This is a genomic window from Xanthobacter sp. (assembly GCF_041911315.1).
GTDB classification, from domain to species: Bacteria; Pseudomonadota; Alphaproteobacteria; order Rhizobiales; family Xanthobacteraceae; genus Xanthobacter; species Xanthobacter aminoxidans.
Map to the genome: position 1 here is coordinate 1 of NZ_JAYRPE010000019.1, position 53651 is coordinate 53651.

Annotated in this window: 42 protein-coding genes and 1 pseudogene; 21 read left to right on the top strand and 22 right to left on the bottom strand. The window is 65.9% G+C overall.

Translation table 11 applies throughout. From position 1 onward, the window contains the following. Both ccmB and ccmA read right to left on the bottom strand, forming a co-directional pair. Positions 1-654, bottom strand: a 654-nt coding sequence (gene ccmB, locus ACE3QW_RS06865) for a heme exporter protein CcmB (protein WP_374250933.1), incomplete at its 3' end; no start/stop codon positions are given. Further along, complete coding sequence (gene ccmA / locus ACE3QW_RS06870) at positions 651-1259, bottom strand: heme ABC exporter ATP-binding protein CcmA (RefSeq protein ID WP_374250934.1); 609 nt, start codon at positions 1257-1259, stop codon at positions 651-653. The genes ccmA and ccmB, both read right to left, overlap by 4 nt. A gap of 176 nt (positions 1260-1435) precedes the next feature. On the opposite strand from ccmA, the gene acnA reads away from it, so the two are divergent. The 3 genes from acnA to ACE3QW_RS06885 all read left to right on the top strand — a co-directional run bounded on the left by acnA (position 1436) and on the right by ACE3QW_RS06885 (position 5910). Further along, complete coding sequence (acnA, locus tag ACE3QW_RS06875; protein WP_250165714.1) at positions 1436-4132, top strand: aconitate hydratase AcnA; 2697 nt, start codon at positions 1436-1438, stop codon at positions 4130-4132. 192 nt (positions 4133-4324) lie between these two features. After that, positions 4325-5056, top strand: coding sequence for a DUF1223 domain-containing protein (locus tag ACE3QW_RS06880; protein ID WP_374250935.1), 732 nt, complete (start codon positions 4325-4327; stop codon positions 5054-5056). A gap of 482 nt (positions 5057-5538) precedes the next feature. Then, positions 5539-5910: a DUF2794 domain-containing protein gene (locus ACE3QW_RS06885; protein WP_024278775.1), complete on the top strand. Its 372-nt coding sequence runs from the start codon at positions 5539-5541 to the stop codon at positions 5908-5910. 66 nt (positions 5911-5976) lie between these two features. Here ACE3QW_RS06885 and irrA read toward each other — a convergent pair whose 3' ends face one another. Continuing rightward, a complete protein-coding gene (gene irrA / locus ACE3QW_RS06890; RefSeq protein ID WP_374250967.1) occupies positions 5977-6462 on the bottom strand; it encodes an iron response transcriptional regulator IrrA in 486 nt (161 codons plus the stop codon). Positions 6463-6798: 336 nt separating this feature from the next. On the opposite strand from irrA, the gene ACE3QW_RS06895 reads away from it, so the two are divergent. Next, positions 6799-7287, top strand: a complete 489-nt coding sequence (locus tag ACE3QW_RS06895; protein ID WP_250165711.1) for a disulfide bond formation protein B — start codon at positions 6799-6801, stop codon at positions 7285-7287. An 84-nt stretch (positions 7288-7371) separates the two neighbouring features. Here ACE3QW_RS06895 and ACE3QW_RS06900 read toward each other — a convergent pair whose 3' ends face one another. The 9 genes from ACE3QW_RS06900 to gmd form a co-directional block, all read right to left on the bottom strand. After that, the gene (locus ACE3QW_RS06900) at positions 7372-8571 is read right to left on the bottom strand and encodes a glycosyltransferase (RefSeq protein WP_374250936.1); all 1200 of its coding nucleotides are present in this window, start codon (positions 8569-8571) and stop codon (positions 7372-7374) included. A gap of 115 nt (positions 8572-8686) precedes the next feature. Further along, entirely contained in the window at positions 8687-9973 is a 1287-nt protein-coding gene (locus ACE3QW_RS06905; RefSeq protein WP_374250937.1) for a lipopolysaccharide biosynthesis protein, read from the bottom strand. 73 nt (positions 9974-10046) lie between these two features. After that, positions 10047-11039, bottom strand: coding sequence for a glycosyltransferase family 9 protein (locus ACE3QW_RS06910; RefSeq protein WP_374250939.1), 993 nt, complete (start codon positions 11037-11039; stop codon positions 10047-10049). Between the two features lie 133 nt (positions 11040-11172). Beyond that, positions 11173-12636 carry a D-glycero-beta-D-manno-heptose-7-phosphate kinase gene (gene rfaE1 / locus ACE3QW_RS06915; RefSeq protein ID WP_374250940.1) on the bottom strand — a complete coding sequence of 488 codons (1464 nt, stop codon included), beginning with the start codon at positions 12634-12636 and terminating at the stop codon, positions 11173-11175. A 72-nt stretch (positions 12637-12708) separates the two neighbouring features. After that, a complete protein-coding gene (locus tag ACE3QW_RS06920; RefSeq protein ID WP_374250941.1) occupies positions 12709-14463 on the bottom strand; it encodes a hypothetical protein in 1755 nt (584 codons plus the stop codon). A gap of 55 nt (positions 14464-14518) precedes the next feature. Continuing rightward, on the bottom strand, positions 14519-16003 hold the full coding sequence (locus ACE3QW_RS06925) for a hypothetical protein (RefSeq protein ID WP_374250942.1): 1485 nt from the start codon (positions 16001-16003) through the stop codon (positions 14519-14521). 247 nt (positions 16004-16250) lie between these two features. Next, positions 16251-17519, bottom strand: a complete 1269-nt coding sequence (locus tag ACE3QW_RS06930; RefSeq protein WP_374250943.1) for a WcaI family glycosyltransferase — start codon at positions 17517-17519, stop codon at positions 16251-16253. 38 nt (positions 17520-17557) lie between these two features. Then, positions 17558-18514 carry a GDP-L-fucose synthase family protein gene (locus ACE3QW_RS06935; protein ID WP_374250945.1) on the bottom strand — a complete coding sequence of 319 codons (957 nt, stop codon included), beginning with the start codon at positions 18512-18514 and terminating at the stop codon, positions 17558-17560. Between the two features lies 1 nt (position 18515). Further along, positions 18516-19598 (bottom strand): GDP-mannose 4,6-dehydratase, encoded by a 1083-nt coding sequence (gene gmd, locus ACE3QW_RS06940; RefSeq protein WP_374250946.1) that lies wholly within the window; start codon positions 19596-19598, stop codon positions 18516-18518. Between the two features lie 926 nt (positions 19599-20524). On the opposite strand from gmd, the gene ACE3QW_RS06945 reads away from it, so the two are divergent. Together ACE3QW_RS06945 and ACE3QW_RS06950 are read left to right on the top strand one after the other, a co-directional pair. Further along, positions 20525-21844, top strand: a complete 1320-nt coding sequence (locus ACE3QW_RS06945; protein ID WP_250165702.1) for a UDP-glucose/GDP-mannose dehydrogenase family protein — start codon at positions 20525-20527, stop codon at positions 21842-21844. Between the two features lie 85 nt (positions 21845-21929). After that, on the top strand, positions 21930-23387 hold the full coding sequence (locus ACE3QW_RS06950) for a mannose-1-phosphate guanylyltransferase/mannose-6-phosphate isomerase (protein ID WP_374250948.1): 1458 nt from the start codon (positions 21930-21932) through the stop codon (positions 23385-23387). A gap of 31 nt (positions 23388-23418) precedes the next feature. On the opposite strand, the gene ACE3QW_RS06955 is transcribed toward ACE3QW_RS06950, so the two are convergent. Then, positions 23419-24564, bottom strand: coding sequence for an AGE family epimerase/isomerase (locus tag ACE3QW_RS06955; protein ID WP_374250949.1), 1146 nt, complete (start codon positions 24562-24564; stop codon positions 23419-23421). 234 nt (positions 24565-24798) lie between these two features. Between ACE3QW_RS06955 and rfbC the strand changes: the two genes are divergently transcribed. The 5 genes from rfbC (at position 24799) to ACE3QW_RS06980 (ending at position 29234) form a co-directional block, all read left to right on the top strand. Continuing rightward, on the top strand, positions 24799-25383 hold the full coding sequence (rfbC, locus tag ACE3QW_RS06960; protein ID WP_374250950.1) for a dTDP-4-dehydrorhamnose 3,5-epimerase: 585 nt from the start codon (positions 24799-24801) through the stop codon (positions 25381-25383). A 4-nt stretch (positions 25384-25387) separates the two neighbouring features. Further along, positions 25388-26473 carry a dTDP-glucose 4,6-dehydratase gene (rfbB, locus tag ACE3QW_RS06965; RefSeq protein WP_374250951.1) on the top strand — a complete coding sequence of 362 codons (1086 nt, stop codon included), beginning with the start codon at positions 25388-25390 and terminating at the stop codon, positions 26471-26473. Further along, the gene (rfbD, locus tag ACE3QW_RS06970; RefSeq protein ID WP_374250952.1) at positions 26470-27432 is read left to right on the top strand and encodes a dTDP-4-dehydrorhamnose reductase; all 963 of its coding nucleotides are present in this window, start codon (positions 26470-26472) and stop codon (positions 27430-27432) included. The genes rfbB and rfbD overlap by 4 nt, the downstream gene beginning before the upstream one ends. Beyond that, positions 27429-28301, top strand: coding sequence for a glucose-1-phosphate thymidylyltransferase RfbA (gene rfbA / locus ACE3QW_RS06975; protein WP_029558766.1), 873 nt, complete (start codon positions 27429-27431; stop codon positions 28299-28301). Before rfbD ends, rfbA begins: the two co-directional genes overlap by 4 nt. Positions 28302-28460: 159 nt before the next feature. Continuing rightward, positions 28461-29234 carry a ferredoxin--NADP reductase gene (locus ACE3QW_RS06980; protein ID WP_374250953.1) on the top strand — a complete coding sequence of 258 codons (774 nt, stop codon included), beginning with the start codon at positions 28461-28463 and terminating at the stop codon, positions 29232-29234. Between the two features lie 12 nt (positions 29235-29246). Here the strand turns inward: ACE3QW_RS06980 and ACE3QW_RS06985 are convergent, their stop codons facing one another. The 6 genes from ACE3QW_RS06985 to ACE3QW_RS07010 form a co-directional block, all read right to left on the bottom strand. Beyond that, positions 29247-30017, bottom strand: a complete 771-nt coding sequence (locus ACE3QW_RS06985) for an SGNH/GDSL hydrolase family protein (RefSeq protein ID WP_374250954.1) — start codon at positions 30015-30017, stop codon at positions 29247-29249. A 175-nt stretch (positions 30018-30192) separates the two neighbouring features. Continuing rightward, on the bottom strand, positions 30193-31689 hold the full coding sequence (locus tag ACE3QW_RS06990) for an O-antigen ligase family protein (protein ID WP_374250955.1): 1497 nt from the start codon (positions 31687-31689) through the stop codon (positions 30193-30195). After that, on the bottom strand, positions 31680-32549 hold the full coding sequence (locus tag ACE3QW_RS06995; RefSeq protein WP_374250956.1) for a hypothetical protein: 870 nt from the start codon (positions 32547-32549) through the stop codon (positions 31680-31682). Before ACE3QW_RS06995 ends, ACE3QW_RS06990 begins: the two co-directional genes overlap by 10 nt. Next, positions 32533-34785 carry a polysaccharide biosynthesis tyrosine autokinase gene (locus tag ACE3QW_RS07000; protein ID WP_250165694.1) on the bottom strand — a complete coding sequence of 751 codons (2253 nt, stop codon included), beginning with the start codon at positions 34783-34785 and terminating at the stop codon, positions 32533-32535. The genes ACE3QW_RS06995 and ACE3QW_RS07000 overlap by 17 nt, the downstream gene beginning before the upstream one ends. A 219-nt stretch (positions 34786-35004) precedes the next feature. Next, on the bottom strand, positions 35005-35295 hold the full coding sequence (locus ACE3QW_RS07005; RefSeq protein ID WP_029558776.1) for a hypothetical protein: 291 nt from the start codon (positions 35293-35295) through the stop codon (positions 35005-35007). Between the two features lie 125 nt (positions 35296-35420). Continuing rightward, positions 35421-36476 (bottom strand): DMT family transporter, encoded by a 1056-nt coding sequence (locus ACE3QW_RS07010; protein ID WP_374250957.1) that lies wholly within the window; start codon positions 36474-36476, stop codon positions 35421-35423. A gap of 811 nt (positions 36477-37287) precedes the next feature. On the opposite strand from ACE3QW_RS07010, the gene ACE3QW_RS07015 reads away from it, so the two are divergent. Both ACE3QW_RS07015 and ACE3QW_RS07020 read left to right on the top strand, forming a co-directional pair. After that, positions 37288-38856, top strand: coding sequence for an undecaprenyl-phosphate glucose phosphotransferase (locus ACE3QW_RS07015; RefSeq protein WP_374250958.1), 1569 nt, complete (start codon positions 37288-37290; stop codon positions 38854-38856). Between the two features lie 733 nt (positions 38857-39589). Next, the gene (locus ACE3QW_RS07020) at positions 39590-40630 is read left to right on the top strand and encodes an NAD-dependent epimerase (protein ID WP_374250959.1); all 1041 of its coding nucleotides are present in this window, start codon (positions 39590-39592) and stop codon (positions 40628-40630) included. A 6-nt stretch (positions 40631-40636) separates the two neighbouring features. Here ACE3QW_RS07020 and ACE3QW_RS07025 read toward each other — a convergent pair whose 3' ends face one another. Next, on the bottom strand, positions 40637-41389 hold the full coding sequence (locus tag ACE3QW_RS07025) for a competence/damage-inducible protein A (RefSeq protein ID WP_374250960.1): 753 nt from the start codon (positions 41387-41389) through the stop codon (positions 40637-40639). Between the two features lie 170 nt (positions 41390-41559). Between ACE3QW_RS07025 and ACE3QW_RS07030 the strand changes: the two genes are divergently transcribed. The 8 genes from ACE3QW_RS07030 (at position 41560) to ACE3QW_RS07065 (ending at position 49791) form a co-directional block, all read left to right on the top strand. After that, on the top strand, positions 41560-42975 hold the full coding sequence (locus ACE3QW_RS07030; protein WP_024278739.1) for a circularly permuted type 2 ATP-grasp protein: 1416 nt from the start codon (positions 41560-41562) through the stop codon (positions 42973-42975). A 293-nt stretch (positions 42976-43268) separates the two neighbouring features. Further along, a complete protein-coding gene (locus ACE3QW_RS07035; protein WP_024278738.1) occupies positions 43269-44219 on the top strand; it encodes an alpha-E domain-containing protein in 951 nt (316 codons plus the stop codon). A gap of 109 nt (positions 44220-44328) precedes the next feature. Then, positions 44329-45168 (top strand): transglutaminase domain-containing protein, encoded by an 840-nt coding sequence (locus ACE3QW_RS07040; RefSeq protein WP_374250961.1) that lies wholly within the window; start codon positions 44329-44331, stop codon positions 45166-45168. Positions 45169-45338: 170 nt separating this feature from the next. Beyond that, positions 45339-46190 carry a phosphate ABC transporter ATP-binding protein PstB gene (gene pstB, locus ACE3QW_RS07045; protein WP_081837742.1) on the top strand — a complete coding sequence of 284 codons (852 nt, stop codon included), beginning with the start codon at positions 45339-45341 and terminating at the stop codon, positions 46188-46190. 80 nt (positions 46191-46270) lie between these two features. Continuing rightward, complete coding sequence (locus ACE3QW_RS07050; protein ID WP_374250962.1) at positions 46271-46705, top strand: HIT family protein; 435 nt, start codon at positions 46271-46273, stop codon at positions 46703-46705. An 8-nt stretch (positions 46706-46713) separates the two neighbouring features. Further along, complete coding sequence (locus ACE3QW_RS07055; RefSeq protein WP_374250963.1) at positions 46714-47694, top strand: beta-ribofuranosylaminobenzene 5'-phosphate synthase family protein; 981 nt, start codon at positions 46714-46716, stop codon at positions 47692-47694. Positions 47695-47801: 107 nt separating this feature from the next. Next, on the top strand, positions 47802-48938 hold the full coding sequence (locus ACE3QW_RS07060) for an ATP-grasp domain-containing protein (protein ID WP_374250964.1): 1137 nt from the start codon (positions 47802-47804) through the stop codon (positions 48936-48938). Between the two features lie 19 nt (positions 48939-48957). Further along, complete coding sequence (locus ACE3QW_RS07065) at positions 48958-49791, top strand: triphosphoribosyl-dephospho-CoA synthase (RefSeq protein WP_374250965.1); 834 nt, start codon at positions 48958-48960, stop codon at positions 49789-49791. A gap of 88 nt (positions 49792-49879) precedes the next feature. Here the strand turns inward: ACE3QW_RS07065 and ACE3QW_RS07070 are convergent, their stop codons facing one another. Together ACE3QW_RS07070 and ACE3QW_RS07075 are read right to left on the bottom strand one after the other, a co-directional pair. Further along, a complete protein-coding gene (locus ACE3QW_RS07070) occupies positions 49880-53350 on the bottom strand; it encodes an autotransporter domain-containing protein (protein WP_374250966.1) in 3471 nt (1156 codons plus the stop codon). A 184-nt stretch (positions 53351-53534) separates the two neighbouring features. After that, positions 53535-53651, bottom strand: a pseudogene (locus tag ACE3QW_RS07075) (nickel transporter); the annotation flags it as partial.

Genomic DNA, 53651 nt, shown 5'->3' on the forward strand with positions numbered 1-53651 from the left:
CAGCGCCGCCGCAGCCGCCACCGGCCCCAGCACCAGCGCGAACAGGGCGAGCCCCGCCAGCACGCGGAACGGCGTGCCGAACGGCACCGGCCCCACCACCGCCGCCTGAGTCGCCGAGACGGCGAAGATCAGCACCGGGATGGTGAGGGGAATCACCAGCACCGCGATCAAAAGCCCGCCCCGCCGGAACGCCCCGGCGAAGGCCGCGCCGATGAGGCCGAGGAAGGTCACGGCCGGCGTGCCCACCAGCAGCGTCAGCACCACCGCGCCGATGGCGGCCGGCTCCAGATTCAGCATCAGCGCCAGCACGGGGGCGGCGAGCACCAGCGGCAGGCCGGTGGCGAGCCAATGGGCGAGGCCCTTGGCGGCGGCGGTCAATTCCAGTGGCAGCGCGGAAAGGGTGAGCGCATCGAGGGAGCCATCCTCCGCGTCGGAGGCGAACAGGCGCTCCAGCCCGATCAGGCTCGCCAGCAGCGCGCCGATCCACAGGATCGCCGGGCCGATGCGCGCCAGGAGCACGAGGTCCGGCCCCACCGCGAACGGCACCACCGTCACCACGCTCAGGAAGAACACCACGCCCAGCCCCGCGCCCCCGCCGGCGCCCAGCGACAGCGCCAGATCCCGGCGCACGATGGCAAGGAAGGCGGCGATCATGGGCGGCCTCCCAGCCGGAGTTCGTCCGTCTCGCCGAGGTCGAGCGGCGCGTGGGTGGCGGCGATGAGGAGGCCGCCGGCGGCAAGGTGGGCGCGGCCGAAGGCGGCGAAGCGGGCCTGCGCCTTCACGTCGAGCGCCGTGGTCGGTTCGTCCAGCACCCAGACCGGTCGCTTCGCTACCAGAAGGCGGGCGATGGCGAGGCGGCGCTTCTGGCCGGCGGAGAGCACCTGCGCGCGCAGCCGGCCGAGGCCGCCGAGGCCCACCTCCTCCAGCGCCTCTTCCACCTCCAGCCCGCCGCCGCCCAGCACCGTGCGCCAGAAGGCGAGGTTGGCGGCCACCGTGAGCGCGCCCTTCACCGCATCCTCATGCCCGAGATAATGCAGATGCTCGCCGACACTCTCCCCGCCCCCATCCAGGCGGACCGTCCCCGCGGTGGGGGCCAGCAGACCGGCGAGGATGCGCAGCAGCGAGGACTTGCCGGCCCCGTTCGGCCCGACCACCACGAGCGCCCGCCCGGCCGCCGCCGACACGGCGAGGCCCTCGAACAGAAGGTTGAATCCTCTTCGGCAGGAAAGGTTATTCCCTACCAGCGCCTTGACAGTCATGCGTTGCCGACCCCTGCCTTTTGGTGCATTGCACATTCAACGCTGTTATCGCATGACCGCGCTTTGAAATGGCTCTATAAAGCCCGCAGCCGCGCCGTCCAAGGTGGTGGAGAAAAGACCTCCACCGTCAAAGGAGGTGCTGTTTCGGTCGATCATCGAACCGGAGTTTTCCAGCCGTGACCTCCCTCGACAGCTTCAAGTGCCGCACAACCCTGACGGTAGACGACAAAGAGTACGTCTATTACGATCTCGAGCTGGCGGAGAAGAATGGCCTTCCGGGCATTTCCGCGCTCCCCTTCTCCATGAAGGTGCTGCTCGAGAACCTGCTGCGCTTCGAGGATGGTCGCTCCGTCACGAAGGAAGACGTGATCTCCGTCGCCGACTGGGTGAACAACCGCGGCAAGGCGGAAAAGGAAATCGCCTATCGCCCCGCCCGCGTGCTGATGCAGGACTTCACCGGCGTTCCCGCGGTGGTGGACCTCGCCGCCATGCGTGACGCCATGGTGGCCCTCGGCGGCGATCCCGAGCGCATCAACCCCCTGGTTCCCGTGGATCTGGTCATCGATCACTCAGTGATCGTGAACTTCTTCGGTGACAACAAGGCGTTCGGCAAGAACGTCGAGGAAGAATACAAGCAGAACCAGGAGCGTTACCGCTTCCTGAAGTGGGGCCAGAACGCGTTCGACAACTTCCGCGTCGTCCCGCCCGGCACCGGCATCTGCCATCAGGTGAACCTCGAATACCTCGCCCAGACGGTCTGGACCCGCAAGGAAGAGATCAACGGCAAGAAGGTCGAGGTGGCCTATCCCGATACGCTGGTCGGCACCGACTCGCACACCACCATGGTCAACGGCCTGGGCGTGCTCGGCTGGGGCGTGGGCGGCATCGAGGCCGAGGCGGCCATGCTCGGCCAGCCCATCTCCATGCTCATCCCCGAGGTGATCGGCTTCAAGCTCTCCGGCAAGCTGAAGGAAGGCATCACCGCCACCGACCTTGTGCTCACCGTCACCCAGATGCTCCGCAAGAAGGGCGTGGTGGGCAAGTTCGTCGAGTTCTACGGCCCCGGCCTTGAGCACCTCTCCCTCGCCGACCGCGCCACCATCGCCAACATGGCCCCGGAATACGGCGCCACCTGCGGCTTCTTCCCGGTGGACCGCGAGACCATCGACTATCTCGACGAGACCGGCCGCAAGGACAGCCGCGTTGAGCTGGTGGAGAAGTACTCCAAGGCCCAGGGCATGTGGCGCAAGAAGGACACCCCGGACCCGGTGTTCACCGATACGCTGGAGCTGGACCTCGACACCGTCCTGCCGTCCATGGCCGGCCCCAAGCGCCCGCAGGACCGCGTGCTGCTCTCCGAATCCAAGGCCGGCTTCCAGGCCGCGCTGGAAGGCGAGTTCAAGAAGCCCGGTGAGGCCGCCAAGCGCGTTCCCGTCTCCGGCGCCGACTACACGCTCGGCCATGGCGACGTGGTGATCGCCGCCATCACCTCCTGCACCAACACTTCCAACCCCTCGGTGCTCATCGCCGCCGGCCTCCTCGCCAAGGCGGCCGTGAAGAAGGGCCTGCGCTCCAAGCCGTGGGTGAAGACCTCGCTGGCACCCGGCTCGCAGGTGGTGGAAGGCTATCTCAAGGCCGCCGACCTGCAGGACGACCTCGACAAGCTCGGCTTCAACCTGGTCGGCTTCGGCTGCACCACCTGCATCGGCAATTCCGGCCCGCTTCCGGAAGCCATCTCCGAGGCCATCAACACCAACGACCTCGTGGCCGGCGCCGTGATCTCCGGCAACCGCAACTTCGAAGGCCGCGTGAACCCGGACGTGAAGGCGAACTACCTCGCCTCCCCGCCCCTGGTCGTCGCCTATGCGATCGCCGGCTCGCTGCAGATCGACCTGACCACCGAGCCCCTCGGCACGGACAAGGACGGCAACCCGGTCTATCTCAAGGACATCTGGCCCTCCAACAAGGAAGTGGCCCAGTACATCCGCGAGAACGTCACCAAGAAGATGTTCAAGGAAAAGTATTCCGACGTCTTCAAGGGCGACGAGCACTGGCAGAAGATCGCGGTGCCCACCGGCCAGACCTACGCCTGGCAGGATGCCTCCACCTACGTGCAGAACCCGCCCTATTTCGTCGGGATGCAGAAGGAGCCGGAGCCGGTCAAGGACATCATCGATGCCCGGATCATGGGCCTGTTCCTCGACAGCATCACCACCGACCACATCTCGCCGGCCGGCTCCATCAAGCAGGCGTCCCCGGCGGGCCAGTACCTGATCGACCATCAGGTGCGCCCGGTGGACTTCAACCAGTACGGCACCCGCCGCGGCAACCATGAAGTGATGATGCGCGGCACCTTCGCCAACATCCGCATCAAGAACCAGATGGTGCCGGGCGTGGAAGGCGGCGTGACCATCCACTATCCGGACGGCGCGCAGCTTCCCATCTACGACGCGGCCATGAAGTACCGGGCCGAAGGCGTGCCGCTGGTGGTGTTCGCCGGCAAGGAATACGGCACCGGCTCCTCCCGCGACTGGGCGGCGAAGGGCACCAAGCTGCTCGGCGTGCGCGCCGTGGTGGCCCAGTCCTTCGAGCGCATCCACCGCTCGAACCTGGTCGGCATGGGCATCGTGCCGCTGGTGTTCAAGGACGGCGAGAGCTGGCAGAGCCTCGGCATCAAGGGCGACGAGGTCGTCACCCTCAAGGGCATCGAGGGCGACCTCAAGCCCCGCCAGACGCTCACCGCCGAGATCAAGTTCGCCGATGGCACCGTGAAGAATGTCGAGCTGATCTGCCGTATCGACACGCTGGACGAGCTCGATTACTTCCGCAACGGCGGCATCCTGCCCTACGTGCTGCGCTCGCTGGCGGCCTGAACCTTCGGCCTGATCTTTCGGCGCCCGCCAGGGTGCTGACGGAACCGTGATGAACGCCGGCCCGATGCCTGTCGGGCCGGCGTTTGCGCGTCTGGAGCGGCTCAAAGATACCGCCCCGCACCCCTTTGTGACTGGAGTGCTGTGCCGCCGTCCGCTATTGCGGAGACACATTCCAACAACGCATTGCGCTCCATGATGTTGAACCGCTCCACCCTCACGCTTGTCCTCGCCCTCGCCGCTTCGCCGGCGCTGGCGCAGAGCCAGCCGAAGGTGGTGGTGGAGCTGTTCACGAGCCAGGGCTGCGCCTCCTGCCCGCCCGCCGACGCGCTGCTGAACGATCTCGCCAAGGATCCGCAGGTGCTCGCGCTCACCCTCTCGGTGGATTACTGGGACTATGTGGGCTGGAAGGACACTCTCGCCCTCCACGGCCATTCCCTGCGCCAGAAGGCCTATGCCGAGCAGCGGCCGGACAAGAAGATCTACACCCCCCAGATGGTCATCGATGGCCAGATCGCCGCCAAGGGCAGCGACCGCGCCGCGGTGCAGCGCGCCGTCATGACCGCCCGTGCCTCCGGCGGCCTCTCCCTCCCGGTGGAGGTGAAGCGGGACGGCGATGCGCTGGAGATCACCCTGCCCCAGCCCCTCTCTATCGAGGATGGTGCCGAGCTGTGGGCCTGCCCCGTCGCCCGCACCCAGTCGGTCTCCATCGGCCGGGGCGAGAACGGCGGACGCAACGTCACCTATGCCAATGTGGTGCGCGGCTGGACCCGGGTGGCCCGCTGGCAGGGCGACGCCCGCACCTTCCGGGTGCCGCTGAAGGACATCCATCGCGATGGCATGGATGCGGTGGCGGTGATGGTGCAGACCGGCACCCCGGCCACGCCCGGACAGATCGTCGGCGCGACCCTCTTCCCGCTCGACTGAACCGGCATTCGACCGAACTGCCGTCGAACCGGCCTGAACGGCCCCTTTTACCGCCCTGAACTGCTCCTGACTCGGGTGTCGATTCGACACACGAAACGCGTCGCCGCGCCGGCCAAAAAAAAGGCCATCCGCGGGGGATGGCCTACATCGGGGGTCTGAAGTCGGTGCGTAGCAGTGGCCGGTTCGGATGCACCCCGGGGGGCTGGGGGGCTGGGATAGACCGGAGCGCTTCACGAACCGGCCCTGCTACGCGAAGAAAGATCGCGCCCGGCCGCGGCACGCGATTGGCCGAATTCCGGCGACACTGTGATTCCATTGACGTTGACGTGATGGGTATCCAGATACCTTCCAGCGATCGGGAGCAGCCGGCTACGGATTGCCCTTGAAAGGGTTCGCCGGTGGAGGGATCATGACGCAATGCAAGCATCCGATCCCCGGCAGCCCCGCCGGAAAGTGATGCCAGACAAGGACAAGGAGGCCCGATGGGAGACATCGAACCCATAGTCCTGCAGCGGCGCGGTGCCTCGCCGGTCCAGCCCTCCACGCCCTCCCCCGCTCCCCTCCGCGTCACCTTCGATCGCCGCGAGCTGGACCGGATTCTCGACCTCTACGGCCGCATGGTCGCCCAGGGGGAATGGCGCGACTACGCCATTGATTTCCAACGCGACAAGGCCGTGTTCAGCATCTTTCGCCGCGCCATGGACGTCCCTCTCTACCGCATCGAGAAGGACCCCCGACTCGCCCGCAAGCAGGGCATCTACAGCGTGGTCTCGCAGACCGGCCTCATCCTGAAGCGCGGCCACGAACTGCCCCGCGTGCTGGCGGTGCTGGAAAAGCCGCTGCGCACCATCTGAGCCGGCGTCCGGACGCAAAAAAGGCCGGGACATGCCCGGCCTGACCCTCAGCGATAAAGAAGCGAATCAGACGCGATTCGTGCCCTTGCGGCGCAGGCGGACGACCACGTCCACGCGCGCCACCTCATAACCTTCCGGCGGCTCGGGCAGCAGGTTCACAGCCACGTCAGCGGCCGGGATATCCACGAGGTCGTTCTGGCCCTCGACGAAGAAATGGTGGTGGTCGGAGGCGTTGGTGTCGAAATAGGTCTTCGAGCCATCCACCGCCACCTCGCGCAGCAGGCTCACTTCCGTGAACTGATGCAGCGTGTTGTAGACGGTGGCGAGCGAGACCGGGAAGCGCGCCTTGATGGCTTCCTCGTGCAGGATTTCAGCCGTCACATGCCGGTCGCCCTTGGCGAACAGCAGCCAGCCGAGGGCCAGACGCTGGCGGGTCGGCCGCAAGCCGACTTCCTTCAGCATCTCGCGGACGTCGTGGAAGGGGCAGCCAGTGCGACGCGCCGTATTCACATCCCGAAGCTGTGCAACGGGAAGGATCGGTTCAACCTGCATGTCACCGCCCTGGGAGAAGGAGGTGCTGAAGGTGGTACGGGCGCGGGGCATCTCGGTCATTTCGGCTGCAATCTTCGTAGCTAAAACCAAAATATGCGCCGCCGAGGGAAACGCAATGCGAATGCCTCCGAAGACGACTAGCAAATTTATACCCCATGCTGCACAGCAGCGCCATACGGGAGGGGGTGAGTAAGAATATTTCCAAGGTAGGGGCGCACCATCGAACCTTGCGTCAGGCCCGGTCACATGAGCGTCAATCAACGCACAGCGCATGGACAATGACGCCTCGCCCAAGCTATCGCGGGACCTTGCCGCCGACCGAGAACGGAGCCTGCCTTGTATCCGACCACGAAGGAAACCGCGTCCCTGCTGCTGGTGGCGGGCTCTGTCATGGCCCTCAGCGCTGCCTGGTATTTCCAGCTGGTCGTCGGGCTGGCGCCCTGCCCCCTCTGCCTCGACCAGCGCATCGCCTATTATGCTGCTATCCCCTTGGGACTGATCGCCTTCTTCCTCGCCCGAACCGACCGGTCCGGACCGGCTCGCGTCCTGCTCGCCCTGCTGGGTGTCGCCATGCTGGCGAACGCCGGTCTGGCGATCTACCACGCCGGCATCGAGTGGCAGTTCTGGACCGGCCCCACGGCCTGCACCGGCGCCCCGGTGGCGACGAGCAATGTCCTCTCCGCCCTCAAGGGCGCCCGCGTGCCCCGCTGCGACGAAGCGGCGTGGCGGATGTTCGGGCTGTCCATGGCGGGTTGGAACGCGTTGATCGCGCTGGGGCTGGCGGTGGTCGGGTTTGGCGGCGCGACGACCCGTCGCAAGGCCTGACCGGGCCTCGAAAAGAGCAGTCCCCGTTTCACGAAGGCGGGGAATGCTGTCGGCATTCTGCGGCAGTAGGCCAGCTCGGGAACCTCAGGTGCGGCCGGCGATGGCGTCGAGGCACGCCGCGTTGACATCCTTGGCTGACTGACTGACCTGGAAATGCCGCAGGAATGCCTCCCGCGCGCGGGCGCCCATGAGGGCGCGGGCCTCGGGCGGCATCTCAAGAAATGCGGCAAGGCAACGGGCGGTGCCGGCCAGATCGTCGTCTTCCGCGAGGCCGCCGCCACTGGCGGTGACTTCGCGCCAGATGTTCACCTTGTTGGTGATGAGCACCGGCCTCGAGCAAGCCATCGCCTCGGCGACGACGATGCCGAAATTCTCCTGATGGGAGGGCATCACGAACGCCTCCGCCTGATGGAACGCGCCCCACTTGGCATCGCCCCGCAGCAGGCCTGGCCAGTGGATGCGGTCGCCGATGCCATGGCGCGCGGCCTGGGCCTTGAGCTCGGCGAGATACTCATCCGAAGCCGGCCCCGCCATCACGAGATCCAGGTCGTCACGGTCGCGGCAGACATCCGCGAAGGCGTCGATGAGCAGGTCGCAGCCCTTCTTCGGGTGAACCCGGCTGAGGAACAGGAGATAGGGCTTCTTCAGCTCCGGTGCCGCCGCGCGGAAGGCCTCCGCGTGCTCGGGCTTCAACGGGCCAGGGTCGGACGTGCCATAGGCGATCACGCGCTCGTTCACCCGATAGGGACCGAACGACTCGCGGGCGAGGATCTTCTCCTCCTCGGTGGTGAACAGCACGAAGCCCGCATTGTTCAGGAGCGGGCCCTCGTTGAACAGCCAGAACGCCTGCTTGCCCGCGGCCTTGACCGGGAAATTGTGCTTGAACCACGGGTCGAGCATGCCGTGCGTCTGGGCCAGATAGGGCACGCCCGAGCCGACGAGCGCCAAGCGTGCCGCCATGGTGGAGTAGTTCCACAGCCCGTGGACCGTCACCACGTCATAGTCCCGCACATGGGCCTTCAGCCACGGCAGCAGTGCGGGGCGATAGCCGTACCGGCGCCAGGGCAGGCGTCGCTTCCATTCCGGCACCGAACCAAGGGGCTCGCCGAGGCCGAACACGGTGAGGGGGAAGTTCTGCACCCATGGCGCATCCGGCGGGTCGAGGGACACCACATGCTCCTCGATGCCCGCCGCCGCGTGGAACGGAGCCTGCTGCCGGATGCCCTCGATGGGGCCGCCCTCGCTCGGATTGACTCCCGCGATGATTCTCAGCCGCTTTTTCATGGAGCCCCCGACCCCTCGTGGTTGGAGCCGGCGCCGCGCACGGCGCGGCTGCCGGCAATCCCGATATCCCCATCGCCGCCGCACCCGTGCAAAGGCCGCGTCATGAGGCACGCATTCATCCCCGCGGCCGCAGCAGCAACACGAGCACCGACATGGCGACATGCAACAGCAACAAGGCTGCGGCCACCCCGGTCGCGCCCCACGACACGGCCCAGCTGTAGGCCAGCACCGCGCAAACCATCGTCAAGCCGACAAAGATGTAGGACAGCCGCACATGGCGGTTGATGGCGGCGATGGGCGTGAACAGGCAGCCCCACAGCATTTCTGCCGCCACAGCCCCGTTCATCAGCGCAAAGAAAGGATAGACCACGGCCACATGGCCGTGGGTCCACAGCGCCATGATGAAGGGGCCGAGCGCCCACAGCCCGATGCCGTAGGCGGGAATGCCCACCAAGCCGATGAGCACGTGAATCTTGCGCAGGCGGGCGAAGGCGGATCGGTTGCCCTCGCCGTGCATGCGCGAATACTCCGGCGCGAAGGAAAAGTTGACGAGGTTCGCCGCAGACGTGCCCATGCGCGCCAGCGTGCGCGAGGTGGAAAAGAGCACGGTCTCCTGCGTGGTCGCCAGCGCGCCGAGGAGAACGATAGGTCCCTGGATGGCAATGGCCTGCGCGAGCCCGAGCAGCATGTAGCTGAAGGAGGGATTCGCCATGCGCCGGATCTCGTCCAGGCGTGCGTTCTTCAGGCCAAGCCGGAGTTCCGGCGCGACGATCCTGAGCCATGTCCACACGCCAATGACCATTCCGATCCGCGTGATCAGCACGGCGAGTGCTGCCAGTTCCACACGCGTCGTCACCAGCGCGACCGCCACGGTCGCAACGCCCTCGAGCAGGCGCGCCGTCGCTGCCGCGATGACTTCGGCGGCCGGCCTGCCGCTGGCGCGCACGCCAGAGCCCAACAGCAGCAGGAACTGGTAGCAGACCACACTCCCGACGAGGAACAGGATGGTCTGCTTGGCCTCACTCTCGCTCAGCGGCCCGAGGGCGAAAGTCGTCGTGAGCGAGACCGATTCCACGCCCAGAATGCAGGCGCCGAGAATGACGGCCGTCGCCACCAGCAGAAGGGCGAACACGCTGTGGTACACGCGCAGCACGCCGGTTCGGTCCGCTTTCGCCGCGTGGATCACCATCTGGTTCTTGGCAACCGAGGTGAAACCGAGGTCGGTCAGCGTCAGGTAGCTTGGCACCGCGTAAAGCACGAGCCAACCGCCGTAACGCTCGGAACCCCATGCAGCGAGCAGGAACGGCACCTGCACCAGCTGCACGCCGAGTATCACAATCTGGTTGTAGATCTGGGCGGAGAAGGTCAGCCCGACCCGCCGGAACGACAGAATACGACTCATGCCTGAAAGAGCCTCCCACAGCCGCTCGGCACCGGGAAAGACGCTGGGGACCGGAAGTGCGAAGTCTGGTGCATCAGCCAATTTGCTCCGCCACCGCCGCAACCACCTGATCGACGGTGATCGCCCTCACCCCCCGCATGTCATGGATCGTGCGGTTCCGGCCCACATAGGGATGCCACTTGCGCGGCCGGTTGAAATCACCGAACAGCCCGATACAGGGCACGCCGGCCGCGGAGGCAAGGTGCAGCGGCCCTGAATCGTGCCCGATGAAAAGCTGCGCGGTCTGCATCGCCGCCGCCGATTCACGGGGAGCGAGAGCGCCGCAGGCGTCGATCAGCGGCCCGCGCCAGACGTCGCGTATCGCGTCCACGCGCGCCGAGTCCTCGGCGGCCCCCACCACCAGCAAGCCATGTCCTGGATGCTTCTGGCTGATCTCGCCGAGCAGGCTGCGCCAATTGTCGACGCCCCAGTCCTTCTGCGCCGCCTTGCCGCCCATATTGATCGCGATGGATGGCACGCCTGCGATGGGCGCCACGATCCCGCGGCCCGCGGCGAGCTCGCCGTGCGTCAGCGCCAGATCCCAATTGGCGGGATCATGCAGATCCACCGGACCGAGCGCTGCGAGCGCGCGGCCGACGCGCTCGCATTCCGGCTCCTCCTCACCGGTCTGCGGGGAGATGCGGCAGGTGTCTAGGTCGCGAGTGTAGGGAACCCCGATGATGCTGCGGAAGCCACACAGCTTGAAGAACAGCAGGTCTCGGTAGACGTTCACGACCCCGCGTGAAGGCATCATGTAGATCATTGTATCCGCGCCGAGTGCCATCAGCCGGCGGCGCAGGTCCCACAAGGCGGCCGGGCTGCGCGTGCCCACCGGATAGGACAGCGCGCCATGCACGATTTCGGTCCCCAGAACCGACAGCAGCGGGGCCGCCTTGGATGAGACCGGCACATTGGTCAGCACGATGCGCTCGTGGTCGGGATAGAGTTCGGCGACACGCCGGAAGAAGGGTAAGGCGATGATGGTGTCGCCGAGACTTCCGAGCCGGTAGATGATCAGGCGCTTCATCGAAGACGTGACCCTGTCGAGAATTGAGGCGGCCACTTGAGCCGGGCGGCTAGCGAGATGCCGATGTCGCGGGCGGAAGGGGGAAGGCGCCGGCCCGCGCGGCGAACCGGCGGGCCGAGCGGGAACGAGCCGTTCAGGCGCTGACGCCCTCGGTCATGCGGCTGATGACCTTGGTGGTGCTGCGCCCGGGAACGAGCTCGAAGCGCAGCACCCGGCCTCCTCGCGCGAGCACGCTGTCGGCGCCGACAATCTCGGAGACCTGATAGTCTGCCCCCTTCACGAGAACATCCGGCTGGAGTTCCTCGATGATCTCCTTGGGCGTGTCCTCGTCGAACACCACCACCAGGTCGACGGCTCCGAGGGCCGCAATCACCTGCGCCCGATCCATTTCGCCGTTGACCGGGCGGCTCGGCCCCTTGAGCCGCTTCACCGAAGCGTCCGAATTCACCGCGACCACGAGGCGGTCGCAATGGGCCCGGGAGAATTCGATGATGCCCACATGCCCCACATGGACGATGTCGAAGCAGCCATTGGTGAAGCCAACGGCAAGCCCGTGGCGCTGCCAGGCCGCGACCTGCGCCGCCGCCTCCGCGCGCGAGACGACCTTGGCTGAGGACGGGTTCCCGTCCGTGTAGCTCTGCCGGTCCAGCTCGGCGAGGAGTTCATCGCGCGAGACGGTGGCAGTGCCGCGCTTGCCCACCACCACGCCGGCAGCAGCATTCGCGATATAGGCCGCTTCCTGCAGGTCCCCACCGGCACCGACCACCAGCGAGAGGGCCGCGATGACTGTATCGCCGGCACCCACCACGTCGGCCACCTCGCGGGCGGCGGTGGGGATGTGGACTGGCTCGGTGGTGCGCTGCACCAGCGTCATGCCCTTTTCCGAGCGGGTCACGAGGACCGCCCCGATCGTGGTGCCGGCCAGCACCTTGCGGGCCGCCGCCACGGCCGACGCATCGTCGTCCCCCTGGATGCCGGTCGCAAGGTAAGTCTCGTGCAGATTGGGCGTGACCAGGGTCGCCCCGTCATAGCGCGCCAGGTCCGAACTCTTGGGATCGACAATGACGGGGGCCCCGCGCCGTGTCGCCAACTCGACCACCCGCCGGATCACGTCCGTCGTTAGGACGCCCTTCGCGTAGTCCGAGAGCACCACCACATCGTGCTCCGGCAGCGCCGCTGCGATCCGGGCGACGATCGCCTCCTCCACGTCCGGCGCGACGGGCGAATTGTCCTCGCTATCCGAGCGCAGCATGTGCTGGCCCTGGGCGACGAAGCGGATCTTCTCGGTGGTGGGACGTTGCGGCACCTCCACGAAGGTCGACGCGACACCCGGCGTCTCATCGAGGATGCGCTTGAGTTCCGCGCCGCAGGAATCGGCCCCGATGACGCCGACCAGCGTGCACCGGCCCCCCAGGGAGGCGATGTTACGCGCCACGTTTGCCGAGCCGCCGGCGATGGTGGTGCTGCCTGTCACCGACAGCACCGGCACCGGGCTTTCCGGCGAAATGCGGCGCGCGGCCCCCATGACGAAGCGATCAAGCATGACGTCGCCGAGACACAGCACACGCACGCCCGCGAATTGATCAATAACGGACATCTCGCCTCCTCACGGCGATTAGAACCATTTCAGAAGATGCAATCCCGATCTGCATTCGGCGGTCGGGACGGATCATCTCGATACCGGAACGGCAGGCGAGACCAGCCGCAAATCCCCCCAGCTCAGCGATTTGGAAGCCACCCGCGCGTCGTGCGCCTCGCCGACCGTAACGGCCGGCGGATTGGCGACCTCGGCGACCGGCACGACGGACACCCCCGCAGAAAACAGCGTATCCTTAAGCTCTTCGGGCTTGATCCGCCCCGCGAGCGGCACCGGCACTTCGGCGAGGGCGATATCTCCCTCGGTTCGGGCGGTCCACTGGCCGGTGACATCGCGCCCGTCATAGCGACAAGGTCCGGTGGAGACCACGGCCTTCCAACCGCCGGCGCTCAGCTCGATCTTGTCGTCGGCGATCCGCCGCGCCTGGGCCCCTGCCCCCTGCACGGTAAAGCGGAACCGCAGCTCGGAGCCCTCGTATCCGTCCTTCGACCGGAACATGTTGGGAAATCGATCGCCAGCGTCGACGAGCGGATAGGCCGCCACGAGCACCCGGCCTTCGCTCTGGGCCGCGCGCATGCCGAAGGAGGCGAAATCGAACTTGTCCTTCATGACCCGGGCGCGGAAGACGACCGGCTTGGCGCTGCCCTTCCAATATCCGATCACCGGGTGGGCCTGCGCCCAGCACATGGCGATGGATGCGCTGCCGAGGCAGGCTTCCGGCGCCAGCCATGTGGTGCCCCAGATCTCGTCGCCATTGTCGGCGAAGCGACGGTAGCGCTCTCGCACGGTGCGGGGGAGCGGCGCCGCATCGGTGAAATAGACCTTCAAATCCTCCGGGCAGGGGATCGAGTATTTGGGGGGGCGCTGCAATGCGCGCAACCGCGCGGGGACATCGCGCCCGATCCGTTCCTCCACCATGGGCCAGCCCTCGGTGGCGAGAAGGTCCATATAGGCCCGGCTGTGCGGCCCGGCCCACTGCTGGGTCGGTGGATGGAAATGGAAGGCGACGGTTTCCCACGTTTCGCGCCAAAGGGCCGACGCGTCGCGATGGATCCGCTCGTCAGAAAGGTAGTAGACGATCGCCTCCAGCTCCGTCAGCGCAAGGACCGTGTAGACCGGGCTGTTGTATTCAGTCAGGCCGCCCTGCTGCCGCGTATAGGCACTGAAGCGCTGCATCTGCGTGACGGCATAGCTGGTCAGTTCCGGCATATTCAGCAGGTGCCCTGCCATACCGGTCACCCGGATCGCCATCACCGCGACGTTGGTATAGTCGAGGCCAACGTTCCGCCGCATGATGGACGCACAGGCGTTGAGCAGGACGAAATTCGCCTTGGAGCGAGCTTCGGGGGTGAGCAGCCCGCCGTGGTCCCACAGCAGCTCGCACAGCCGCGCTCCGATGAAATTGGCCCAGTTGAGGTCCGGCGGCCGCATTTCCGAGAGCGGTTCCTCGACATACCAGGGCCACGTGCCGAACGTCAGGCTGAAGGGATTGGTATCCTGCTCGTCGGCGAGCCGCATCACGATCCGGTTGATCCGCTCCGCCGCGCGCGGATGCCCGTAGTCCGCGAGCGCGACGGCGTAGGTCGCGCTTTCGCGGGTCGGATGGACCATCATCGCGCTGGTCGTGCGGGTGGCGTAGCCCGGTCCCCCGCCCTTGGTGATCAGCAGCCCCGCGGTCTCATCCCAGCGGAAGCGCGGTCCCCATTGATCGATGCCGCCCCATTCCGCCATTTCATCCGACGCCACGGCTGGGCTCGGACGGAGGCCGAGATGGACCCCCCCGGCACCCAACAGAGCCAAGGCAGTGCGCCGGTTCATCAGCGACATCTGAGCGTTCCTCGCCATCCTCGGCTTTGCCGATCCAAAGGCCACCGCACCGCCCTCAGCGTTTCAAGGAGACCCGGGTGGGCATTGCAGACACGGCCTGCGCCGTCACAAGGCCCAGCGCTTGCCGGACGATGAACAGAAATGCCAGCACGATCAAAAACTGACGGGCAAAAAAGGCGATGATCTCAGCCGCCTCCTTCTCGATGAGGGCCAAGCACACACCCAGCATGAAGACGCCGACGACGTTGCCCTTCAACGGCCCGGAGAAACGATTGACCAGGTAGAAGGCGCCAAACATGATCAACCCGGGCAGGAATATCGCAGCCGGATATCCCCCGACGGCAAAGGAACTCGCCGTCAGTCCGATGACGGGGCGCCCGACCACGCCCGGAGTTCTTATTCCGTAATACCAAGCGATGAAATCCGGGCTGGATGCGGCGAGCTTCTCCACGACGAAAGAGGGCAGGATCGACGACGCCAGGCCCTGGAAGGATTCAAAGCCTTGAATGCCGAAAAACTCGGAGCGGGAGACGACCTGATCCACCGGCTGGATGATGCAGAAGCGATCCAGATTGGCCGTGCTCGGAAACAGATAGTTCAGTGACGGATCGCGGAAGGAGCCATACACGGCCAGCTTCGCTTCCGCCCTCTCCTGCAGCTCGAACGGATTGTAATCCACGCGATCCAGCCAGCCCAGTGCGAGCTCAACGCGTTCACTGATCGTCTGCGTGGTAGACGCATCTCTCGACAGATGGATGATAGGAGAAATATAAAAAGCAAGAATGAAGAATATAATCGCCCCAACAACCGCCTCTTTCGCGACATTTACGGTATGGCGCGAAAATATAATTATGAAAATTATCGACAATATACAAGAAACGAAGATGTACTTCACGTTACCCAACACGGACAACACCATGAAGGTGAGCAACATGACGCTCAGAAATACCATGCCTCGACGCCGGCCTCCGCCCAGACCGAAGGCGTAGGCGGCCTGGCAGATAAGGGCGAAGTTCGCGATAAACGAGAAATTCCCGAGAAAGCCGACGGAATCGCCGGCGTCGACCGAGACCTGCGAGGCGGCCGGTCGCAAGATGATATGCGCGACAGTGATGGCCGCACCAATCGGGAAACAGACGAGCGCGCACGCCTTCAACTTCTTGTCGTCCGTCAGCACGGCCGCCAAGTTGGATATGAAGGGGGAAACCGCAGTAAACCGATACGAAAGCAGATATCCGACAAAAACCGAGGCAAATCCCAGGAAATGCACGATGCTCGAATTGACCGGATCGGTGAGATTTTCGTCAACGGCCTGTCCAAGCGCAGTCTTGATGAGGATGGGAAAATACCCGGAATACATGATCAGTCCGAGCATCATGACGTCGGACGAGCGCATCGGCTGGCCGCGAACGATGGCCGGCTCGAAGCAGCATATGACCACCATAACGCCAAGGACGACCGGATCGGCTCCCAGGAACGCCTGGGCGATCGCGCCGGCTATCAGCACGAGCCAATAGGACGTCCGCAAAAAGGCGCTCATTATTTTCCTTCCATCCTTACCGTCGGCGCAGAACACTCAGTAGATGATTGCAACGCCCTGCATGGAGCCGAGACAAGCACCACTTACGAAACGAGATACAACATCTAATATTATCACACACCTACCCCGAAAGTGTCCCAAACCAAGGCATGGCAACGCGCGATGCCCTAACGCAACCGTAGGGCCGTGCACCGGCCGAAATCACGCAACCTGTCTTGGCCCCCGCACGTGCGGCAGCACGGCTGCTTCACGCGCTGTGCGCGCTATCCCGTTCGCGACGGGCATCACGTTGACGATCGCCGGTTCCTGCCGGCATCAACAGGTCTTCGAGTTTATCCATCGCGCTCTGTTCGGACAATGTCGCGGCAAGCTGACCACACCGCACGCTCGTGTCGGGCAGGCCGCCCGACTGATGGCGCCGCACGGCATCGGCCATCGCCCCGGCGTCTCCCGGGCTCACGAGGGTGGCGGCCCCAGCGAGGAAGTCTGCCAGTTCGGTGCCGGGCTCCGCGGTGACCAGGATCGGCCGACCGCTCGCCAGCATGCCGCCGAGCTTGGACGGCAGCACCAGATCCGCCGCGCTCGCCTGCTGAGGCAGAAGATGCAGGTCGCACACGCTCAGGAATTGCGACAGGCGTGCATAGGGCTGGAAGGGCAGGAAACGCACATTGGGGAGGTCCGCGGCCTGACGCCGCAAGCCTTCCAGGGAAGGCCCCTCGCCGGCGATGGCGAAGACGATGTCGTTCCGGTCCGCCAGCAGCCGCGCCGCCTCGACCACAACGTCGAGCCCCTGCTTGGGTCCGACGTTGCCGGAGTAGAGCGCCACGAAGGCATCACGCGGCAGGCCCAGTTCCTCGCGATAGGCAAGATCTGTCGGCGACGGGCGGATGTGACCGAGATCCACCCAGTTGCGCACCAATGCAATGCGCGCCTCGGGAATGCCCTTCTCGGCGATCTTCTCCGCCATGCGCTGGGAGATCGTGACGATGGTGTCGAACCGCGACAGGCAGAACCGCTCGAAGGCGGCAGCGAGGCGCTTCAGCCCCCCTGCCCCGCCGAGGTGCCCGACGGCAAAGGCCGCGTCCACCTCAAGATCCTGTACATGGAGCACGGTGCGCGCGCCGGTGAGCCAAGCCGAAAGCAGCACGAACGGAGCCGCAAACAGGGTCGGCTCGATAGACAGAACGGTATCCGGCCGACGGCTCAGAGCCCGCCACAGCGTGACGGGAGCCGAAGTGAGCGCGAACGACATCGGCGCGATCAGCCGCCACACGCCGCCCATGGCGGCGCGCACCAGGACAGGGCAGCGATAGAGGCGCGCGCCGTCCAACACTTCGGTGGAGTAGCGGTTGCGATAAGGCGCCTTGACCGTCCAGCCGGGATAATGGGGCGGGGCAGTCACCACCTCAACCTCATGGCCGCGGCGGACCATGAGCGCCACCAGCTCTCCGGTGTATTTGCCGCAGCCGGTGAGTTCCGGTGCGTGGTTCATGGCCGAGACGAGAAGCTTGCCCATTCAAAATCCGTCCATGACCTGCGCCGCTCGCCGCCGCTTCAGCTCGCGGCCCTGAGCTCGCCTTGATTCTCCAGGAACCAGCGATAGCTCGCCGCGATGCCCTCTCGCAGAGGGATGGACGGCGTCCATCCCAACGCCCGGAGGCTGTCCGCGCTCATCAGCTTGCGCGGCGTGCCATCAGGCTTGGACAGGTCGTGCACGATCTCTCCGGTGAAGCCGACGACGTCGCAGACCGTGCGGGTCAGCTCGAGGATGGTCACGTCCTCTCCAGAGCCCACGTTGATGTGGGTGTCGCCCGAATACGTCTTCATCAGCAGCACGCAGGCGTCCGCGCAATCGTCGACGTGGAGGAACTCGCGGCGGGGCGTGCCCGTGCCCCACATGACGATCTCCTTGTCGCCGCGCAGCTTCGCCTCGTGCGCCTTGCGGATGAGGGCCGGCATCACATGGCTGGAATTGAGATCGAAATTGTCACCAGGCCCGTAGAGATTGGTGGGCATGGCCGAGATGAAGTCGCTGCCGTGCTGGCGACGATAGGCCTGCGCCAGCTTGATGCCGGCGATCTTGGCGATCGCATACCATTCGTTGGTCGGCTCCAGCGGACCAGTCAGCAGCGAGTCCTCGGTGATGGGCTGTGGCGCCATCTTCGGGTAGATGCACGACGAGCCGAGAAACAGCAGCTTCTCGACACCGAAACGATGAGACGCCTCGATGATGTTCGCCTCGATCATCAGGTTGTCGTAGAGGAAATCGGCCGGATAGGTGTCGTTGGCGAGGATGCCCCCCACCTTCGCCGCGGCGAGGAATACGGCGTCCGGACGAACCCGCTCGACGAAGGCGCGAACGGCGGCCTGATCCTTCAAATCCACGTCGGCGCGCGACGCGGTGATGATGTCGCACCCCTCCGAAGCGAGCCGCCGAACGATCGCCGACCCCACCATGCCCCGATGGCCGGCAACCCAGACGTTTTTCCCCTGGAGCGCGTAGGATGCCATGTCAGGCTTCCTTCATGACGGTCGCCGTCTGCATCACCTTCAGGTCCTCCTGGACCATCTCGCGGCACAGATCGCGCACGGAGGTTTCGTGGGTCCAACCGAGCTTCTCGTGGGCCTTCCTGGGGTTGCCGATGAGCAGGTCCACCTCGGTCGGGCGGAAGTAGCGCGGGTCCACCTCCACGAGGCAGCGGCCGGACGCCTTGTCGTAGCCCTTCTCGTCGACGCCGCTGCCACGCCATTCCAGATGGAGACCCACGTCCTCGAACGCCCATTCCACGAACTTGCGGACCTCCGTGGTCTCGCCGGTGGCAAGCACATAGTCGTCCGCGGTTTCCTGCTGGAGGATCAGCCACATGCCGCGGACATACTCGCGCGCATGGCCCCAGTCTCGCTTGGCGTCGAGATTGCCGAGATAGAGCTTCTGCTGCTTCCCGTGGCTGATCGCCGCGACCGCGCGGGTGATCTTGCGGGTGACGAAGGTCTCACCGCGCAGCGGGCTCTCATGGTTGAACAGGATGCCGTTGGAGGCATGCATGCCATAGGCCTCGCGGTAGTTTACCACGATCCAGTAGGCGTAGAGCTTGGCCGCCGCATAAGGACTGCGGGGATAGAAGGGTGTGGTCTCGGACTGCGGCACTTCCTGCACCAGCCCATACAGCTCGGACGTGGAGGCCTGATAGAAGCGAGTCTTCTTTTCGAGCCCCAGGATGCGGATCGCCTCCAGCAGGCGCAGCGCGCCGATGGCGTCGGCGTTCGCGGTGTATTCCGGCGTCTCGAACGACACCTGCACATGGCTCTGCGCGGCAAGATTGTAGATCTCGTCCGGCTGACATTGCTGCACCACCCGGATCAGGTTGGTGGAGTCGGTCATGTCCCCGTAGTGCAGGATGAAGCGGGCGTCGCCCTCGTGGGGGTCCTGGTAGATGTGCTCGATGCGGCCGGTGTTGAAGGACGACGAGCGCCGCTTGATGCCGTGAACGACATAGCCCTGGGACAGCAGCAATTCCGATAGATAGGCCCCATCCTGACCCGTCACGCCGGTGATAAGAGCAACTTTTCCGTTCGACGGAACCTGCACAGACATGAATCGCCTCATAAACTAGCGTCACCCCCGAAGCAGGACGAAGCCGCTCAACCCCATCCGCCCCACACCACAAGACCCCACCCAAATCCGCAGGATGAAGCCCCGTCCCGGCCCTTCGCAGCGCGACTGCGCCTGCGGGCCGCATTCAACAAATCACTTTAACGGTTTGCGGCAGCAACGACCGAACTCGCCTGGCCGATACCAAGCCACCAATACCGACAAGACCTCGAAAACACGCGAGCGCGATGCAGGCGAGGCCGCAGAGAGCGGAGGCTGCGAGGAAGCCAAAAGCGCCCTATGGGAACGACATCCCGCGAGGAGTATCCGAGACAAAGAAAACTCAAGACAAAATCGCCCCCATCGCCTTCGGCAGCCGAGTTCGACCTTGCAATACCAGCGGTAGGCGAGCTTCACACGCCCAAAGCTTGCAACACCCATCTCAGGAGTACAAAAGGCGATGCCCACAACTTAAGGCAGCGGAAAATCTCCCTGCGTCGTGACAGTCCTAGCTATGCAATGCAATACAAAGCATCCCCCCTTATTGCAACGCAAAATTTGATCTGGGTCACGATTCGCGCGGCCGGCCGAACTGCCACGCAATGCGTCAGTAGCCGGCAAATTATACCAGTCTGCCATCCGGCAACCCATGGTCGGCCTCTTCTCGCAAAATGCGGAAAAAGGTTGCCGTCACAATATCCGCAGCATGTGCGCCGCCCCGCTCTTCGCGGAGCGGATCGCCGCGATGCCGTGATGGCCGAGCACTTGAAGTCGCTGGCTAGCGCGAGGAGAAGCGGCCTCCAGCGACCGCCCGAACCCGGAGCTTATCCCGCGCTGCAAAAACGTCATTGAGAATTCACTGCAATGAACGTAATCAGCATAAAGCGCCGCTGTTTAGGCAAGCGAAATCCTGATCGGGAAGACTCATCATGCGTATTGCGATGATTGGGGCAGGGTATGTCGGCTTGGTCTCGGGTGCGTGTTTTGCGGATTTCGGCCATACCGTCACCTGCGTCGACACCCATGCCGGCAAGATCCAGGCCCTGAAACAGGGTGAGATTCCGATCTATGAACCCGGCCTCGCCGAGCTTGTCGCAAGCAACGTGAAGGCTGAGCGTCTCGATTTCACAACCAGCCTGGCAGAGGGCGTCGCGGACGCCGATGCCGTCTTCATCGCGGTCGGTACCCCCTCGCGCCGCGGCGACGGCCACGCTGACCTCTCCTACGTCTATCAGGCCGCGCGCGACATTGCCGGCGCCATCAGCCGCTATACGGTCGTTGTGACCAAATCCACGGTGCCGGTGGGCACCGGAGACGAGGTGGAGCGCATCATCCGCGAAACGCGCGCGGAGGCGGAATTCGCGGTCGTCTCCAACCCGGAGTTCCTGCGCGAAGGCGCCGCCATCACCGATTTCAAGCGCCCCGACCGCATCGTGGTGGGCACCGAGGACGAGCGCGCCCGCCAGGTGATGACCGAGCTCTACCGTCCGCTCTTCCTGAACCAGTCGCCGCTGCTCTTCACCTCGCGCCGCACCGCCGAGCTGACCAAGTATGCGGCCAACGCCTTCCTCGCCACCAAGATCACCTTCATCAACGAAATCGCCGATCTCTGTGAGCAGGTGGGCGGCAACGTGCAGGACGTGGCCCGCGGCATCGGCCTCGACAACCGCATCGGCTCGAAGTTCCTCCATGCGGGACCGGGCTATGGCGGCTCCTGCTTCCCGAAGGATACCCTCGCCCTCATGAAGACGGCGCAGGACTATGGCGCGCCCGTGCGGATCGTCGAGACCGTCGTTGCGGTGAACGACCAGCGCAAGCGCGCCATGGCCCGCAAGGTCACCGAGGCTTTGGGCGGCTCGGTGCGCGGCAAGACCGTCGGCGTGCTGGGCCTCACCTTCAAGCCCAACACCGACGACATGCGCGATGCCCCCTCCATCGCCATCATCACCGCCCTGCAGGACGGCGGCGCGGTCATCAAGGCGCATGATCCCGAGGGCATCGAGCAGGCCAAGCTCGTCCTCGACAACGTCACCTACGTGGACAACCCCTATCACGCTGCCGAGGGCGCCGACGCCCTGGTCATCGTCACCGAGTGGGACGCCTTCCGCGCCCTCGACCTAAAGCGGATCCACGGCATGATGGCGCAGCCGGTGGTGATCGACCTGCGCAATATCTATCGCCCGGACGAGATGGAAAGCCTTGGTTTCCGTTATTCCAGCATCGGACGCCGCACCGTCGCGGACGCCTGAGCAGCATTGGCGCCCGGTCGCACTCTTTGTGCACCGGGCGGCCACCTTGCGGTAAACTGCCTCGATTCAACATCAGGCGCCTTCCATGACAAGCCAAGCCCAACCCGAGACCCTCCACGCAGCCGCCGGGAAGATCATTCCGGTCGTCCTGGCCGGAGGATCGGGAACGCGCCTCTGGCCGCTGTCACGCAACAGCCTGCCGAAGCAGTTCCTGCCGCTGGCGTCCAACCACACGCTCTACCAGGACACCCTACTGCGGTCGGCGCCCGACGACCTCTTCGGCCCTCCGGTGGTGGTGGCCAACGAGGAGTTTCGCTTCTTCGCGCAACGTCAGGCGCGCGAGATCGGCATCGATGCCACCGTCATGCTCGAGCCTGCCCGGCGCGACAGCGCGCCGGCTCTTCTGGCGGCCGCGCGTCATGTGGCCGAGACGCATGGGCCCGAGACGCTGGTCCTTGCCCTTGCCTCGGATCACGTGGTGCAGGACACGGCCGCCTTCCGGGAAGCCGTGCAGCTTGGGGCGCGGATCGCGCGCCTCGGCCGCATCGTGACGTTCGGCATCTCCCCCTCCGAACCGCGCACCAGCTACGGCTACATCCGGCTGGGCACCGAGCTGGACCCGCTCGGCGCCTATGAGGTGGATTCGTTCGTCGAGAAGCCGGATCGCGCCACCGCTGAGCTTTATGTCCAGGCGGGCTACCTCTGGAACTCGGGCAATTTCCTTTTCCCCGCCGGTCTCCTTCTGGAGGAGGCCGAACGTTACGAGCCGGCCATCGCGGCGGCCGTCAACTCGGCCGTGGCGAACGCCAAGATGGACCTCGTCGGCTTCCTGAGGCTTGATCCGGTGGCATTCAAGTCGGCCCCCGCCAAGTCCATCGACTTTGCCGTGATGGAGCGCACGCGCCTTGCGGCGGTGGTGCGCGGCAGCTTCGGCTGGTCGGACGTGGGGGCATGGGACGCGCTGTACGAGATCGGCGCACAGGACCAGAGCGGCAACGTCACCGTGGGGTCTGTCCAGTTGCTGGACAGTTCCAATTCCTATGTCCGTTCCGACGGCCCGCTGGTGACCGCCATCGGGATCGATGGCCTGTCCGTCATCGCGACCTATGACGCCGTGCTGGTCATGCCCTCCAGCCGCAGCCAGGACGTCAAGCACCTCGTCAACCTGCTGAAGACACGCAATCCCCGGGAGGTCGACGAGCACCTCACGGTGCACCGGCCTTGGGGTACGCTGGAGAGTGTGTGCGAAGGCGAACGCTTCCAGGTGAAGAAGATCGTGGTCGAGCCCGGCGGCGTGCTCTCGCTGCAGAAGCACTACCACCGGTCCGAGCATTGGGTCGTGGTGCACGGCACAGCCGAGGTCACGCTGGAGGACCGCACCTTCATGGTGCACGAGAACGAATCCACCTACCTGCCCATCGGCACGGTCCATCGCCTCAGGAATCCGGGCAAGATCCCGCTGGAACTCATCGAGGTCCAGACCGGTTCCTATCTGGGCGAGGACGACATCACCCGCTTCGAGGACATCTACCAGCGCGCCTGAGCGCTGGTCCCGAGGAGCGGTGACGGCCGGCTTAGGCCAGACCGCCCGCCTTCAGCAGCACCACGAAGGCCGAGAGGATGTGGTAGAAGGAAGAGGCGGGCGCCGGCTCTTCCAGGAAGGCGCCATCAGCCAGCCACTGGTCCCGCCACAGCCCGGCCACGGGCACGTCGAGATAGACCTTCAGAACCTCGAACGCCTCGCGGGCATCGGCGATGAATGCGTCGCGCGCGTCCGCATCGGAAGTCGCCGCCGCGAACACCAACGCGGTCCGCAGGCGCTCCGTCTGTGCCCACAGGCGGGCGCGCGGATCGGTCGGCGTTCCCGCCGCATCCACGGCGAAGATCGCCGCGCGGCGGTCCGGGGCGATGCCGAAGCGGCTACCGAAGGCATAGAGCCGGTCCGAAGCGGCACGGTGATCGACGCCGAGCAGATCGCCAGCGTGGCGGAACAGATAGGCCCACTCGAACTGGTGTCCCGGCTCGCGCACGGCGCCCGGCGCGCCTTCCGCGAAGCTCCAGTCCCCATCGTAATATTCGCCGATGGCGCCGGTCTGCGGGTCCAGGAGGCGCGTCGCGCCGAGTTCGACGATCGCACGCGCGACACCTTCGAAGGGCTCGGTGATCCCCTCCGCGACCCACGCGAGTTGGGCCTCCAGAAGGTGCATGTGCGGATTGGAGCGCAGCGGGAGGACACGGGGCGTCGCCTCCTCGAAGCCAATCACCGGGTGCGCGCGCTGCGCCGTCAGTTCGGCCTGCAGCGAGCGGGCTGCCGCGAGCAGGTCCGAGTCTCCGATCCCAGCCGCACGGGCATGGGCGAGGGCGAACAGCACGAAGGCCTGATCGTAGAGGTCGGCCGTGTCGTCCAGAGGACGACCATCCGGCGCCACGAGGCAGCGAAAGAGCCCGTCCGCGCGCCGGTAATTGCCCATGAAGAAGGAGAGGCCATGCTCAGCCGCCTCACGCCACGGCCCCTGCCAGCCCAGCCGTCCGCCTTCGATGAAGGCGTAGGTCTGTCGGGTCTGAACCCTGAGGCGGCGCGGCGCGATGACCGGCTTTCCATCAAGCGCGATCTTTTCGAAGAAGCCGCCTGCCGGGTCCGCCCCCACCTGCCACCAGAGCGGCAGTGCGGCATCGAACAGCCATTCACGCGCCCAGCGAGCTTCGGCCTCAAGCATCATTGCGATTCCCCAATGTCCGCAGTGGCTGATCTTGACGCCCCGATCCGGACGTCGCCATTTCTGCCCTTATCGCACTGCAGCGACAAATTGTATCTCCTCTTGCCCTCCGGCGTCGGAACCGGGCCGGGGCCTCGTGTTCTCACAGCCCGGCCCTTGTGCTAGAGCACGCGCCGATGCGGCCTTGTCGCGAGGCGAGCCCGATTCCATCCGGTCGTTGGAAAGGTGGATACGCTTGTGACGGCATTCCTCCCGCTTGGCCTGCCCGACGTCATCCTCGTCCAGCCGCGCCGCTTCGGCGATGCGCGGGGCTATTTCTGCGAGACCTATGTGAAGCCCCTATATGCGGCGAACGGGATCGGCGCGGATTTCGTGCAGGATAACGAGTCCCTTTCGGCGCAGGTCGGCACCATCCGCGGACTGCACATGCAGGCTCCCCCCTTCGCCCAGGCGAAGCTGGTGCGGGTGCTCTCCGGTGCCATCTACGACGTGGCGGTGGACGTGCGGAAGGGCTCTCCCACCTACGGCCGCTGGGCCGGTGCACGCCTCACGGCCGAAGGCGGCGAGCAGCTCTACATACCTCAGGGTTTTGCCCACGGCTTTTGCACCCTCGCGCCGGACACACGCGTCGCCTATAAGGTGGACGCGGTCTACGACCGGGCGAGCGAATGCGGGATCATCTGGGACGATCCCGACCTTGCCATCGACTGGACCCTGGGCGACGGCGAGAAGATCCTCTCGGACAAGGATCGCGTCTTGCCCCGCCTCAAGGATTTCGACAGCCCGTTCGCCTATCAGGGGACGGCGGCGAACGAAAGGTAGCTTCATGCGGGTGCTGGTGACGGGTGGCGCGGGCTTCATCGGCTCGGCGGTGGTGCGACACCTTGTGGGGCTCGGGCACGACGTCCTGAACTTCGACAAGCTGACCTATGCCGGCAACCTCGCCTCCCTCGCGCCGGTGGCCGAAAATCCGCGCTACGCCTTCGTGCAGGCTGACATCTGCGATGCCGGTGCCGTGCGTGCCGCGCTGGAAGGTTTCAAGCCCGACCTCGTGATGCACCTCGCCGCGGAGTCCCACGTGGACCGCTCCATCGACGGGCCGGGTGACTTCATCTCCACCAACGTGGTGGGCACCTACACCATGCTGCAGGAGGCCCTGCGCTACTGGCGGACGCTGCCGGGACCGCAGAAGGAGGCCTTCCGCTTCCACCACATCTCCACCGACGAGGTGTTCGGCAGCCTCGGCGCAGAGGGGCTGTTCCGGGAGGACACCCCCTACCAGCCCAACTCCCCCTACTCCGCCTCCAAGGCGGCCTCCGACCATCTGGTCCGAGCGTGGTTCCACACCTATGGCCTGCCGGCGGTGATGTCGAACTGCTCGAACAATTACGGGCCGTACCACTTCCCCGAGAAGCTCATCCCCCTCGTCACGCTGAACGCGCTGGAAGGCGCGGAGCTGCCCGTCTACGGCACGGGCGAGAACGTGCGGGACTGGCTGTTCGTGGAGGACCACGCGGAGGCCCTGTTCCTCATCGCCACCAAGGGCCGTCCGGGCGAGAGCTACAATGTGGGCGGCGCCTGCGAGCGGCGGAACATCGACGTGGTGCGCACCATCTGCGCCATTCTCGACGATCTGGTGCCCGACGCCGCCATCGGCAAGCGTGAGGGACTGATCCGCTTCGTCACTGACCGACCGGGCCATGATGCTCGCTACGCCATCGACTTCTCCAAGCTGAAGGCGGAGCTCGGCTGGTCGCCGCGGGAGACGTTCGAGACGGGTCTCGAAAAGACCATCCGCTGGTATCTCGCCAACCGTCCGTGGTGGGAGCCGCTGCGCCAGCACTATCAGGGCCAGCGGCTGGGGCTGGACAAGGCACCGGCGGCAGGCACGAAACTGGGGCTCGCATCTTGACGCGCATTCTTCTGTTCGGAGCCGGCGGGCAGCTCGGACGCGAAACCGTCGCGCTGGCCGGTGAGCGGGGGATCGATCTTATCGCCCTCGGCCATGCCGACCTCGACATTTCCGATCCGGTCGCCGTCGCCCGCGCGCTGGAGGCAGCGCGTCCCGATGCGCTCATCAATGCCGCGGCCTACACCGCCGTAGACAAGGCCGAGAGCGAGCCGGACCTCGCCGCCCGCATCAACGCCTTCGCGCCCGGCCTCATCGCCGAGCGGTGCGCCCGCTATCGCACGCCCTTCATCCATGTCTCCACGGACTACGTGTTCGACGGCACCAAGCGCGGCGCCTATGTGGAGGCGGACCCGGTGGCGCCGCTCGGTGTCTACGGCCGCACCAAGGCGGCCGGTGAGGCGGCGGTGCGCGCCGCGCACGAACGCCATGTGATCGTGCGCACCTCGTGGGTCTACGGCGCTCACGGCAACAATTTCCTGAAAACCATGCTGCGCCTCGCCGGCGAGCGCGACCAGTTGCGGGTGGTGGCCGACCAGCGCGGCTGCCCCACCGCCACGCGCGACCTCGCCGAGGCGGTGCTCGCCGCGGCGCTTGCGGCCGCCCAGGGCGATGCCCGCTGGGGCACCTATCATTTCGCCGGGCGCGGCGTGACCACGTGGCACGGCTTCGCCAGCGCCATCGTGGCGGCGGCCGAACCCCACACCGGCCGCAAGCCGGAGGTGACCCCCATCACCACGGCCGACTATCCGACGCCCGCCAGCCGCCCGAAGAATTCGGAACTGGCCAGCGACCTGTTCGAGCGCACCTTTGGCGTGCGTGCCGCCCCGTGGGAGCAGCGCGCCCGCGAGGTGGTGGACGCGCTTCTCGTCAAGCCCTCCCAACCGGAGGCTTCGGAGCTTGAGAAGGCGGCCGCCCTCTCATCCGCAATTCCCGCGCCGCAATCCGAGGAAGCATCGTGAAGGGTATCATTCTGGCCGGCGGCTCCGGCACCCGGCTTCATCCCATCACGCTCGTCGTCTCCAAGCAGTTGCTGCCGGTCTACGACAAGCCGATGATCTATTATCCCCTGTGCACGCTGATGATGGCGGGCATCCGGGACATCCTGATCATCACCACGCCGCACGATGCCGCGCTGTTCCAGGCGCTGCTGAAGGACGGCAGCCAGTTCGGCATCAATCTCACCTATGCGGTGCAGGAGCATCCGCGCGGCCTCGCCGACGCCTTCATCGTCGGCCGCGAGTTCGTGGGCAACGACCGCGTGGCCCTGGTGCTCGGCGACAACCTCTTCTTCGGCCATGGCCTGCCCGAGCTTCTGGCCGACGCGGCGCGGCGGGAGACGGGGGCCACCGTGTTCGGCTATCCGGTCCAGGACCCCGAGCGCTATGGCGTGGCGGAGATGGACGCTTCCGGCAAGGTTCTGTCGCTGGAGGAGAAGCCGAAGGCTCCGAAATCCAACCTCGCGGTGACGGGCCTTTATTTCTACGACAACCGCGTTGTGGACATCGCCGCGAACCTCGCCCCCTCCCCCCGTGGTGAGATCGAAATCACCGACGTCAACAAGGCCTATCTCGAGCTTGGCGAGCTGCGCGTGGCCATGATGGGCCGAGGCTTTGCCTGGCTCGACACCGGTACGCCGGATTCCCTCGTGGAGGCCGCCCAGTTCGTCCAGATCCTGGAAAAGCGGCAGGGCCTGCGCATCTCCTCCCCCGAAGAAGTGGCCTACCGCGCCGGATTCATCGACCGGGCCGGTCTGGAGGCGCGGGCGCACGACCTCGCCAAATCGAGCTACGGCCAGTATCTGGCGCGCGTGGCCGCCGGCACCGCCTGACCAGGGGACGGGCGGGTTGAAGGCCCGCGCGGCCTGCGGACACCCGCCGCACTTTTGAAGCGCGGCCGCATCCTGTAGGGTGGGGGCTGTCTTCCCTTGAGCTTTGCGGGGTTCTCGCCGTTCCGGCGCGCCGCCCTTTGTCGAGACCGGACTTTCGAGATGAGCAATTTCAACGAAGAGACCGTCACCAGCGTCCACCACTGGACCGACAACCTCTTCTCCTTCACCTGCACCCGCGATCCCGGCCTCCGCTTCCTCAACGGCCAGTTCACGATGATCGGCCTTCGGGTGGACGGCAAGCCGCTGCTGCGCGCCTATTCCATGGCGAGCGCAAACTACGAGGAAGAGCTGCAGTTCTTCTCCATCAAGGTGCAGAACGGCCCCCTCACCTCCCGCCTCCAACACCTCAAGGTGGGCGACAAGATCCTCGTCGGCCGCAAGCCCACCGGCACGCTGGTGCAGGATAGCCTGCTGCCCGGCAAGCGGCTCTATCTCCTCTCCACCGGCACCGGCCTCGCGCCCTTCCTGTCGGTGGTGAAGGACCCGGAGGCCTATGACCGGTTTGAGAAGGTCATCCTCATCCACGGCACCCGCACGGTGGCCGAGCTGGCCTATGACGAGTATCTGACCAAGACCCTGCCCGACGACGAGATCCTTGGCGAGGAAGTCAAGGCGAAGCTCATCTACTACCCGACCGTTACTCGCGAACCCTTCCGCAATCAGGGCCGCATCACGGACCTCATCACCTCGGGCAAGCTCTTCGCCGATCTCGGCATGCCGGTCATGTCGCCGGAAGAGGACCGCCTGATGCTCTGCGGAAGCCCGGCAATGCTGAAGGACGTGGTGGAGCTTCTGGAATCCCGCGGCTTCACCGAGGGCAGCCAGTCGGCACCCGGCCACTACGTCATCGAGAAGGCGTTCGTGGAGCGCTGACGTCCGGTCCCATCACCGCGCTGCGGCAGCGCCGGACAGGCGGTGTCGCAGCATCTCGTCGAGGTGCACCGCCAGAATGTCGTGCGCCTCTTTCGACAGGTGGATCTCGTCGGTCGCGAACCGGGCCGGCAGGGTTGCCTTGTTCCCGACCAGGATCGCGTCTGCATCAAGGACGAGCACATCGCGCGACGCGAGGCCGCGGATGTGGGCGTTCACCTCTTCGGTGATCCCGTAGACCCGATCCGACCAGAACGGCCGGCGGATCAGCCTCGGCGTCGTCGGACGGACAATGGTGGACATGATGGCGCCCGCACCGGCCCCAGAAACCTCCAGGGCGAACCGAGACAGGTTGGCCTTGAGGTTGGTCACTGCGGCCCGCTCCATGGCCGGAAGATTGGCGGCAGCCACCACATCGTTGATCCCCGTGACGATGATCACCGCCTCCGGCTTGAGATCGATGACGTCGCTCTTGAAGCGGTAGGCCGATTGGACGGAGCTTTCCCCCGATACGCCTCGGTTGACGACCTGCCAGTCCGCAGCAGCCTTCCTGCTCACCGCAATCTGGTGCGCGCGGGAATCGCCGAATATCACGATACGGGGCTGGCCGGTCGCCGGCAGGCTTGCGTTCTCATCGGCGAACCGATCGGGATCGATGGGCCGGAGGCGAAGCTCGGATCTGTCATGGAAAAACGACCTTGCGCCCATGACGGCCGTCGCGAGCGCCCCGGCGAGCAGCAGGCAAAGCAAGCCCAAGACACCGAAACCTGCTGCGGGCCAGTTCATCACGTGTCGTCCGCCTGCTCTAGGACCTGAGAGAGTTTGGACATCCGCCAGCGGGAGCTTTGGCACCGGGGCCTAAGGCCGTGGCGAGCGCCGCACGACCGGCACGGAAACCCATCCATTCGGGCCAGCGCCCTGAGCCGGCGCGGCCCCCAAGTCCCATCACCAGCAATTCAGGTCACTTGGCAGGGCTTGCTTCGGGACCGCTTGCTGGGCCGGCAACCGGCGCCTCAGCGGCGGCCGATCCGACGGGACGCCGCGACATCCGTTTCCTCACCACCTTGCGCTCCTCAGCCGGAAGGAAGGAGCGCCCCAGGGCCATGCCGACAACGGCAAGGTAGATGATGAGAAAGCCCGGAATCTGCAACGGAAAGTCGAAGCTCGTATGCACGAGGCCCGCGATGCCGACGAGGAGTCCGGCGAGGATGAAGGGATCATTGGGCCGGCGCAGGGCGCCCCGCACCAGCAGGGCGCCGCAGGCCAGCACATAGGCGAAGACGACGAAAGCAAGCGGATACCCACCCTCGAAGATCAACTCGACGGGCGTGCTATGGCCGATGTCGAACACCGCGGAAGTCCCGAGATCCTCAGTCCGAAACTTCGGGAAGCTTTCGGCGAAACTGCCGAGCCCGTATCCGATGAGCGGACGCTCCGCGACTGCGCCGAGCATCATCCCATACGCATCCAGGCGCCCCAAGGTATCGAAGCCGATGCGTATCTGACGCTCGCGCCAGGCCCCACCCGACAGGCCGTAGATGAGGGAGAACAGAACGAAGATCGCGAACGCGACCTTCCAGATGGATGCGCGCTTGCGCAGGCGAAGCTTGGATACGACAGCGCCCAGCCCCACAAGGACGGTCAGTATCAGCCCCGCGCGCGAGAGCGTCAGCGGGAGAAGGACGAGCACGAACAAACCGGCGGCGGCTGCAATGACGCGTCGGCGGCTCCCTTCCCCGCGGAAGAGGCTCGACAATGGCTTGTTCTCCCGCGCCGCAGCAAGAGCGCTGGGGAGCAGCATGGCCAGCACGATCAGGACTGCCGAGCCAAGGTAGATCGCCGAGGTATTCTTGTTCAGAAAGAAGGTGGTCAGCGCGCCTTCCTGGTCGTAGGGCCGGAGACTGTCGGAATCGGAGACGAAGCCGACAAACCCGATGAACCCGTATAGGCACGCGGCCCCGACGATGGCCCGCAGCACCTGCCCTGCCCGCTGCCGATCGGGGCCGATCACGATGGCCGCCGTCAAGACCAGCGCCGCGAGCAGGGGCCGGCCGAGGAAGAGGAGCGGCGAATGCCGGACCGACCCGGACAGGGGCGTGATCTCGATGCCCAGAATCTTGCCCGCCTCCGACCACATGGCAAGCGGCGCCGGGCCCGGCGAGATGGACTGGAGGTACGCCACAAGACCGTAGGCCGCGAGGACGACGAGAAGGCCGCCCAGCAGGAGTGCGGCACCGCGGGATACATCACGATAGCTGATGAGGAGCACCGCGACGGTGGCGAAGCCCGTCCACACCTGGATCCAAAGGAGCGCGACCGATCCGTCCGGCACAGGGGCAAGGATCACCATGGCCAGGAAGAACCAGAAGCCGATGCGGTCCGGGAGGCTTCGCACGCGGCGCCGACGAACCCGTGTATCCGCCGGGGCTTCGGCCGGCTTCTCTGCGGTCACTTCCACGGCCGGCTCCCCAGAGGTTCGACCGCCGGGAGGTCGATATCCTCGCCGCCGTTGCGGATGATCTCCGCCGCCCGCTTCTGGACCCTTTCCGGCGCCTCGGCGAGGATGTCCCGCAGGGCCAGCCGCGCTTCCGGCTTGGCCGCAACGTATTGTTCTCCAATGTATTCGGACAAGTTCTTGACGGCCAGCCAATTCACCGACTGCTTCAGATCCGCCAATTCGCTCTGATCGAGCTTTGGGTAGAGCGCCAGAAGGATCTCCGTGCGGCGGAGAAGGGGCCACCCCTCATAGGGGCCGGAGCGAAAGGACTGTCGCAGATACGTCCGCAGCAGCGGTGTGTCCTCGTGCCGGATGTGCTCGATCCAAGCCAAAATCGTCCAGGCACGTGGCGAACCCGGGCTGCAGACAATGCTGGCCTTGGCCGCCTGCTCGGCTGCGGTAAGCCGCGTATCCGCGAGATCGGCATCATCTGCCTGGAACGCGGTCTCGGCGAGCGCGGAGCGAACGATCGCAAGGTCTTGAAGCGCCTGATAATCGCAGACACGATCGGAAAGCACCACGGACATGTCGCGATCCATCGCCGCGATCAGATCCGGATCGTAAGGCTCTCCGGCCATCATGCGGGTGGCGACAGGGCGCAAGAACAGCCCTGAATCGAAGCGCCGGATGCCCGTAGAGGTCGACAGCCAGATCACCGCACCGATTGCGATGGCGAGACCGGCGAGGCGGGCCATGATCTTCGCAGCCTTGCTCGGACCGGGAGACCGACCACCGTCCCGGCCATTGCCGTCATTGCCGGAGCCGACCGGCGCACCGGACGCCGCGTCGACGTCCCCGGCCGGATCAGGACTCTCGGCCATAGCTCGCGTAGTATTTGTGGTAATAATACTTGCTTCCGTAATCCTCGAGGCTGCGGAGCGCCTTCAGGTCAGCCTTGTTCAGCAGGCAGCCAAGCACCTTCTCGTAGACTGTCGGTGCGTTCTGCAGCGTATTGGCGACGAGATCCCGGTTGGATGAGCCCCAGTCGAGCACATAAACATAGCCATCGACGATATGCGTCGATGCCATGACGTCGACCACCGGAGCAAGCGGCGGGAAATCGATGACGATGTAATCGACATCCCGCTTCAGCGCATCGATCACCGCCGCCATCTGCTCGGACGCGAGAATCTCGTTGGTGTGGACGATATCGCCCGGCACCACGGCCGGAATGAAGCGGAGCCCCGTCATCCGGTCGACGATGCTCACTTCCTCAAGCGTCGCCTTGCCGAAAACCAGCTCAAGCAGGCCCGCACTGCGGCCCGGCGCGAGGCGCCGTGTCAGCGTCGGATTGCGCAGGTCGCCATCGATGAGCACGCAACGCTGGCCGCTATGGGCGATCAGCTGGGCGAAGTTGGCGGAAACGGTGGACTTGCCCTCCTTCGGCAAGGTCGAGACGATGCCGATGACCTTCACCGCGCGGCTGTGGATCGATACGTCCGCAGAGACCTTCACCGAGCGCAGCGTCTCCGAGAAGCGGGAGAACGGATCGGAGGTAACCTGACGCATGATGCCGGTCGAGCTGTCGAACGCGCTCTGCCCGGCCGGAACCGGCGTCGCGACGGAAGACGGCAGGAGCGGAAGCACACCGAGGCAGTCGAGCCCCAGATAGCGCTCCACATCCGCCGGCAGCCGGAAGGTCCTGTTCATGCGCTCGCGCCACATGCCGACGCCGAAGCCCATCAACAGTCCGAGAAAGAGACCGCCGGCGACGATAAGCGTCGTCCGCGGGGATGAGGCCCGAAGCGGAGTGGACGCATCAGTGATGAGCCGCGCCTCGGTGATCGGGAAGGACTGCTGCTGGGTGGCCTGCATGAAGCGCTGCAGGAAGTTGTCGTAAAGGGCGCGATAGGACTGGGCGTTGCTCTCAAGCTCACGCAATTCAACCTGCGCCTGCCCCGTCAGCTTGGCCTGGACCATCAGCTGCTCAAGGCTGGATGAAAGGCTTGCCTCGCGGGCACGGGCGATTTCCAGATCGGACTTGTAGGTCTCGGCGATGCGTGACAGCTCGGTGAAGAGCGAGCGCTGAAGGCCCTTGATCTCGTTATTGAGATTGACGACCGCGATATGGTCGGGGCCGTAGCGCTTGGACCAGTCCGCCTCGCGCTTCACGGCGTCGAGATACTGGGTGCGCAGGAGGCTGATGACCTGATTGTTGAGCACGTCCGACACGACTTCGTCGCTCGTGCCCGTCACGCCGCCCTGCTTGATGATGTTGTTGACGCGCTCATAACGCGCCTGCGCCTCGGCCACCGCGGTCCTGGCCGTGATCAGCTGCGTGTTCAGTTCCGACAGCTGCTGATCGGAAATGAGACCACGCTGCGTATCAATGATGTTGTTCTTGGCTTTGAAGTCCTGCACCGCGCGGTCGGCCGCAAGCGCCTGGTCGCGCAGCTCGGCGATGCGATCCTGCAGCCAGACACTGGCGCGACGGGTCGCCTGGTACTTGGCCTCAAGCTGATCGACGATGTACGCCTCGGCGAGCTGGTTCGCCACGTCTGCCGAGAGGACGGCGTCGATCGCCTTGTATTCGATGCTGATAACGTAGCTCAGACCAACGCGCTTGACGCGCAGACGCTTGCCGAAATCGATGATCTGAGTGCGCTCGATCTCATAGTCGCTCATAGGAGAGCTGCTGACGAGAAACGGAACAACGAAACCAGCCACGGTGTTAAACACCGAATTGGCGCTCTCTTCGAGTTCCTTCTTCTTCGCCTCGACGAGCTTCAGCTCCTTGATGACCGCCTTGGCGATACGCTCGGACTGAAGAATCTGGACCTGGCTGTCGATGCCGCTGGAATCCATCACGCCCGTAAGCTGAGGCATGACTTCCAGGCCACGGGCCTGCTGCGTGTCGATCAGCAACTCGGCGGTTGCCGTATATTGCGGCGTTGCAACAAAGCAATAGAGAGCCGCCAGACTTGCTACCGCGCCGGCGACGGCTGCGATGACCCACTTCTGACGACGGACCACCTGAAGCAAATTGACCAGATCGAGTTCGCCCTCGGTCTGGATATTCAGAGACTTCCCCGGCCCAGACTTGTCGATACGAAGCATGCCGCTAAAGCCCCGCTAACATCAGATGCAGTCGAAGCACACGCACCACCCAAGCAAAAGCCCGGCAATCTGACGCCCCGAAAGGATTCCTGCCGTGTACACCCGCGCGACCGGGCACTTCAAACAAAAGTGGCCCGCCTCACGCATCCCCTGACCAGCGCTATCGTGACGGTCAAGGAACACAGGAAGTGGGCCACCTGATTGGGCTTGTAAGGCAGATCAGCAGCCGAAGCGGCAGAACGGCGAAACCGGACGGCCGAGGAACTTGCTGATGCGCTGGTCGTACTTGTAAGCGCGATACTGAATGAGCGACCACTTCCAGCCACCAAAGCTATTGGAAGCAGCCTGGGCGCCGAAACGGTTGGCCGGCTGGAAGTTGGCATTGCTGCGCAGAGCAGCAAAACGCTCACCCCACAGGCCAGCGGCCTGCGACGGCATGACCGCCCCGAGGACCAGACCCGCAACAGCAGCGCCCGTCAGCGCCGCCTTGATCTTGGAAACTTTCGCCATCGCCCGCACTCCGATTAGGTGAGCCATGTTTACCACAAGCTCTGTGGCGCCGCAACAATCGCCGAAAGACCGATGCACGCCAGACGGGAAATCTACTGGAGTTTCACCGGGAGCGACCTACCTTGCTACCTAGAACTCGCGCAGCGAACCGGAAGTTCCTGCTCGCCTTCATCTTCCACAACGTAAGATTCAGGGCGGGCAACGACCGGATCATCCAGCCTAGTACGTTGAGATGTAACGGCCGCAAACTTGACAGTGTCACCGGCTGGCCCGACCGCCTGACGCACGCCCGGCGCCGGCACCTTCAGGCCGTGGCGCTCTCGCCACACCAGCACAAGACCTGCTGAAACGACCGCTCCCGCCCCGATCAGCACCAGAGAATCGGGCCATTCGCCGAAAGCGAGCACCCCGAACAGGGTGGCCCAGATCAAGGTCGCATAGTTCAGAGGTGCCACGACGGACGCAGGCGCGTAGCGCGTCGCAGAGGTCATCAGGATCTGGCCGAGACCGCCGGCGATGCCCGTTGCAATGAGAACGAGACTGGTGCGCAGGTCGGGAACCACCCACCCCAGCGGCAAGGTGGCAAGACCCGCCAGAGACGCGACGGTGGAGAAGTAAAAAACGATCGCTTCGCTGGTCTCCGTCCGCGTCAGATGCCGGACCTGTGTCACTGCGAGCCCGGCGATCACGGCCCCGACCAGGGCCATGGCCGCCCCAATCAGCGGCCCCGGTCCGCTCCCCAGCGAGGCATGGGTGAAGGAGGGCCACAGCATGAGCAGGATACCGGCAAAGCCGACACCGAGCACCACCCAGCGATAGGCGGGCACACGCTCTCCCAGAAGAACGGCTGCGAGAAGCACGGCGACCAGCGGCGTCACATAGGTAAAGGCAACGGCCTCGGCGAGCGGGATGAAGGCAAGCGCTGCGAAGCTGAGCCACATGGCGCTCACGCCCACCAGCCCGCGAACAACATGGCCGAACGGCTGGCGCGTCACGAGCGCGCTTGTCATCCGCCGCCTCCACAGCAGCCAGATGACGAGCGGGACAAGACCGAAGGCGCTGCGCGCAAACACGACCTGCCCGCTCGGCACATCGTCTGCCACGAAGCGCACGAGCGCGGACATGATAGCAAAGAAGAACGTGGCGCTGATTTGCAGGGCGATGCCTGCTGGGGCATTCATGAGCAAAAGTCCGGTGTGCGCTCCCTATAGCGCCTTGCCGGCTGGATGGGCATGCAAAGCGCGCAGGTGAAGGGCGTCAGCCCTGCGTCTGGAAGAGGGGCCGCGCCCATGGACGAACCAGGCGCCCGGATTTGCTGACAAATGGCGCCCTGCGGGACGCTCTTTTGGGGCGCCGAGAAACGGATTCCGCGGGACATTAAGCGTCGGCCATACGGTGCCGAGCTTGGCACTTGTGCACTGCAGCGACTATTTTCGCAGAATGCGACTCTCCATTGGTCCGATCTGCCCCCTTTCCGCCTGCCAGCTCAGAGCGTTATCCCGGATTGGAGACTTGCGCCGGAGCAGAGGCGAAACAGCGCCATCAAGCTCACCGCGACGCAATGTCGCGACCATTTGATTTCAGGGACGCTCGCGACAGGCCTCCCGATCGGGCTTGGCGCGAGATTGCATAAATGGTTGATTTCCCCCGCGAAATGGGGCATTCGACAAACGATATGAACGCGACTTCGATGCGTGGCAACAGAAGCAGCACCCTGCCAAATTGCAGGGCTTTCATCGTGCCCACATGCACTTAGAATTTATTTTGCAGTGCAGCAATGCCTAAAACTTGGGCCCCGAACTTGATCTGAATCAAGTTACCAATCCAAGCCATATGACGTCAGGCTAAAAACCGCATGCCATCTTCGGCTTTTTGGGCAATCAACTCGCCGCGCCCACCCGTCGCCACCATAGATTGAGCACGTTTCCAAAATAATCCCGCGTTAACTTGTGAAACTGAAATATTTCAGACTTGTGACACTGGAATATACGCTTGCGGCCATATTTTTTACTCGCTTGTCGATTCGAGCACCGAGTGCTATGTTGCCCCTATAATTTCAATCTTCCTTACGGTAGCCATCTGCCGATTGAGGGACGAATGTCGCTTTCCACGGACAACATGCGGGTTGAACGGGCGAGCGAAGCGCATCGGTCTGGGGTCACCCCCACGCTCGACTACGCGTCGATGCCGCCGCTCTTCGTTGTGGCCGACGTCGTCCTTATCCTGGGACTGAGCGTCCTCGTGGATTTCCTGTTCTCGGCGCAAGCAAGCGGCGGGTTCGAGGTCACTCAACCCATTGGCATCGGAATTCTCGCGGCGGTTGCCTTCGTGCTGACCACCATCTCGCGCGGTCTGTACAAGCCGTGGCGCATGGTGCGTGTGGTCGAGGAGGTGCGCGCGACGATGGTCAGTTGGACCTTCGCGATCCTCGTCGTCGCAACGGTGATCTTTTGTCTGAAGGTGGCGGGAAGCACGTCGCGCATCTCGACCGGGACTTTTGCCGTTCTCGGCTTTGTCGCGCTTCCAGTGTCGCGTTGGGCGATGGGCGTCTGGCTGCGCCGCGCCATCGCGAGCGGCGCCGTGAAGGGACGCGCGACCATTCTGGTTGGCGACGCGGACGAACTCGCCAAGGTGGTACCGGCCCACATGCTGGTGCGCCTCGGCCTGAACGAAGTGCGGCGCTTCAGCCTTTCCACGCCTGACGGTTCGGCGAAGGAGCTGCTCTCCGCGTCCGACAAGGATGCGCTCAAGGCGGCGCTCCAGTTCGCCCGGCAGCACCGCGTCGAGGAAATCGTCCTCGCCATGCCCTGGAGCGACGTGGATCGGCTTGATGCCGTGCGCGCCCGGCTGCGCTCGGTTCCGCTTCCGGTGAAGCTCCTGCCGGACGAGATCGTGAGCGAGCTGCTCGACGCGCCGCGCGTCGATTTCGGCTCATCCATCGCCATCGAGGTCCAGCGCGCGCCCCTGTCGCGCTTCGAACTGGCGCAGAAGCGCCTTCTGGACATCGCCGTCGCCAGTTGCGCGGTTCTTCTGCTGCTGCCGCTGTTCGCCATCATCGCCACCGCGATCAAGCTCGACAGCCGTGGCCCGGTGATTTTCCGCCAGCGCCGCAACGGCTTCGGCGGCCGCGAATTCACCATCTACAAGTTCCGCTCCATGACGGTGATGGAGGACGGTTCGAAGGTGGTGCAGGCGCAGCGCAACGACAAGCGCGTCACGCGTGTCGGCCGCTTCCTGCGCGCGTCGAGCCTCGACGAGCTGCCGCAGGTGCTGAACGTGCTGTTCGGGCAGATGTCCATCGTCGGGCCGCGGCCCCATGCCATCGCGCATGACGACGAATATTCGAAGCTGATTTCCGGCTATGCGTTCCGCCACCACGTCAAGCCGGGAATCACCGGCTGGGCCCAGGTGCAGGGCTTCCGCGGCGAGACGGCGGAGCTTGAGCAGATGGAACGCCGGATCGAGATGGACCTCTGGTACATCAACAACTGGTCGGTCTGGATCGATATCAAGATCATCCTGAAGACCTTCATCGAGGTCCTGCGCAAGGAAGCCTACTGAGGCCCTGTGGGGGAGCCCGGCGGCATGGCCTGCTCTCCCGCCTCGATATGAGACGTCCGGATGCGCGACTGAAAGGGAGTGTCGTTCGCTCGCCGGCTGTGCCTCCTGCTTCCCGCACCTATCAGATGGATCGTTGAAGGACCGCCGGAGCGCTCCTGCCAGCGGTCGCGAACCTTGACCGCAATTCCTCCTGCGGTCGCCATTGCCGTTCGCCCGTCCGAGCGCGCAATGTCGTCCCAGGTCCCCGGCAATATTTGATTAACCCTACCGTTTGATCAAAGCGGACGTCGGACTGTTTTCCATCGCCCCCTCCCCAACCATTTGAGTAAATGCAGCGCAACAATCGCGCTAACGACTGCTGGGGGGCAGATAAAATGATAGCCGAATCCGTCCTGGCCCTGTGGGGCATGCTGTGCTGCTCGGCCTACATCATCTTTATGGTCCGCGTGAGCTGAGGTGAGAACGCGAGGCGCCAAGTGCCCGCCCGCAGTTCACCCCGCCCCCTCCCAGCCTGTGCCAGCTCCGGGCCAAAGCTGGCCGCGGGGGAGATGGCTCCGGTCGTGTCGTGTTCCCCTTCCAGCGCCGTTGTGAACGGGCAGCTCGCTCTGTCACGGCCGGCAGCCTTGCCCCCCTCCCCTTTGGGCGCGTTGATGCCGCGGGAGCGCTGATCTAAGAATGCGGGCGACCCCGGCGAAGCTTCCGCCGTCCGGCGCGTTCTGTCCGGGGACCGTTCTTGACCTTCACCAATGCTCCCATCTTCGTTACCGGCGCGGCCGGCTTCATCGGTGCCGCCGTCGCCGAGCGGCTGCTTGCGATGGGACAGGACGTCGTCGGTATCGACGACCTCAACGCCTATTATGACGTGCGCCTCAAGGAGGCCCGCCTCGCCCGGCTCCTCGGCCATCCCGGCTTCAGCTTCGAGCGCCTGACCCTGGCCGATCGTGCTGCCACCTCTGATGTCTTCGCCCGCCACCGGCCGAGCCATGTGGTCCATCTCGCGGCCCAGGCTGGCGTGCGCTACTCCATCGAGCATCCCGAGACCTATATCGACTCCAACCTCGTCGGCTTCGGCAATGTGCTGGAAGGCTGCCGCCATGGCGGCGTCGCGCATCTCGTCTATGCCTCGTCGAGCTCGGTCTACGGCGCCAACACCGACCTGCCCTTCCGGGTGGACCAGACGGTGGACCACCCCATCAGCCTCTACGCCGCCACCAAGAAGGCGAACGAGCTGATGGCCCACGCTTATTCCCACCTCTACCGGTTGCCGGTCAGCGGGCTGCGCTTTTTCACCGTCTACGGCCCGTGGGGACGGCCGGACATGGCGGTGTTCCTGTTCACGGACGCCATCTGGCACGGCCGGCCCATCAAGGTGTTCAACAACGGCGACATGCAGCGCGACTTCACATTCATCGACGATGTGGTGGACGCCGTGGTCGCCCTGCTCCCCAAGCCGGCAACGCCAGATCCCGCCTGGACCGGGGCGGCCCCGGACCCCGCCACCTCGAATGCGCCCTATCGCATCTACAATGTGGGCAACCACAGCCCCGAGCCGCTGATGGCGCTGATCGGCCATATCGAGGAGGCGCTGGGCCGCAAGGCGGAGCTGGACTTCCAGCCCATGCAGGCCGGCGACGTGCAGGCCACCTTCGCCGACGTCACCAGCCTCGCCCAGGCGGTGGACTTCGCGCCGCGCACCCCCCTGAAGGAGGGCGTCGCCCGCTTTGCCACATGGTATCGCGAGGTCTGGCTCGGCCAGATCGCGAAGGACAACTAGGCGGCGTCAGCCGCCCGCATTGTCTTCCACCATCCGGGCGACCGCGTCTCCGGCGGCGGCGAGCAGTTCCGGCTCGCGGGCGCGCACCACGAGGTTGGTCTTGTAGCGCCCGTCCACCTCGTCGCGGAACGGGTAGGAGCCGATGATGGCGTCGGGATAGGTCTCGGCGATCTTGCGCAGCGGGGCGGCGATGTCGCCCTCCTTCGCCTCGGCGAGGATGGTGCGCGAGAGCATGGGCCGGCCCTTGCGCAGCTCCGGCAGCACCGCCTCCAGCATCGACTGCATGATGCGCGGCACGCCGGCCATGACGATGACGTTCTCGATCCGGAAGCCCGGCGCCTTGGACACCTCGTTCACCACGAGGCTGGCCCCGGCGGGAATCCGCGCCATGCGCAGGCGTGCCTCGTTCAGGTCCTTCTCGGCGATGTATTCGAGCAGCATGGCGCGGGCGCGCGGATCCACGTCGATGGAGACCCCGAAGGCCTTGGCGATGGCGTCGGCGGTGATGTCGTCATGGGTCGGGCCGATGCCGCCGGTGGTGAAGACATAGTCGAAGCGGGCGCGCAGCGCGTTGACCGCCGCCACGATGTCCTCCTCCACGTCCGCCACCACCCGGACCTCCCGCAGGTCGATGCCCACGTCGGTCAGCCGCTCGGCGATGTGGCCGATGTTCTTGTCCTTGGTCCGGCCGGAGAGAACCTCGTCGCCAATCACGATCAGCGCAGCCGTGACCGATCGCGCGTCGCCTGCCTCACCCATGTCTCAGATCCCTGCCCTTGCCGGCGTCAGCCGGGGTAAAACCGCCCAAAATCTAGGCATATTTAAAGCGTGAGCGGCGCCTTCGCTCCGCTTTCCCGTTTAGCACTTCTTTGGCACGATGTTTGTTAAGTTCATGGGGAGCTTCCCCGGGGCGTGGAGTGTCGATCCCAATGCCGCATGCGTTCGATGAAATGTCCAGTACCGACGGTGCGGTACGGCCGGCCTATGAGACCCTCCAGCGCTGGCTCGCCGAGGTGCCCCAGGATGTGCTGGACCACCGGCGCAAGGAGGCCGAGTTCATCTTCCGGAGAATCGGCATCACCTTCGCGGTCTATGGCGAGCAGAACGCGCAGGAACGCCTGATCCCGTTCGACATCGTGCCCCGCATCCTCACCAAGGACGAGTGGACCCGCCTCTCGCGCGGGCTCGAGCAGCGCGTCAAGGCGCTGAACATGTACATCAAGGACGTGTACTCCAAGCGGGAGATTCTGAAAGCCGGCATCGTTCCGGAGAACCTCGTCTACCAGAACCCCGCCTTCCGCCCGGAGATGAACGGGCAGCGCGTGCCGCACGATCTCTACGTCCACATCGCCGGCATCGACATCGTCCGCACCGACCCCGACAAGTTCTACGTGCTCGAGGACAACGCGCGCACCCCGTCCGGCGTCTCCTACATGCTGGAGAACCGGGAGATCATGCTGCGGCTGTTCCCGGAGCTGTTCTCCATGCACCGCGTCGCGCCGGTGGAGAACTACGCCGACGACCTCCTCGCCACCCTGCGCTCGCTCTCGCCCCATGGCGGGCATGAGCCGAACGTGGTGATCCTCACCCCCGGCATCCACAATTCGGCCTATTACGAGCACTCCTTCCTCGCGGACAAGCTGGGCGTCGACCTCGTCGAGGGCCGCGACCTGTTCGTGAAGGATGCGGTGGTCTACATGCGCACCACCGAGGGGCCGAAGCGGGTGGACGTGATCTACCGCCGCCTCGACGACGACTTCCTCGACCCCCTCGCCTTCCGCCGCGACAGCGTGCTCGGCGTGCCGGGGCTGATGAGCGCCTATCAGGCCGGAAACGTCACCCTGACCAACGCGGTGGGAACGGGCGTCGCCGACGACAAGGCCGTCTATTCCTACATGCCTGATATCATCAAGTTCTACCTCGGCGAGGAGCCCCTGCTCCCCAATGTGCCGACCTGGCGCTGCCGTGAGGCGGACCATCTGAAGTATGTGCTGGAGCACCTGCCCGAGCTGGTGGTGAAGGAAGTGCACGGCTCCGGCGGCTACGGCATGCTGGTCGGTCCCGCCTCCGACAAGGCGCAGATCGAGAAGTTCCGCGACAAGCTCAAGGCGGACCCGGCGAACTTCATCGCCCAGCCGACGCTGGCGCTCTCCACCTGCCCGACGCTGGTGGAAAAGGGCATCGCCCCCCGCCATGTGGATCTGCGCCCGTTCATCCTCTCCGGCTCCGACAAGGTGCGCATCGTCCCCGGCGGCCTCACCCGCGTCGCCATGAAGGAGGGCTCCCTCGTGGTGAACTCCAGCCAGGGCGGCGGCACCAAGGACACTTGGGTGCTGGACGCATGAGCGGCGGCGCTCATGCTTCGGGTGCTGGACGCATGAGCGGGCACGCTCGTGCTTTGGGTGCTGGACGCATGGGCGCGGACACGCGCGCTCTCGCTTTTCGGCGCGTGAGCGCTATCGTTGATGCAGGTTTCTCCCCGCGCACGGGCATCCCGGCCCGTGCCACTGCCGGAGCCGGGGCCCCGCCCGGTTCCGCCGCCTGAACCGCCCCCGGAGGCACCACGCCATCCGGGTGCAGGACGCCTGAGCGCGGATGAACCGCGCCGCGCACCCTCTCCTTCCGCAACGGGCTCCCCATGCTTTCCCGCACCGCCGACAACCTCTACTGGCTGACCCGCTACGTCGAACGCGCCGACTGCCTGGCCCGCATCCTCGACGTCTCCCAGCGCCTCGCCTACACGCCCGTGACCTACGGCGGCTCCACCAACGAGTGGAGTTCGGCCGTGCTCACCGCCGGCTGCGCCGACGAATTCGTCGCGCGCTATGGTCCGCTGGAGGAGGCGAAGGAAGAGAACGTGGTGTCGTTCCTCGCCTTCGAGTCGGAGAACCCCTCCTCCATCCGCAACTGCTTCGAGGTAGCCCGCACCAACGCCCGTTCGGTGCGCACGGCGCTGACCTCGGAGATGTGGGACGTCATCAACTCGGCCTGGATCGAGCTTCGCAACTTCCCCAACCGTGCGCTGACGCGCGACGAGCTCTCGCGCTTCCTCGCCTTCGTGAAGGAAACGTCGCTGCGCTTCGACGGCGCGACCTTCCGCACCATGCTGCGCAATGACGGCTACTGGTTCGCCCGCTCCGGTGCCCAGCTGGAACGCGCCGACAACACCGCCCGCATCCTGGACGTGAAGTATCACGTGCTGCTGCCGGAGAAGGAGCACATCGGCGGCCCGCTCGATTATTTCCAGTGGGCCTCCATCCTGCGCTCGGTTTCGGCGCTCACCGCATTCCACTGGGTCTATCGCGACAGCGTGAAGCCGTGGCTGGTGGCGGATCTGCTCATCCTGAATCGGCAGATGCCGCGCTCGCTGGCCGCCTGCTACGACAGCCTCGCCCGCAATCTGGACGACATCGCCTCCGTCTATGGTCGGCAGGGGCCGTCCCAGCGGCAGGCCCGTGCCATGCTGGCGCGGCTCACCAACAAGTCCATCGACGACATCTTCCAGACCGGCCTGCACGAGTTCATTTCCGAGTTCATCTCGGACAACAACAAGCTCGGCGCCGAGATCACCGAGCAGTATCTGACCTGACCCCGGGGCCGTTCGCGGCCCCATCAGCTTCCCCGTCGGCGCGGCTGGCTCGCGCCGGGGGAATGTCAGTCGCGGCGCGCGCGCCGCATCGTCACCAGGGACGCCCGCAATGCGCATCCGCATCCGCCACGAGATCACCCAGCGCTTCGAGCCCGGCACCCGCAACATGGCCGTGACCGTGCGCATGACCCCGCGCGCCCACGAAGGCCAGTTCATCCTGCGCTGGGCGCTGGACCTCAATTCCGACTGCCGCCTGCACCCCCAGGAGGATGCCTTCGGCAACCTCTGCCACACCTTCTCCGTTGACGGGCCGGCCGATCACCTCACCGTCTGCGCCGAGGGCGAGATCGAGACGCAAGATACCACCGGCATCGTGCGTGGCACGGTGGAGCGCTTCCCGCCGTCCCTGTTCCTGCGCCAGACCGACCTCACCGAAGTCGACGCCGCCCTCGCCGCCCTCGCGGCGGACATCGAGGCGCCGGCCGACGACCCGCTGGCCCAGCTCCACGCCCTCATGGTCAAGGTCCACGAGACGGTTGAGGAGCAGGAGGGGCCGACCCTCGCTGATCCCCTGAGCGCGGCCGAGGCCGTGAAGGCGGGCACCGCCTGCGCCGGCAGCATCGCCCATGTCTTCACCGCTGCCGCCCGGCACCTCGGCCTGCCGGCGCGCCACATCTCCGGCTATGTCGTACCCGAGGACGGCGAGGAGGGTGAGGGCGAGGCACGGCACTGGGCCGAGGCCCATGTGCCCAAGATCGGCTGGGTCTCGTTCGACGCCGGCCGCAACATCTGCGGCACGGAGAACTATGTCCGCCTCGCGGTCGGCCTCGATGCCGTGGGTGTGCAGGCGCTGCGCAGCACCGGTCTCGACGTGGAGGAGCGCATCAGCGCCCTCGACGGCCGCGCGCCGCAGAAGCTGGCGCAGGCCCAGAGCCAGGGCCAGAACTGAGCAGAGAGACGCTGAGCCGGCGCAGGAAGCGGTCCTGCCCGGCACCCCGGAAAAGCGGCGCCGTCGCTCGATTTTTCCCATTCCGAGCGCGCCGCATGAGCTGGCGCAAGGACGCCCCGCCGCAGACGATCTAGGCAGGATATATCAGCTCCTGCCGAGGATCGGTCGCCATGTCCATCCACACCCCGTCGTCGCTGCCCCCGGACGGCTCGGCCCATGCCGGCCTGCCCGCGCCGACGGTCTTCGCCAGCCGGCAGGCGACCCTGCCTCCGGTCAAGCTCTCCGTGCGAAACCTGAGCTTCTATTACGGCGACGCCATCGCCCTCAGGAACATCTCGGTCGACCTGCGCGCCAACTGCGTCACCGCCTTCATCGGCCCGTCGGGCTGCGGAAAATCGACGCTGCTGCGCATCTTCAACCGCATGTACGAGCTTTACCCGGACCAGCGGGTGGAGGGCGACGTGCTGCTCGACGGCGTGAGCATTCTCGGTGACGCCATGGACCCTGCCAGCGTCAGGGCCCGCATCGGCATGGTGTTCCAGAAGCCGACGCCGTTCCCCATGTCGATCTACGACAACGTGGCCATCGGCCTGCGCATCAACGAAGACCTGAAGCCGGCCGATCTCGACCTGCGCGTCGAGGAGGCGCTGCGCAAGGCGGCCCTGTGGGACGAGGTGAAGGACATCCTGCCCCAGAGCGGCCTCAGCCTCTCCGGCGGCCAGCAGCAGCGCCTGTGCATCGCCCGCACCATCGCCCTCAAACCGGAGGTGATCCTGCTCGACGAACCCTGCTCGGCCCTCGACCCGATCACCACGGCACGCATCGAGGAGACCATCGAGGAACTGAAGGCGCACTACACCTTCGCCATCGTCACCCACAATCTCCAGCAGGCGGCGCGCATCTCCGATTTCACCGGCTTCATGTATCTCGGCGAGATGGTGGAGTTCGGCCCCACGCAGGACCTCTTCACCCACCCGCGGGACCGGCGGACGCAGGATTACGTCACCGGCCGGTTCGGCTGAGGTCGTCCGCGCCGCACCGGTGCGGGCTTGACCCCCCGCCCGCGCCCTGCAATCTCCTCCCCCAACAGGGAGACACGCGCATGACCGCAACGCCGGCTTACGATCCGCAGAACATCTTCGCCCGCATCCTTCGCGGCGAGCTGCCGGCGCACAAGGTCTATGAGGACGACAAGGCCCTCGCCTTCCTCGACATCATGCCGCGCTGCCCCGGCCATACGCTGGTGATCCCCAAGGCACCGGCCCGCAACATCCTCGACATCACGCCCGAGGACCTCGCCTATGTGGCGACCATCGCCAAGAAGGTGGCCATCGCTGGCATGCAGGCCTTCGCGGCGGATGGAATCACCATCCAGCAGTTCAACGAGGAGGCCGGCGGGCAGGTGGTGTTCCACCTCCACGTCCACGTCATCCCGCGCCATTCGGGTGTGCCCATGAAGCCGCCGGCGAGCGAGATGGAGAAGCCCGACGTGCTCGCCGCCCATGCGGAGCGGCTGCGCGCCGCCCTCGCCGGCTGAGCCGCCGCGTGGATCTGCGCAACGCGGCCGGGGTGAAGGTGCGCGCGCCGGCGCGGCTGCATCTCGGCTTTCTCGATCTCGGCGGCTCGCTCGGCCGCCGCTTCGGCTCGCTCGGCATCGCGCTGGAACGGCCGGCCACCGAGGTGAGCGTCCGCCGCAGCAGCACGGATGCCGCCGAAGGACCGGACAGCGACCGTGCCGCCCGCGCGCGGGATCTGGTGCGCGACAAGCTCGGCATTGAAGAGCGCTTCGCCATCGACGTGGACGCCGCCTTGCCGGCCCATGGCGGGCTCGGCTCCGGCACCCAACTGGCGCTGGCGGTGGGAGTCGCGGTGGCGCGTCTCTCCGGGCATGATTTGTCGCCCCGCGCGGTCGCGACCTTGCTCGGGCGCGGCCGGCGCTCGGCCATCGGCATGGAGGCGTTTGCGGCCGGTGGCGTGATCCTCGACGGCGGCAAGGCGCTCGAAGGTCCGGCGGCCAGCGCGCCCCCGCCCCTGCTTGCGCGCTTCCAGGTTCCCGAGAGCTGGCGCATCCTCCTCGTCTTCGATACCGCCCGCGAAGGACTGAGCGGCCCGCAGGAGACGGCGGCCATGGCCACCCTTCCGCCCTTTCCGGCGGAGCAGGCGGCCGAGCTCTGCCACATGATGCTGCTTCAGGCGCTGCCAGCGCTCGCGGCCGCGGATGCGGATAGCTTCGGCCGGGTCATCGGCCACTGGCAGCGCGTGCTGGGCGATCATTATGCCGCAGCTCAGGGCGGCGGGCGCTTCCTGAGCCCGCAGGTTGCGGAAGCCATCGCCGCAATCGAGGCCGAGGGCGTCCCCGGCGTCGGCCAAAGCTCCTGGGGGCCGACCGGATTCGCCATCGTCGATGGCGAGGAGGCGGCGACGCGACTGGCCGCCACCTTGCGCGACCGCTTCGCATCGTTCACAAACCTGTCATTCGATTGCGTGCGAGGAAACAATCAGGGCGCGGACATCATCGCTCTCTGAGTACCTCCGGCGCGGCACCGGACAGGACGGGAGGAGGCGCGCCCTAAGGGGCCGCGCCGCACAAAAGGCCCCGAAAGTGGGCTCCGAACCAACAGGCTGGGATCCATATGGATATTGCTCTGATCGCCATTTCCGCCCGGCCGCTGGCGGCCAGCGCCGCCCGTGCCGGCTTCGCCGCGCTCTCGTTCGACCTGTTCGCTGATCTCGATACCTGTGCTCACACTGCGCGCTGCGTGCGCGTGCACAAGAAGAACGGCTGCGCCTTCGATGGCGACGACCTGATCCAGGCGCTCCACTCCCTCGCGCCCACCGGGCTGCCGGTGGTGCTGGGTGGCGGGCTGGAGGACGACACCGCCCTCATGACCCGCATCGCCGAGCGCAACCCCATCCTCGGCAACGCGCCGGCCATCGTGCGCGTCCTGAAGGACCCCATCGCGCTTGCCGCCCTCACGGCCCACCTCGGCATTCCCTTCCCCGCCGTTTCGCTCGAAGCGCCCACCGCCGAGACTTTCGGCGACGCTCCGGTGCTGGAGAAGAAGATCGGCGGGGCGGGCGGTGCCCACATCCGGCGGCGTGCGCCCGGCGACCTCTCCCCGCCCGCGCCGGGCCACTATCTCCAGCGCGAGGTGGACGGGCAGTCCCTCTCTCTGCTTCTCCTGTCCAATGGCAGCGCCGCCCGGGTCATCGGCGCCTCGCGGCAATGGCACGCGCAGGACGCGGAACATCCCTTCCGTTACGGCGGCGCCGCGGGGCCTGTCGCCCTGCCGGAAGCGTTCGCCGGGGAGATGCTGAAGGGCGCGCTCAGCGTCACGCTCGCCTGCGGGCTGGTGGGGCTGGTTTCGCTCGACTTCGTGGTGAACGATGACGGCTGGTGCCTGGTGGAGGTGAACCCCCGCCCCGGCGCCACCCTCGACATCTTCGACACCGATCCCCTGCCCCCCCTGCTCGGCCTGCATCTGGCGGCCTGCGGCGGCAGGCTGCCGGAAGTGCTGCCCGTGCCCGCGCAGGCGCACGCCGCCGGCGTCATCTATGCCGCGCACGACATGGTGGTGCCGCAGGATGCATGGCCCGAATTCGTGGCCGACCGACCGCCCGCAGGCGCCTCGGTGCTGAAGGGGGCTCCGCTCTGCACCGTGCGCGCCACCGGCCCCACGCCGGAAGTCGCCGAGGCGCGCATGCGCGAGCGCACGCAGGCCCTGCTGCGCGACTTCGGCCTCGGCGCGGTGATGGAACCGGCCCCATGAGCACCGCCTGCGTCACCGCATGAGGGCTCTTGCGCCGGCCGAGGTGGCGGAAGCCTTCCGCGCCGCCTGCCTTGCAGAGCTGTCGGCGCTGAAGCCCGGCAACGTCCATGTCTTCGCCGCCGGGCACGGCATGGAGACCGCTCAGTTCGAGGCGGCGGCCGCTGCCGCGGCCCCTGCCATCGCCGGCGCCGGCGCTTCCGTCGGCGCGCGGGTGCTGGCCGCGGTGGAAGCCTCGCTCGCGGTCGCCGGCTGCAACACCAATCTCGGCATTATCCTGCTCTGCGCGCCTCTGGCCGTGGCGGCCGAGGGCGGCGGCCCGCTTCGGGATCAGCTGGTACGGGTGCTCGACGGGCTCAATCTCGCCGACGCCGGAAACGCCTTCCGCGCCATCGCGGCTGCGTCGCCGGGCGGCCTCGGCGCATCGGCCGAAGGGGATGTGCGCGCCCCGGCCAGCGTCACGCTCAAGGAAGCCATGGCGCTCGCCGCCGATCGCGACACCATCGCCCGCCAGTATGTGACCGGATATGCCGACCTCTTCGCGCTCGGCGTTCCCGCGCTTGCCGGCGCGCCGCTGGAGCGGCGGCGCATTGAGGACGCCTACCTCGCCTTCCTGGCGACGCTTCCGGACAGCCACATCGCCCGCAAGTTCGGGGCGGAGCAGGCGGAGGTGGTGCGGCAGGAGGCTGTGGCGCTGCGTGACGGGCTCTCCGACCTATCACCGGCCGAACGTCACGACGCGCTTCTCGCCTTCGACACGAGCCTGAAGGCCCGCGGCCTCAACCCGGGCACCAGCGCCGACCTGACCGTGGCGAGCATCTTCGCCGCGCTGATCGAGCAGCAGGCCAAGGGCTGAAGCCTCAGGCGCGTCCCTTGCTCCCCGTGGCCGACGGGAAGGGCGCGCGATGCGGGGGCGCTCAGCCCTGCCCGCGCGCCCGATCTCCTCAGAACTTCACCGCCAGCGTCGCCTTGCCGGCGTTGTAGCTGGTGCCGTCACCGGCCATACCCTCGTAGCCCAGCGAGAAGGTGGCGCCGGTGGCGAAGGCGAAGTCGATGCCCACCGAGCCGACGATGCTGTCCTCGGCGATGGCAAGGCCGTCGATGCCGAAGGCCGTGCCGGTGTTGATGAAGCTCAGCACCGTCTGCGGCGTCACGTCGCCGAAGGCGTGGCGCCAGCCGGCGGAGGCGTGGGGCGTCACGACGATGCCGGAGGCGTTGAAGCTGGTGGCGACGCGCAGGCCGAGGGTGGAATAGGCGGTGTCGAACGACGTGCCGGTGGAGGACAGGCCGGCGACAGGCGCGTTGTTCTCGATGAAGCTGCCGAGATCCACGCTGGTCCAGCCGATACCGGCGAAGGGCTCCAGCGCCGCGCCGCTGAACGCGAAGGTGTAGCCGGCTTCGGCGAACAGGTTGCCGGCGGTGCCGGTGTAGCTCGCCTTCGGGCTTTCACCGGTGATGGCGACGAAGCGGCTCTGGTCGATGCTGCTCCAGCCGTAGCTGGCGCCGGCGCGGAGCTTGATCGCGTCGAAGGTGGCGCCACCGTAGGCGGCGATGCGCCAGGTCTCGGTGTTCGCCGACGCCGCGTCCGCGCTGGTGGAGGCGGAGGAATAGCCGGCGGCGAGGCCCATCACCCAGTTGCTGGCCGAAACGTCCGCACCGATCAGCAGGCCGCCCAGATTGGTGTCAGCCGCCGCGGCATTGCCGTTGGCCGAGGTGGAGAGCCACTGGCCGTAGCCCTGCGCCCAGGTGGTCCACACCGGACCGGGCTCGGGCGCCTTGATGGCCTTGAAGGCCTGCGCACCCGGCGTCGCCGGGTCGGCATAGGCGCGGGCTGGCCCGCCCGCGCCGAGCGCGGCTTCCGCCCCCTTGGCGCTGGTGTATCCCGCCTGCCGCAAGCGGCCGAGGATGAGGTCGTTGACCATCATGTTCTCGTTGGCCAACTGGCCGGGCAGCGTGGCGTAGAGGTCGCCGGAGAGCTGGGAGAGGGCGAGGTGGGGGCTGTCGCCCAGCGACTGGGTGACGAACGCAGTGTAGAGCGCGGACGTCTTCGTCGGCCCGATGCCCGCACGCTCCAGCGCGCCGGCCACCGAACGCTGGTTCGGGGTCGTGGCGTAGGTGGCGAAGGCGATGCCGTTGCGCTCCAGTTCCAGATAGACGTGGGTCGCGTCGTAGCTCAGTTCCGGAGCGATGAAGAGATACGTGGGTCCGTAGGTGTCGAGCGTTCCGAACGTCCCGCTGATCCCGCCTGCGGACGACAGGAGGGTATAGCGCGCGCCCCACTCGAGCTGACCAGCGACGAAGACCCGATTGTCCGCCCCGTTGAGGGTCGTCTTTCCATCGACCTTGATCAGGTCGGAGGAGCCATCGGGATTGATGTTGGCCCAGTAACTGGTGTTGGTCAGGGAAACATCGCCCTTCACGGCGATGGTGCCCGTCGCGTTGGACGGGCCGCTTGACGGGTCGATGATGATGTCCACCGCATCGAGGCTGCCGATGGTGCCATGGCCCCAGATTCCGCGCGGCCCGGTGGAGCCGGCCTCGCTCTTGAAATGGGCGTCGGGGGCATAGAGGTCATTCAGACCGAAGCTCCCGCTCTTGCCCATGTTCAAGGTGCCGGAGAAGGTGCTGGTGCCGGAGAGGTAGACCGACCCGTCGGTGACCACTTCCTCGAAATGGCGATAGGTCGCGGCGTTCCCCACTTGGCCCAGATCGAAGTCGAGCGCCCCGCTCATGGTCTTGAGCGAAAGCGTGTCGTAGCCGCCCTCCGCATCCACGATGCCAACCACCTTGCTGCCCGCGCCGACCACGAACAGGTCGTTGCCGTTGCCCATCTGCACCGCATAGGTGGTGCCGGAGATGGTGCCGTAATTGGTGACGGTCAGCGACTTGGTGGGATCGACGCCCGAGTTCACGTAGCGGATGCCGTAGCCGTCGAGGCCGCGGATGGTGCCGTAGTTCGTGACGGTCGCGGCGGCGTAGGCATCGCCGCTGTTGCTGTCGTCGATGAGGATGCCGTTGTTGGCGCCGGAGATCAGCGCCGAGGTGTGGGCCGCGTCGCCGTTGACCATCAGGCCACCGCCGATGGCGATGCCCTCGGAGGTGCTCGGCTTGGTCTCGCCCGGCTTGATGCCCTTGGAGCCGAGGCCCTCGATGGTGCCGTAGTTCAGGACCGTGCCGGCGTGGTCGAAGTCCACGCCGTCGCCATCGCCGAAGCTCGCCGCCGGATCGAAGGTGCCGGTGATCGTGCCGTAATTGGTCAGCGTGCCGGTGCCGTTGGAATTCACGCCCGAGCCGTTGCGGCCCTCGATGGTGCCGTTGTTGGTGACGATCAGGTTGTCGTCGGTGCCGGTGGCCTTGATGCCGTGATAGGCGCCGGTGATGAGGGCGCCGGCATAATTGTTCACCTTGAGGGTGATGGCGTGGCCCTGGTCGTCGCCGCTCACCTTGACGGCGGAATTGTTCTGCGTGTCGGCGGTGCCGGCCGCGTAATAGGACGAGATGGTCCCGTAATTGTTGATGGTGACGCCGTTGGTGCCCTGGATGCCGTCATTGTCGGCGGCGGTAATCAGGCCGGTCTTCTGGTTGGTGATCGTGATCGTGGCGTTGGTGGAATAGATGTCGCCGAGGTCGATGCCCTGACCACCCGACTTCGACTGGACCGTCCCCGCATTGGTGATGGAGATCACCGGCGCCGCGGTGCTGCTGGTGGTGGACGAGATCTTGATGGCGTCGTCGGTGCCGGTGATGACGCCGCCCGCCTCGTTGGTGATGGTGAGGCTCTTCAGCGTGTCGAAGTTCGAGGCCGTGTCGAACTTGATGGCGCGCTTGCCGGACGAGGTGGTCGCGATCGTCCCGGAATTGGTGATGCCGATGGTGCCGCCGCCGAGGCGGATGGCGTCCGAGCCGGCCGAAGAGATGGTGCCGGTGTTGCCGATGGTGATGGTGGCCGTGGCCGAGGTCGCCTTGTCGAAGTCCAGCGCCTGCCCGGTCTGCGAGGTGATGACGCCGGCGTTGTTGACGACCACCGTGCCGTTGGCGAGCGGCCCGTTGATGCGGAAGGCATCATCCTTTGACGTGACCTTGCCGCCGGCCTTGTTGTCGAGCGTGAAGGTCCCGGTGAAGGCGCCCGTGGTGTCGATGGTCCGGTTGGTGGAGGTGATGGTGCCGGAATTGGTGATGACCACGCCCGGGGAGGCAGTGGCGTTGCCGTTCCACACGATGGAGGCGGACGAGCCCGTATTCATGATCGCATCGGCGTCGATCTTGCCGGTGTCGCTGCCGGAGACGGTCTGCTGGCCCGTGGCCGGCGGCACGGTGAACGATCCGGCAAGGGCGGGCACCGCAGAGCCGGTGCAGACGAGGGCCAGGACGATGCGGCTCGCGGACGAATGGAGCAGCGGCAGACGGATCATCATGGAGGGCAATTCCGGGCGCGAGGATCGTGAGGCTCAGCCCTGCCTAGGGGGGCCGTGCTACAGTTCCGTGACACGAGGCACCCTTGCGGCATCTCCATGTGCAAGTGTGGCGGGAAGGTAACAGTGAACCAGGCTCAAGGCTAAGCACACGCCCCGGCAGGCAAGCCCAATGGCGGCCTGCGCCTCAGGCCCACCGGCGCGCGCTTTCCGCGTCGATCCGCCCGTCGTGGAGGGCGCTCGCCACCAGCGCGCCGGCGACGCCGGCTCGGGCGAGGGCTTCGAGATCCGCGGGCCCCCGCAC

Bases quoted from the DNA above. Each gene is read 5' to 3' on its own strand.
- ACE3QW_RS06910 (WP_374250939.1), bottom strand. From the start codon at position 11,039: ATGAAGCGCCTGATCATCTACCGGCTCGGAAGTCTCGGCGACACCATC.
- ACE3QW_RS06920 (WP_374250941.1), bottom strand. From the start codon at position 14,463: ATGTCGCTGATGAACCGGCGCACTGCCTTGGCTCTGTTGGGTGCCGGG.
- ACE3QW_RS07005 (WP_029558776.1), bottom strand. From the start codon at position 35,295: ATGGCGAAAGTTTCCAAGATCAAGGCGGCGCTGACGGGCGCTGCTGTT.
- ACE3QW_RS07010 (WP_374250957.1), bottom strand. From the start codon at position 36,476: ATGAATGCCCCAGCAGGCATCGCCCTGCAAATCAGCGCCACGTTCTTC.
- ACE3QW_RS06950 (WP_374250948.1), top strand. From the start codon at position 21,930: ATGACAAGCCAAGCCCAACCCGAGACCCTCCACGCAGCCGCCGGGAAG.
- ACE3QW_RS06985 (WP_374250954.1), bottom strand. From the start codon at position 30,017: ATGAACTGGCCCGCAGCAGGTTTCGGTGTCTTGGGCTTGCTTTGCCTG.
- rfaE1 (WP_374250940.1), bottom strand. From the start codon at position 12,636: ATGTCCGTTATTGATCAATTCGCGGGCGTGCGTGTGCTGTGTCTCGGC.
- ACE3QW_RS07025 (WP_374250960.1), bottom strand. From the start codon at position 41,389: ATGGGTGAGGCAGGCGACGCGCGATCGGTCACGGCTGCGCTGATCGTG.
- ACE3QW_RS06955 (WP_374250949.1), bottom strand. From the start codon at position 24,564: ATGATGCTTGAGGCCGAAGCTCGCTGGGCGCGTGAATGGCTGTTCGAT.
- ACE3QW_RS06900 (WP_374250936.1), bottom strand. From the start codon at position 8,571: ATGAAAAAGCGGCTGAGAATCATCGCGGGAGTCAATCCGAGCGAGGGC.
- ACE3QW_RS06980 (WP_374250953.1), top strand. From the start codon at position 28,461: ATGAGCAATTTCAACGAAGAGACCGTCACCAGCGTCCACCACTGGACC.
- ACE3QW_RS07060 (WP_374250964.1), top strand. From the start codon at position 47,802: ATGGATATTGCTCTGATCGCCATTTCCGCCCGGCCGCTGGCGGCCAGC.
- ACE3QW_RS06995 (WP_374250956.1), bottom strand. From the start codon at position 32,549: ATGGCCGAGAGTCCTGATCCGGCCGGGGACGTCGACGCGGCGTCCGGT.
- ACE3QW_RS06925 (WP_374250942.1), bottom strand. From the start codon at position 16,003: ATGAGCGCCTTTTTGCGGACGTCCTATTGGCTCGTGCTGATAGCCGGC.
- ccmA (WP_374250934.1), bottom strand. From the start codon at position 1,259: ATGACTGTCAAGGCGCTGGTAGGGAATAACCTTTCCTGCCGAAGAGGA.
- ACE3QW_RS06880 (WP_374250935.1), top strand. From the start codon at position 4,325: ATGATGTTGAACCGCTCCACCCTCACGCTTGTCCTCGCCCTCGCCGCT.
- ACE3QW_RS06930 (WP_374250943.1), bottom strand. From the start codon at position 17,519: ATGGGCAAGCTTCTCGTCTCGGCCATGAACCACGCACCGGAACTCACC.
- ACE3QW_RS07065 (WP_374250965.1), top strand. From the start codon at position 48,958: ATGAGGGCTCTTGCGCCGGCCGAGGTGGCGGAAGCCTTCCGCGCCGCC.
- ACE3QW_RS07035 (WP_024278738.1), top strand. From the start codon at position 43,269: ATGCTTTCCCGCACCGCCGACAACCTCTACTGGCTGACCCGCTACGTC.
- ACE3QW_RS06945 (WP_250165702.1), top strand. From the start codon at position 20,525: ATGCGTATTGCGATGATTGGGGCAGGGTATGTCGGCTTGGTCTCGGGT.
- ACE3QW_RS07030 (WP_024278739.1), top strand. From the start codon at position 41,560: ATGCCGCATGCGTTCGATGAAATGTCCAGTACCGACGGTGCGGTACGG.
- rfbB (WP_374250951.1), top strand. From the start codon at position 25,388: ATGCGGGTGCTGGTGACGGGTGGCGCGGGCTTCATCGGCTCGGCGGTG.
- irrA (WP_374250967.1), bottom strand. From the start codon at position 6,462: ATGCAGGTTGAACCGATCCTTCCCGTTGCACAGCTTCGGGATGTGAAT.
- ACE3QW_RS07050 (WP_374250962.1), top strand. From the start codon at position 46,271: ATGACCGCAACGCCGGCTTACGATCCGCAGAACATCTTCGCCCGCATC.
- ACE3QW_RS07070 (WP_374250966.1), bottom strand. From the start codon at position 53,350: ATGATGATCCGTCTGCCGCTGCTCCATTCGTCCGCGAGCCGCATCGTC.
- ACE3QW_RS07040 (WP_374250961.1), top strand. From the start codon at position 44,329: ATGCGCATCCGCATCCGCCACGAGATCACCCAGCGCTTCGAGCCCGGC.
- ACE3QW_RS06885 (WP_024278775.1), top strand. From the start codon at position 5,539: ATGGGAGACATCGAACCCATAGTCCTGCAGCGGCGCGGTGCCTCGCCG.
- pstB (WP_081837742.1), top strand. From the start codon at position 45,339: ATGTCCATCCACACCCCGTCGTCGCTGCCCCCGGACGGCTCGGCCCAT.
- gmd (WP_374250946.1), bottom strand. From the start codon at position 19,598: ATGTCTGTGCAGGTTCCGTCGAACGGAAAAGTTGCTCTTATCACCGGC.
- ACE3QW_RS07000 (WP_250165694.1), bottom strand. From the start codon at position 34,785: ATGCTTCGTATCGACAAGTCTGGGCCGGGGAAGTCTCTGAATATCCAG.
- ACE3QW_RS06935 (WP_374250945.1), bottom strand. From the start codon at position 18,514: ATGGCATCCTACGCGCTCCAGGGGAAAAACGTCTGGGTTGCCGGCCAT.
- ACE3QW_RS06905 (WP_374250937.1), bottom strand. From the start codon at position 9,973: ATGAGTCGTATTCTGTCGTTCCGGCGGGTCGGGCTGACCTTCTCCGCC.